Origin of the sequence: Maridesulfovibrio ferrireducens (genome assembly GCF_900101105.1) — a bacterium.
GTDB classification, from domain to species: Bacteria; Desulfobacterota; Desulfovibrionia; order Desulfovibrionales; family Desulfovibrionaceae; genus Maridesulfovibrio; species Maridesulfovibrio ferrireducens.
In genome coordinates this window covers 576,715-634,385 of sequence record NZ_FNGA01000003.1, presented here as the reverse complement: position 1 = coordinate 634,385, position 57,671 = coordinate 576,715, and the positions used below count along the sequence as shown (strand labels likewise).

Here is a 57,671-nt window from a genome sequence, read left to right as displayed (position 1 = left end):
TGATTTGAGCAACATGGTGATTGCTCCTAATGAAATGATCGTCACAACGATAAAAAAAGTTCGTTGCCAACTTATATCACCGCGATTGAGGAAACCGAAAGCGGCTCCTTTATTAACCACGTAAACAAGATTGAAATAGTCAGGAATCAATGTTTTGGAAGACCACAGTTCCAGATTGTTGCGAACAGCTATTTTGGTAACCTGATCAAGGATAATGATCACTGCAGCAATAATTCCAGCCAGTGAGTATTTCTTCATTGCAGACCCTTTTTGCAAACATGCCCCCGTCCTCATTCAATTATGGGGGCGGGGGCATGTAGTCTTTTTAATTATGAATAAGATTAGACTTATTCGCCCGCAAGTACCGCTGTACAGCGCGGACAAAGTTCAGGATGTTCTGCGTTTGATCCAAGGGTGTCATATCTCCAGCAACGGCTGCATTTTTCACCTTCGGATTTAACAACTCCAACAGCAAGTCCTTCAAGTTCTTCAGGTTTAACTGCGTCACTGTCAGCTTCTGCTAAAGGTTTAACTTCTGCTCCGGAAACAATAAAGAACTCTCTCATATCAACACTTTCAAGAGCTTTTGTGATTGTTTCATCTGCGAAAAGAGTAATTTGAGTATCAAGTGAGTGACCGATAACTCTTTCTCTGCGCAAAGGTTCAATTGCTTTAGTTACTTCTCTACGAACATCCAACAGGAGTTCCCATTTAGTTCTCTCATCATTGCTGAGAGCAGGGGTAAGAAGTTTCGGACGGATAGCAAAAACAGTATCAACTCCGCATTTCATTTCTTCAGGAAGATGTGAGAAAACTTCTTCGGAAGTAAAAGAAAGGATTGGAGCCATATCCGTAAGCAACATCATCATTGTTTGCCAAAGCACAGTCTGTGCTGAACGACGTTTCAGACTTTTTTCACCGGAGACATAAAGTCTGTCCTTAATGATATCAAGGTAAAAAGCTGAAAGGTCAGTCGTGCAAAGATTATGCAGGGTATGGTAAACTTTATGGAATTCAAAGTCTGTGTAAGCTTTTTGAATAACTTCATGCTGTCTTTTGATCAAATCAAGTGCAAAATGATCAGTAGGCAGAAGTTCAGAAACAGAGACTGCATCGGTTTCTGGATTGAAACCGTCGAGATTACCGAGCAGGTAACGACAGGTATTTCTGATTCTACGGTAAGCATCAACCAGACGGCTGAGGATTTCGTCAGAAATTCTGACATCTTCCTGATAGTTTACAGCTGAAACCCACATGCGCAGAATTTCAGCGCCATGCTGGTCGATGATTTCTTGTGGCGCAATAACGTTACCGATGGATTTAGACATCTTTTTACCATGTTTATCAACAACATAGCCATGAGTCAGAACCGTACGGTAAGGAGGTGTTTTGCGAGTTGCCATAGAGGCGAGCAGGGAACTGTGGAACCAGCCTCTGTGCTGATCTGATCCTTCAAGATACAAATCCGCAGGGAATCTAAGTTCAGGTCTTTTTTCAACAACAGCGGCAAAACTGGTTCCTGAATCAAACCATACATCAAGGATATCGGTTTCTTTAGCCCAATGATTTCCACCGCATTTAGGACATTTGAGTCCGGCAGGAGCCAGTTCTTCAACTGATTTTTCAAACCAGTAATCACAACCGTTTTCGTGCTTCTCAAATTCGTCTACTATAGAGAAAACCCATTTAGCTTCATTATATACTTCGTCGCAGTCCTGACAAATCAAGGCGATGATGGGCACACCCCAATTACGCTGACGGGAAATACACCAGTCAGGTCTGTTTTCAATCATTTTGAAGATACGATTTTCGCCCCAAGCTGGAATCCAATTTACGTCATTCTGAATAGCTTTAAGGGTGTTTTTGCGCAGGTCGTTTTTTTCCATTGAAATGAACCACTGTGTGGTTGCGCGGAAAATAACCGGCTCTTTACAACGCCAGCAATGCGGATAGGAATGAGTAATGTTTTCCCGTGCAAGCAGGTTGCCCACTTCTTCGAGCTTTTCGATTACTTTAGGATTAGCTTCAAAAACATTAAGTCCCGCGAAAAATTCAACTTCCTGGAGGAAAACGCCGTCATTATTTATAGGAGAATAAACTTCAAGTCCGTAGCGGTTTCCTGTTTCAAAATCTTCGCGACCATGGCCGGGAGCCGTGTGAACACAGCCTGTACCACTGTCTAATGTTACATAATCAGCCAAAACTATAGGAGACTTTCTGTTGTAGAAAGGGTGATCCGCAACAGCGCCCTCAAGTTTAGCACCTTCAAAGGTTCCGAGGACATTATATTTATCCCAACCGAAAGATTCTGCGCAAACAGGAAGGAGTCTTTCAGCAAGTATGTAAAAATCACCATTTACTTCGGCGACGCAATAATCAAATTCAGGGTGCAGAGCCACTGCCATATTGTCGGGCAATGTCCACGGAGTAGTGGTCCAGATACATACAAATGTACGGGACAAATCCATCTTAGATGAAATGTCAGAAGGAAGAACTTCCAGAACTTTCGGATCATTTAGAGGAAAGCGGACATAAATTGAAGGAGAAGTATGATCTTCGTGTTCAACTTCTGCTTCAGCCAAAGCTGTTTTACATGAGCAGCACCAGTGAATCGGTTTTTTCCCTCTTACTACAGAACCATTTTCCATGAAACGTCCGAGTTCACGGGCTGTTGCTGCTTCATACTCTGGTTTCAGTGTAAGATATGGATTATCCCATGCGCCCATTACGCCAAGACGTTTAAATTCCTTACGCTGAATATCTACATATTTAAGTGCGTATTCACGGCAAAGTTTACGTATAATAAGAGTAGGGAGATCTTTTTTCTTTTTCTTAAGATCCTGCGAAACCTTGTGTTCAATAGGCAGACCATGACAATCCCATCCGGGAACGTATTCAGCTTTCTGGCCTTGCATGTTGCGGGATTTAACGATGATGTCTTTAAGCACTTTGTTCATGGCAGTACCCATGTGAATGTGCCCGTTGGCGTACGGAGGCCCGTCATGCAGAACATATTGCTCTGCATCTTTATTAGCCTCGACCATTTTATTATAAACCCCGGTCTCTTCCCAGCGTTTAAGCATTTCAGGTTCGCGCTGTTTGAGGTTTGCCTTCATTGGAAATTTTGTTTTGGGCAGACACAGGGTCTTTTTGTAATCGCTCATCGCTTAGAAAATCCTCCGGGAGTATCTTTAAAACATTGGATAAATTTATTAAGTTGTCGAAAATATCAAAATTAAGAACACCCGACTTCATCGAAAAAGACCATTAATTTAATAATTAATCTTTAGATGATAGTAGGTTGAACTTAAGTAGAGTGCTTAAACAGCAAACTCGAAAATATATATTTATTATATATATGTATAATGAAGCCGCGTCATTTTTAAACAAGGACAGAAGGAAGTCAACCTTCATCCTGCATAACGGTGAATTCTTACAATTTAATTATAAAGAAATAAGCCCTTCAATGGTTGCAGCTTTCTGATAAAAATTCAAAATAAAATCTGAGCAATCCGCGGTAACTGTCGCGGTTACACTGGTATATTTGCCCGTCTTGGAATCTTTTTCAGAATGGGCAATGCCTTCTAGAAGGCTTTTCAATTCATCAAGCGACTTTGAAGGGACAATAAATTTAAATGTGTATTCGCAAGGCCATTCATGATGTTCTTCAAGAACTCTTTTAAATTTGTTAATTGATTCGTCCATATTTACTCCTGATCTCATTCCTCTTTATTAGAAAGAAAAATGTTCATTGTTGAAAGCAATATTTTTTAGCAAAAATTAAACTGATTTCGCTAAAAAATGTATTGTTGATATATGAATCCTGCAACAACCTGTCAATGGCAGCAAAAAATATAGTTCAATATCTAAAGGATATTCTCACTCTGCCGATATAATATTTAAGTTGCCTTGTATATTGTAAGCAAAAGAGGGCGTATATCATGAGAAATAAAACCATTCATGCCACTAATTTCCGCAAAGTTCTTGAACTCTTCCGGGAAGAACGCAATGAAGAAGCAATAAATCTTTTAAAAATTATTCAAGAAGATTACCTCGATCTATATAGCGAAAACAAAGAGTTACGCTCTCAAATTAAAGAAGTTTCTGATATTCTGGATCTTGCCGAGTGCATGGATTTTGATGGTCAAAAATATTGGATCAAAGAGGATTCTGATGTAACCGGTCCTTACTGTCAGGTCTGTTATGATCAGGAAGGTATTTTAATCAGATTACAAGAAAGAGACAAACACTGGGAATGTTATAGTTGTGAAAATTTATTTGCAAAGATTCCTAAAGGAGTCACTGATAAAAATCAAAAACCTAAAAGAAAAACTAAGCCTCCATTAAAACTTTTCAGTGTTAAGTAATCAATATTAATATGTTTTTATAAAGCCTCTTGTGATAAACAAGAGGCTTTTTTTTGTAGCAATAATAATCAAAACATAAAAAGTAATTCGGCGCTGAATTTATTGTTATAATTATTGAGTGTGATAGGGTTTGATTCTATAATTTAAAAGTATACTTTGAATCACTAAGAATGGATTTGAAACGTAATTTAGGATATATAACTAATAAAATAATGAATAGTGAGGTCCAAATGTCTGGAAAATTTTTATGCGTTCATGGGCATTTTTATCAGCCCCCCCGCGAAGACCCTTGGCTGGATATGATATTTCCAGAAGGGAGTGCTGCTCCTTTCAGGCACTGGAATGAAAGAATCTGTAGTGAAAGCTACGGTCCTTTAGCCTGGGCAAGACGCATGGGTGACAAAGGAATATTTGATATAATAAATTGTTATGAATGGATGAGTTTTAATGTCGGCCCGACTCTTTTTCGCTGGATTGAGCGAGCTGAGCCTGAACTTTACGCAAAAATTATTGAAGCCGATGCAAAAAGTCTTGAACGCTGGGGACATGGAAATGCCATAGCCCAGATTTATCACCATGTGATCATGCCGCTTGCATCCGATCTTGATAAAGAAACTGAAGTAGCTTGGGCAATAGCCGACTTTGAATCCAGATTTAATCGTAAACCTGAGGGCATGTGGCTCTCTGAAACGGCCTGTAACACCGCCTCCCTTGAAGCTCTCGCCGCGCAGGGTGTCGTTTACACATTGCTTGCTCCGCGTCAGGCAGAAGCCCTTGCTGAGCTGAATTCAAATGATTGGCATCAAGTAGACGAAGGATCACTTAATATTAAAGAACCTTATCTTGTCGAACTTCCGTCAGGCAAAACTATATCTGTTTTTTTCTACGACGGAGGATTATCGCAAGCGGTTGCTTTTGAAGGACTCCTTAAAAATGGTGAAGATTTCTGGAATAAACTTTCCGGCGCTTCGGGTGAGGGACTACTTTCAATAGGCACTGACGGTGAAACCTACGGTCATCATGTCGAGTTCGGAGAAATGGCTCTGGCCTATATTTTATCGCAAGGAGCTACTGGCCGGGATGACCTTAATCTGACGAACTACGGTGCATATCTTGCGCAAAATCCGCCTACCAGAAAAGTTAAAATACGTGAAGATTCATCATGGAGCTGTTACCATGGCGTTGAGAGATGGCGTTCTGATTGCGGCTGTTGCACTGGAGGTCATGATGGGTGGAATCAGCAATGGAGAAAGCCTCTTAGAGACGGGTTGAATGAAATTAAAACGTTGATGGACAGGCATTTTTTTGCAGTTGGTAAGAATGTATTTAATGATCCCCGCAAAGCTTTAGTTGAATATGGAGCGGTGCTTAGCGGATCTATAAATCAAGCTGATTTCTTCAAGCTTTACTTTAAGTGCAAAGAAGGTTCGCTTCAGGCTGATTTAGGGTGGAAGCTTTTATCCATGCAGAAATGGGCTTTATCTTCATTTGCAAGCTGTGGATGGTTCTTTGATGATCTGGCTCGACTTGAACCGCTAAATGATATGTCCTTTGCGCTTAGAGCTATGGAGATAGCCGAAAGTACTGGGCTGATCGGTCTTGAGGAGAAGTTTTTACAAATTATGGCCGAAGCCAAATCCAACGAAGAAAGATACGGTTCAGGTGTGGATCTCTGGAACAGTAAAATTAAACCACAAAAAGATACTTCGGGAAGTTTAATAGCGCAGGGTCTTATAAGACTTTCCGCAGAAGGCGCATTCCCAGTTCCGGGTGAAGAAGGGCGTGTAGATTGGCCCGGGGCTTCAGTTTCGATAACACTTGAAAGTAATTTGGGTTCAAGGTTGAAAGGAGAGGCCGCAATCAGATGGGCCCTTGAATCCGCTGTTAATACTTATAAATGGGAATGGACTAAAGAACCTAGCGTAATATCCGGTGAAGTTCAGATTAAAGGAATAAAAAACGGATACAGTGAAGTCTTCAAGCTTGATCAGTTATCATGGAAAAAAAGACAGTCTCTTTCAATGGCTTGGGTTAAACGCGTATCTGATAACAGCTGGGATCGAAAACTGTTACCTGTCATCGAATATGGGCCTGATATTTTCTTAGGGTATGAAGATTATCAATCAACGCAAATCTGGGAACAAAAATGGAAAGAACTTTGGTCACCTCTTGTCTGGACCTATCTGTTTACAGACGTTTTGGCCTGTGATGATTTTATAGCTTTTATTAAAGAAACAGGCCGTGATCACCCTGATTCAGCAGCCCTGACAGAGCGCATGTCCACTACTCTTTGTGATATGTTGCATAATCAAGTGTTCATGTGGGATAAAGTTGCTGAAGTGTTGAGCAAAGCTAAAACAATCGAGTTTTCTTTAAATATTTGGAAACTGCAAACTTGTTATTGGGATAAGGCTCAGAATGGAACTGTTTCTGCTGAACTGAGCGAACTACTTGGATTTGATTTGTAGTTTTAGCATATTCAAGTCTATAAAAAATGCCCCTTAGAAATTAATTTTTCCAAGGGGCATTTTGATTATGTAAAAACTACTGATCAGAACATATGATTAAAATTCATATACAGAGCCTGATCCCATCTGATGAACATCACATGAAAGCCTGTTTTTCAGGAATTCATAACCCTTCTCACCTGTGCAATGTCCGGCAGCAACAAGTTTAGGATTGAATTCTTCAATCACCTTGGCAGTGTTTTCAAATTCATCAACATCAGTTTTAAAAAGATGAAGTCCGCCGATAATAGCGTGTACTGATTCAAGCCCTGTCAGATCACGCAAATGATACAAACTATTGGCAAGTCCACTGTGACAACAACCTAAAATAACAACCGGACCGGATTTGGTCATCATTAACAAAAAGGCATCGTCCGGGACATGATCTGTGAGGGTCAATTCAGGGTCGGTGAACAGTCCCCCGGTAGCCTCAAAAAGACCGGCTATGCGAGGAATTTCGGTGATCATGAATAAACCCTCATCCAGCTCAGTATAATCGCGGACGATTATGGTTCCCGGATATTCGCAAGGGAAAGAAGCATCTCTGACTTCACCTTCAGCATGGACTGAATACCGTTTTGCAGCAAACTTGGGATGCGCATAGACCGGACCTAAAAAATCAGTCTCCATAAGAGCATCCATGCCTCCAGAATGATCCCAATGACCATGACTGAGAGCAATCCCTTTAGCCTTATTTGTGTCAATTTTCATTTCTTGTGCATTTTGCAGGAAAAGTGAACTTGCACCACAATCCCACAACCAAAGATCGTCTTGAGGTAGATTTAAGGCCATAGAAAGCCCCCATTCCTTACCTAGAGAATCACTTGTGGTGGTATTGTCACATAAGATCGAAATCTTACTAGGCTTATCAATCGTTACACCGTTTACATTGAGTTTGGCCATTTTTGCGGATCATCCTTGAAGAGCTTGTAATTAATTGAGTCTACGAGAGCCTGCCAGCTTGCTTCGATAATGTTGTTGCTGACTCCCATTGTTGTCCACTGACTCTTGCCATCTGAAGATTCAATGAGCAGGCGGACATTTGAGCTTGTGCCTTCGGTATCTCTGATTGCTCCGGTAAGCACGCGTACTTTAAAGTCGAGTAACCGGACATCTTTCAAACTAGGATAAAACGGCTCAAGAGCCTTACGCAATGCCTTATCCAAAGCATTAACAGGGCCATCACCTGATGCAGCTGTATGATTTTCCTGACCGTGAACTTTAACAATTACAGTTGCTTCGGAGAATGGCTCATTGTCTTCTTTACGTTTGGCATCAACCACAAAGAAGTTGATGAACTCAAAGTATCTCTTGGACCATCCCATGGCTTTAAAAAACAGCAATTCAAAAGAAGCTTCGGCAGCGGAATATTCAAAACCGATACTTTCACGTTCTTTAATATCTGCAAGAATTGTTCTTACAGCTGGATCATTTTTATCAAGATTATACCCGAACTGTTTAGCTTTATAGAGAATATTGCTTTTTCCGGAAAGATCGGAAAGCAGAACTCGTCTATCATTACCAACTAAAAGCGGATCAATATGTTCGTAGCTTTTTGAGTTTTTCATAACCGCACTGACGTGAACTCCGCCTTTGTGAGCAAAAGCAGCGGCGCCGACATACGGTTGTCTGAGAAACGGACGTAAGTTCGCAATTTCGGTAACATAATTTGAAGCACTTTTAAGCTTAATCAAATTATCTTTACCAATAGCATTAAAACCCATTTTAAGTTCAAGGTTCGGGATAATGGAGCAGAGGTTAGCGTTACCGCACCTTTCACCATACCCATTTATGGTTCCCTGAACCTGCACAGCTCCATTTGTTACCGCTGTAAGCGCGTTGGCAACGGCAAGTTCGCAGTCATTATGGGTATGAATCCCGATCTTTGATCCGGGAATCTTAGAAAGCACAATCTTACAAGCTTCAGCAACTTCTTCAGGCAACGCTCCGCCGTTAGTATCACACAAGACAAGAACATCAGATCCTGCATCATGGGCAGCTTTCAAGCACGCCAATGTGAATTCTGGATTATCTTTAAATCCATCAAAAAAGTGCTCAGCATCAAAAAACAGTTCTTCGACATGCTTACGCATGAATCCAATACTATTACTGATCAATTCAATATTTCGTTCAAGACTGACACCTAAAGCATTCGTAGCGTGAAAGTCCCAGCTTTTTCCAAAAAGAGTTACAACTTTAGCTCCGCAATCAACAAGGGCAGCCAGATTAGGATCATTTTCCGGTTTTACCCGGGTATTATGAGTAGAACCAAAAGCCGAAACTCTGGCATTTTCAAGGTGATAATTCGTAATCTCCTCGAAAAACTCCTTATCTGTGGAGTTTGATCCGGGCCATCCGCCTTCAATATAATGTACGCCCAGCTCATCGAGCTTTTTTGTAATGCGTATTTTGTCTTGTACGGTTAAGTTGATTTCTTCGCTTTGAGTTCCGTCACGCAGGGTAGTGTCATATATCTTTATTGTTTTCATAATTACAGCATATTTTCTTCGGACCCGCTTTTATCAAGCCCGAACGTGTTGTGGAGCGTTCTGATGGCAAGTTCAGTATATTTTTCTTCAATAAGACAAGTAATTTTAATTTCAGATGTGCTGATCATCAGGATATTGATGTTTTCATCACGGAGGGCCTGAAAAGCCTTAGAAGCAACACCGGAATGATTACGCATTCCAACACCGATGACAGAAATTTTACATACATTCTGATCATAAAGAATTTCTTCTGCGCCCATTTCGTCTTTAATTCTATCAAGAACTTCAAGAGTAATTTCTAAGTCAGCTCTTGGAACGGTGAAGGTCATATCGGTACGGCCGTCACGGCTCGGATTCTGAACGATCATATCAACAAGAATGCCGTTTTCTGCAAGAGGAGTAAAAAGAGTCGCGGAAACACCCGGTTTATCAAGAACTTTTGCAAGAGTAACGCGAGCCTGATCTTTATCATATGCAATGCCGGAAACCATTACCGATTCCATCTTTTCATCCTCCTGAGTGACAAATGTCCCTATTTCATCGCTGAAAGTTGAGCGAACATGAACTTTTACATTATATTTTTTTGCAAACTCAACAGAGCGTATCTGTAGAACTTTTGCTCCCATACTGGCCATTTCCAGCATCTCATCATAAGAAACCATGTCCAGCTTTCGCGCTTGAGTGCAGATGTTAGGATCGGTAGTGAAAACACCGGAAACGTCAGTGTAAATTTCGCATACATCGGCATTAACAGCTGCAGCCATAGCAACCGCGGATGTATCAGAGCCACCGCGTCCCAAAGTTGTGATACGTTTATCTTCCGTACACCCCTGAAAGCCGGCGACTACTAAAATATCATGCTTTTCTAAAAGACTAGTAATTTCATCACTGTCCATCTCTAAAATTCGAGCACGGGAATGATATGAATTTGTCTTGATGGGAATCTGAAAACCTAAAAGAGAGCGGGCTTTAATCCCTTTATCTTTAAGGAGCATTGTAAACAAAGCGGTTGAAACTTGTTCACCTGTTGAAACAAGAGAATCCATTTCCGCAAGGTCGGGAGCATTTGACCATTCTTTTGCAAGAGCAATCAATCTATTAGTTTCCCCGGACATTGCAGATAAAACAACGATGACCTTGTTGCCTTGTTCGTAAGGTACCATGACTTTTTCAAGTACCTGCTTCATACATTCGAGGTTCCTTACTGAGGTTCCTCCGAACTTTTGTACTACTATGTTCATTTGAACATTATCTCCTTACCACATTTATTCAACGTAAGTTATTAAAAAGAATCGAGAAGTGTGGCAATCTCTTCGAAGAGGGGGGTCGCTGAACCATGAAGGGTCAATTCGATTTTTCTACCGGTGGGGGTAGCTTTCCAAGTGAAGAGCAGTGCGTTATCAGGCCAAAATTCAATATTGAGATACTGAATCCACTCTACAACTGTCAAAGTGTTTTTATTGTTTAATAGATCAAAAAACTCGTCATCAGGACATTGCCCTTCAAGTCTATAGAGGTCAAAATGCTCAACCTGCGGTTTTGTGGGGTATATATTAAGAATATTGAAACTTGGGCTACTTACTTCTGCGTTTTCCGCACCGGGAAGAGATTCTACAAAAGCTCTAACAAAAGTTGTTTTTCCTGCTCCAAGATCTCCATTTAGAAAAATTGGAATGAATTCTTTCTTTTTTTGGAAGAAATCTGCCAGAAAAGAGCCGAATCTCAGCGTCGCCTCCACATCCGGCAGATTTATGATCAACTGGTTCTTTGTCATGAGGATTTAGTCAGCACCTTAAGAACATCTTCTTTACCGACAACACCTATAAGCTTCCCGTTTTCCAAAACAGGTAGAGTATAAAGTTTTTTCTCAACCATCAGGTCGGCAATTTTTTCAATGCTTGTTTCAGGTGTTATGGTTACAGGATTAGGAGTCATGGCTTGTTTAACCTTAGTAGCTGAAATCTTAGTGATTTCTTTTTCAAAATCATCACTTGATGACAGAGAGATGAAACCGTCAAGTATTGTGAAAAAAGACGGTACTGAAATACTTTTTTGCTGAGCTACCAAATCGCTCTGGCAGATTACACCGACAAGATCTCCATTTGAATCAACAACCGGAACACCGTTCAGATGCTTTTCCAGCAACAATTTTGCAGCGAGAGCTACTTCGGAATCGGGTGTGAGGGTAAGAGCTCCGGATGTCATAATGTCTTTAGCAGTTAACATAATTCCTCCTTAAGTATTTCGGGAAGTGAGTTAGCAATTTCAGATGCGAGATTTCCTCTGTGTGGAAATTTTTTTTTGAGATAAAGCCCACATTTTCCGTGTAAGTATACCCCCATACATGCACTTTGCATAGCGGGAATTCCTTTGGCAAGTAATGCTCCGATAATTCCGGCCAACACATCACCTGAACCCGCGACAGCAAGGTTAGGCGCGGAAATAGGTGAAATTACAGTTTTACCGTCAGGACACCCTATCACGGTTCCGGCACCTTTAAGGACCAGTATCACTTTTTTTGAAACTGCGTACTGATGAGCAGTTTCAATGCGTGAATCTTCAACTTCAGCGATACTTTTATTAACCAGTCGGCCCATTTCGCCGGGATGTGGAGTAAAAATAGAATTTTCGTCAATTGAGATCAAAAGGTGTGATCTTCTGGATAAAGCATAAAGAGCGTCCGCGTCAAAAACAGCCGGAGGATGTCCTGCAGAAACTATTGCTTCAACAAGATTCATGGCTCCTTCAGCTCTGCCCAGCCCCGGACCAATAGCTATCGCATCATAATTTTCAAGTAGCGGAAGAAGTTCTTCAACGGCCTGATCATCCCAATGATCACCGGAACCAAGCCCCATAGTCATCAGTTCCGGCATGTATGTTTTCACTTGAGAAGCGAGACCCGCAGGGCAGGCTAGGGTAACTAAACCCGCGCCGGCTCTTAAAGCTCCAAGCCCTGAAAGCTGCAAAGCTCCGGTAAGCCCGATTGACCCTCCGATTATAAGAACATGACCGGAAGTTCCTTTGTGCATGGTCGGAGTAAGAGAAGGAAGCTGATCGAAAATTTTATCATTAATTAAATAATGAGCAACAGGATGATCTTCTTTAACCTTATTTGGAATACCGATCTTTTTGACAATAAGAGTTCCAGTGAAAGGTTTAGCTTCGGGAAGACTCAACCCAACTTTTGCAGCTTCAAATGTCACTGTAGCATGGGCATTGACGGCTACAGGATGAGGTTTTCCGGTAAGTCCGTTAAGACCGGAAGGAATATCAATCGCAAAGATAAAAGATTGCTGTTTTACCATGTTTATTGCATCAACCACGGCCTTGGCAAACGGGCGCAATTCATTATCAAAACCGGTTCCAAGCAGGGCATCAATGATAATATCAGATTCAGGAATATTGATTTTATCACTGATACGAAAATATTTTAACTGAACGCCGGATTTTATTGCGAGCTTAAGATGATATGCAGCTTCGCCTTTATATTTATTTTTAGGCGCGGTGTGCAGAATCAGTATTTCTGCGCCGAGGTCAGCCAAATGCCTGCCTATAACAAAACCGTCACCGCCATTGTTTCCTGAACCGGAAAGAATGAGGACTGATTTGTTTTTAACAGAACCGTATTCGTTGAGAAGGGTGGCTACAGCTTCACGACCGGCATTTTCCATAAGGATATCGCCACGGATACCTATATCGTTAATTGCGGCCTGATCCCAGCCCGACATTTCGACAGGCGTAGGAAGCGGTGAAAACATAATTACCTCCGTATGTTATTTCTCAAGAATTACAACAGCCGCAGCAGTGTCCCGTCCATGTGTAATTGATATGAGTATTCTTTCTACACCTAATTCACGGGATCGCTCAAGCCCCTTTCCATTAAATATCAACTCAGGAGCACCGGATTTAAGATTTAAAATCTCAACACACTTAAAGGTAATTCCTTCAGCAAATCCTGTTCCCAAGGCTTTAACAGCGGCTTCCTTTGCGGCAAATCTAGCTGCAAGATGTTGGATCTTCTTTATTTCGGGAACTAAGCTGATCTCTTTTTCAGTAAGAAAAGTACGCATAAAACGCTCACCGAATTTCTCCAGTGAGCTTTCTATGCGATCAAGTTCTGTTAAATCTATTCCGAGGCCTACTATCATTTTTAGTCCACAAATGTCCTGATAATTTCAACCATATCTTTTACAGCGCGATCTATTCCGACGAAGATTGCACGAGCCATAATTGAATGCCCGATGGAATATTCACAAATTCCAGGAACGTTAGCAAAATCAAGGATATTGGTATAATTAAGACCATGTCCAAGATTAACTTTAAGGCCTAGATCCTGACTTCTTTTTATACCGTCGATGATTCTGTTCAGCTCTAGTTTTTGTTCTGATCTGGTTTTAGCATCTGCATAATGACCAGTATGAATCTCAACATAATCGGCACCGATCTCATGTGAGGCTTTAATCTGTGCCGGATCTGCATCGATGAAAAGACTTGATTTGATTCCTGCAGCATGGATCGGAGCAAGATATTTTTTCAGTTTATCTTCATGTCCGGCGCAACTTAGACCGCCCTCGGTTGTGAGTTCCGCTCTTTTTTCAGGGACAAGGCACACAGTGACGGGATTTATTTTGAGTGCGAAGGCTTGCATTTCGTCAGTTGCAGCCATTTCAAAATTAAATTTTGTTTGAATAGTCTGCGCAATAAGATCAATATCTCTGTCCTGAACGTGTCTTCTGTCTTCACGCAGGTGCATGATGATTCCGGCTGCTCCTGCCAGTTCGCACATGGCGGCGGCAACTATCGGGTCCGGTTCTGTTCCTAGTCTAGCCTGTCTGATTGTTGCAACATGATCAACATTGACGCATAAGAGTGGCATGGTTATATCCTCCGGTGAACAAACTTTATTTTTATTGCCGGAATTAATTTGTTTTTACATAGCATATTAGTATAATCCGACTTTGTTGAAGGACAATATAGTCATTGGTGTTTGATGGCAACTGTCATATTGGCGCAACTCTTTGCTAGTTGACATTAAAAATATATTGGCGTTATCCGCTGTGTCACAGCTTGCAGACGATCTGCTTGATTTGACTTTTTTGACCGGACTGTTAGTGACGTTTTTTTAAACGTAAAGAATTATCGAGAGAACAAATAATGAACATATGTATAGTAGGAACCGGATATGTCGGGCTTGTCAGCGCAGCATGTTTTGCAGAAATGGGAAACCATGTTTGGTGTGTTGATGTAAATCCAGACGTTATTAAGACTCTTAAAGAGGGTAAAATTCATATTTTTGAACCGGGTCTTGAAGACTTGGTTAAACGAAACTATGAAGATCAAAGACTTTTCTTTACCACCAGTCTTAAAGATGGACTGGATAAAGCCCGTTTTGTTTTTATTACTGTCGGAACTCCATGCAGCTCAGATGGAAGTTGTGATCTGAGATTTGTGGAAAATGTTGCCCGCGAAATAGGGCAGACCATGACCGATTCTAAAATTATTGTAGACAAATCTACCGTTCCGGTCGGAACTGCTGATAAAGTCCGCTCAATAGTTAAAGCAGAACTTGAAAAAAGAGGTTTGGATCTTGAGTTCGATGTCGCTTCAAACCCCGAGTTTCTAAAAGAAGGGGATGCTGTAAGCGACTTTATGAAGCCGGACAGAGTTGTTGTCGGCACTGAAAAGAAAGAAACTTGTAAGGAATTCGAGACCTTATACGCTCCTTATGCCCGCAGTAGAGAAAAACTCATTTTTATGGGTACCAGAAGTGCGGAAATGACTAAATATGCAGCGAACTGCATGCTGGCCACAAAAATTTCTTTTATTAATGAAATGGCCAGTATTTGTGAACTCGTCGGAGCTAATGTGCGCGAAGTCAGACTCGGCATAGGCTCTGATCACCGCATTGGATATTATTTCATCTACCCCGGCGTAGGTTACGGTGGATCATGTTTTCCTAAGGACGTGAAGGCCCTGATCAATACAGCTAAAGAGGTTGGCGCCAGACCTGAGCTTATTGAAGCCGTGGATTCTGTTAATAACAGACAGAAAAAAATGCTTTCCCGCAAGATTCTGGATTATTTTGAACCTCAGGGTGGAGTTAGAGGTAAAACCCTTGCAATATGGGGACTTGCATTTAAAGCCAACACTGATGATATGAGAGAGTCTTCTGCCTTATCTATCATTTCCGAGCTGACTGAAGCAGGAATGAAAATTAAAGCTTTTGACCCTGTTGCTCATATAAAAGCAGAAGAAATTTTGCGTGATAATGATCTGGTGGAGATCGTACATAATCAGTATGAAGTTCTTGAAGGGGCAAATGCTGTTGCGGTTGTGACGGACTGGAATCAGTTTAGAAATCCTGATTTTGATAAAATAAAAGAAGCCTTGCTTGCTCCGGTTATATTTGACGGTAGAAATCTTTACGACCCGTCTTACCTAGGCAGTAACGGTTTTGCTTACTTCAGTGTTGGACGCAGACCGGTCGGGGATTCTGTTTAATTAATTCAAAATTTAAAGGCCCGCTTAAAGCGGGCCTTTAAATTTGTCTAAGGTGATAACGATTTCATACACGATCTAAGTTGCAGTTCCTGCAAAATTAATCGTTCATATTCGGGGCTGTATGGAACATCTTCTTGGTTTTCTTGATTTAACATTTTCGCGAGAAACTGGGTTTCTTCCCAGAAATCAAGCAACTCATCATTTGCTAATGATTTAATCTGATCTTCCAAGGTAACATTATCCGTTGGGGAAAACTGAGCCATGCGAGTTCATACCCTCCTGAGTCTTCGCCTTATTGCTATTTTCTGCTAATCAATTTTCTAGGTAGTCATTTCTGGGCCAGTAGTCAATTTTCTCTGAATAAAAAATTTTGATTAAATTGTTTTATAATTTTATGATTAGCTTGCAAATATTTCAGATGAATAATAATATACGGATTAAATATGAATAGAATATTTTTAAAAATATTTTTACATGATCAAAATATTTTGATTGTGCACTGCAATAGCAACTAACAGGGGGCATGAATGGAAGAAGATAAGAAAAGGCAAGACGCCGAACTTATCCAGCTAGTCACCTTCAGCATTGCCGAAGAAGAGTTCGGAGTGGATATCCTTAAGGTTCAGGAAATTATCCGAACCATGGAAATCACCAAAGTTCCCCGAGCTCCTGTATTCGTTGAAGGCGTAATCAACCTTCGCGGGAAGGTAATTCCAATCATTGACTTAAGAAGTAAGTTTGGTCTCGAGATCAGAGAGCATGATCAAAATACTCGTATTATCGTTATTGAAATTAGCGACATGATCGTTGGATTTGTGGTTGATTCCGTTTCCGAGGTTCTCAGAATCCCGGCAAACACTGTTGAACCGCCGCCGCCTGTTGTTTCCGGCCTAGAGTCTGAATATATCAGCGGGGTAGGTAAACTTGAAGACAGACTGCTTATTTTACTTGATCTTAACAGACTTCTTTCAGGTGATGAGCAGGAATTATTAGCACAGGTTTAATCAAATCTTCCGGTTTGTTATGTATAATTAAGGAACGATTACGGTCCTATAGTTAGCTGCATATTGCCATGATTTGATGTGTCTGCCACCAGTAAATATTGCGATTTACGTCTATTTACTGGACAACAGAACAGTTTCTCTGCAAAAAAAGGCCGTCCCCTGAATTATCGGGAGGACGGCCTTTCCTTTTCATAATAATTTTGGAGCCAAATTGTCTTTACCTTCCGAATTTACCGCTTTTGCTGCCGGAGGCGGAAACACTGCACGAATTTTTAAAAGTGGTCCCGGGACACAGGCGTTTACTGCGCATAATTTACACTCCAGAGGTCAATCAGTTGTAATGATTGCTCCGGGAGCACGGGAATATGCGGAACTGAAGGCTCTTATTACTTTATTCAGCCGCAATGATCTTGCTGAAAACAATAAAATTATTCCTGCATGGGAAAGAGACTGGGTTTTCCTTCCTCCTTATCTTTGCAAAAATCCTGTTGCATCTGAATGGTCTGAACGCTGGTCAGCCCTGCATGCTTTAACGCGCGGCGGAAAACAGTCTGTTCTGATGACTGTTGACAACTTACTGCCCAAATGGCCTATGCCTTCAGTTTTGGAAAATAATTATATTAATCTTTCCAAAGGCGAAGAGATGGAGCCGGAACTCCTCATCGAACAATTAGTTTCATGGGGATATACCAGAACAAAATTGGTTTCTGGCTATGGCGAAATGTCCATGCGCGGGGATATCCTTGATATCTATGCGCCGGGATATGACCTTCCGCTAAGATTAGAATTTTTTGGTGATATATTAGAAGAAATTCGTGTTTTCGACCCTTCATCCCAACGTTCCAAGGCCGATTTAGATGAAATGACCTTGCTTCCCGTCGCTCCGGCAATGCTGACCGGAAACAACATTGATGATGCCGCCGCACTATGGAAGCATTTGAAAAAGACGGGAGAAATTTCTGCTGAAGGGCATGCAAAACTTCTTGAAAAAGTTGGCAACGCGGACGGAATGATCTGGCCCGGACTTTTTTATCCTGAGTGTACTGACCTCAAGTCATTTTTATCTAAAAAAGCTGTTTATGTTCTTTCGTCAGCTTCAAATTTAAGATTACGTCTTCAGGACCATGAATACAGCTGGAAAACCTTTCTTCATGACAAATCTGCTCATTCCGGTTGTAAATGGCCTGTTAATACAATTTGCTGGAATGAAGAAAAAGCAAGATCCATCTGGCGCGATGAAAGACAGATTGTATATGAAGATCTAGTCATAGGTCGTGAAAAAGACGGAATTGATCTTTCTGAAAGATCGCTGACTGCATTCACCGATATTTTTTGGAAACCTGAACAGATGAAGCGGCCATGGGCTGCCCTTGTTGCAGGATTAAAAGAATGGAGTTCTGAAAGATTCCAAACAGTGCTCAGCTTTAAAACCGACAGATCTCGGAAAAAATTTCTATCGCTCATTGAATCGGAACAGCTATCTATTTCAACTGAGTATTCACCTCTGAACAGAGGGATATACGCACTTATTTCGCCCCTTAAAAACGGGATGGAACTTGAGTGGAATCAAACCATCATATTAGGAGAAGACGTTCTTCAGCCGCAAGCCGCAAAAGGTACCCGCATCAGGGATAAAGCCTTTGAAGGAATGACGAGTTATGAAGATTTGCTTCCCGAAGATTTACTTGTCCATAGAGATTACGGATTATCCCGTTTCGGCGGACTGCATCATTTTAAAGTAGGGGATGTTTCTAATGATTATCTTCTGCTGTTTTTTGATGCAGATGATAAATTATATGTTCCGGTCGACAGGCTTAATCTTGTTCAAAAATATAAAGGCCCGGAAGGTTCCTGTTCTGTTCTGGATAAGCTGGGCGGCACACGCTGGTCTAAAACCCGGGATAAAGCTCGCAAGGCTATTGAAAAAATAGCCGGTGAACTTGTCGAAATGTACGCTTACAGAAAAGTTGCTAAAGGATATGCCTATGGTCCTTTGGATGACATGTACTGGGAGTTTGAAAGTACTTTCGGATTTGAAGAAACTCCGGATCAGGAAAAAGCTATCCAAGATGTGTTCAGAGATATGGAAAGTCCTGAACCGATGGACAGACTCGTCTGCGGTGATGTCGGATTCGGAAAAACTGAAGTTGCATTAAGAGCCGCTTTCAGAGCCGTCTTAGATGGTAAACAGGTTATTCTGCTTTGCCCTACGACCGTTCTGGCTGAACAGCATTATCAAACATTTATGCAACGCATGGAAGGGTTCCCGGTTGTAGTTGGAATGCTCAGCAGGTTTGTTACCAAGACCAGCCAGAAAAGAGTTCTCGAACAATTATCTTCTGGAACCCTCGATATTCTTATCGGCACGCATAGAGTTCTATCCAAAGATGTAGAAGCTCCGAATCTAGGCTTGCTCATTCTTGATGAAGAGCAGCGCTTTGGAGTAAGGCATAAAGAACGTATTAAAGAAATGCGTAAAAATATTGATGCGCTGACTCTGACCGCTACCCCGATTCCCCGTACCTTGCAGCTGTCATTATCCGGAGTGCGAAGCCTGAGTACAATTGAAACGCCTCCAGTCGATCGCAAACCTGTTGAAACAGCTTTAGTTGAACGAGACGAAGCAATGCTTGCGTCTGTTGTTAAACGTGAACTTGAAAGAGGCGGACAGGTTTTCTGGGTGCACAACAGAGTTCAAGGGCTTGAACGGGTTGCTGAGTTTGTTAAAAAATTGGCCCCTGATGCCAAAATCGGCATGGCTCACGGTCAAATGTCAGAGAAGAACTTAGAAAATACTATTCATAAATTCTGGCACAAAGAACTAGATATTCTTATCGCTACCGCAATTATTGAATCCGGCCTTGATTTCCCCAATGCCAACACATTAATTGTAGATCAGGCTCAAATGTTCGGGCTTGGACAGCTTTATCAGCTGAGAGGCAGAGTTGGACGCAGCACACGACAGGCGTACGCATATTTTGTAGTTTCATCCCTTGATTCTTTGTCGGAAAAAGCTAAGCGGCGCATGCAAATCATTCTTCAACTTGATTACTTGGGAGCAGGTTTTAAAGTTGCAATGGAAGATTTAAGACTGCGCGGTGCAGGTAATATTCTCGGAGAAGTTCAATCAGGACAGATGGCAAAGGTTGGGCTTGACCTGTTTCTTGAAATGCTTGACGAAGAAGTACGTAGAATCAAAGGTGATGACAGCACCGTTATGACAGATCCTGAAATGAATTTTGTTTTCAAAGCCCATTTACCTGAAGATTATGTTCCTGATGCCAGAGAAAGGTTGAGATACTATCGGGCTCTTTCCTCGGCAAACACAGAAGCTCGGATAGAAGAACTTGCCTCTGAAATCAAAGATAGATTCGGACATTTCCCCGAAGAAGTTGAAAATTTTATAACAGTACTTTATCTGAAACGAACTTTAGCACGTCTCGGAGTTACAAGAGCGGATTTATTTCCTGCCAGAGTTGTTTTGACATGGGAAGAAAGTCGAAATCCTGTAGAACCTGTTAAATTGATGAAATGGATTGCTGATGATAAAAATTCAGCACGCCTTAAACCTCCTGTAAGTATTGAAATACGTTATGAAAAAGATATTAAAATAGCAGCAGGACTTAACCAAATTTGTAAAAACCTTGAACCGTTAGTTGAACAAATTTAAATCATAGTGATAACGTACGGAAAATATAAATGAAAAAGATAATTATTCTTTTAATGCTGACCTCTCTTTTTGTCTTTGGATGCAAAAACAAGAAAGAAGAACCGGGTATAGTTGCACGAGTAAACGGTAAACCTGTTTACCTTTCGCAGTTGGATTATAAATATGATTTGATGCATGACGGAAGTGCAGGGTTTATTCCTTCTGTCAGTCAGGTCAGAAGTGAATACGGTCAAATTTTAGGTGATATTATTGTACAGGAACTTGTTTCACAGGAACTTGAAGAACAGAATATTCCTGTATCAGATAAAGAGTTGAAAGAGGCGGAAGACGAAGTCCGTTCTGATTACCCTGAAAATGCATTTGAGCAAATTTTAATCGAAGAATATATTGACCTCAATTCATGGCGCAGTCAGCTCAAATATCAATTAGCAATGGATAAATTTTTTAGCCAAATATTACGTCCTGAAATTAAAATTGATTACAAAGAAGCAGAAGAATACTACCGCACTCATTTATCTGACTTCTATATGCAGGCAGGGTTTAAGTTTATAATGATAAAAGGGTTCAGCCGCGATTTAGTGACTAAGGGGGTTGAACAATTTAGAAAAGGAGTTTCTCCTGAAGAAATTTCAAACAACTTGAAGCAGGTTACTGTTAGAGAAATATGGGTTAGAAACGGACAATTACCGACGACTTGGGAACCATTTGTTCAAGAGCTTGACCCCGGAAAAGCAAGTCCTGTAATAACACAGGAAAAAGAATTTATTTGTTTAATTTTAAAAGAAAAGAAAGATGCCACCTTGTTAACACCTCTTCAAGCTTATCCCGCTGTAGAAAAAGTTCTTCTTGAACGCAAACTGGATGATAAATTTGAATTATGGCTTAAGAATAAACTGGCTAATTCTAATATTAAAATTAGCAAAGAATTATTACCACAGCAAAAAACTGAAAAGCCTGTCCCTGTTGAGAATAAGAACACAAAGACTGAATAAATATTAAGGGTTTTGCTAATCTTGCATACTTCCATGAAAGGGTTTAGTTAGTTAAAACAATTGTCGAATAAGAAACATACCGATATTATATATTTTATGGGAGATGCCGTATTGAAGCGTGTAATTATTGTTTTTTTTATCATATTGATCAGTTCTTTTGTATCCATTGCCGGAGCAGAAGAAAAAGTCGTTGATGGCGTTGTAGCTGTCGTTAACGGCGATATCGTTACAATGTATGAAATGAACGCAAAGATGGCTCCCATCATGAAGCGGTTTAATGGGCAATCTATTTCTGCTGTAGATGCTGAGCAAATTAAAAATATCAGAAAACAGATACTTGACCGCATGATTAACGAAATGATTCTTGATCAGGAAGCAAAAAGACTCAAAGTCGAAGTTTCAGAACAAGATATCGAAGGTGAAATCAAACGTATTAAAGAAACAAGCAAATTTTCCGATGAAGAATTTGCGCGTCAACTTGCATTGCAAAAAACAAACTTAGAAGATTTTAAAGAAACTTTACGAAAAGATATTCGTAAGAACAGACTCTTATCATACAAAGTTAAAAATAAAGTAGTAGTCACGGAAGAAGAAGTTCAAGGAGTATGGAACAGCACTCAGTCTCAACAAGAAGAGGTTAAACAGAGTGTTCACTTGAAATTGATACTTTTTCCTGAAAATATTTCGGCAGATAAAATCAGAGAAGAAATTATTTCTGGAGAAACAACTTTTGAAGAAGCCGCAGATAAATACACTGTCGGCCCTGGAGCCGGAACAGGTGGAGATCTAGGTGTGCTGGAATGGGATGATCTTGCTAAAACGTGGCATGACGCATTAAATGGGCTTAACCCCGGAGATGTAAGTCAATCGTTTAAAGTTCAGAAATCAACTGCTTTGCTTAAGCTTGATTCTTTTGAAAAAAATAAAACTGATTCGTTCACTGACAACAGAGACAATATTTATGAACGTCTTTATAGAGAAAAACAGGACGCAGTCTTTGTTGATTTTATAAATAAACTGAGAGAGAAAGCCGTTATCGAGATAAAGTAGATTTTTTTAAGAAAAACTATAAGCGGATATTTTTTGCATTTTTAAATGAAAAACTGTTGTCGAAAGACAAATTTAAAGAAATGAATTTGTCTTTGAATAAAACAGCCAGACTATCATTATGAGGGCCGTATGGATTTGAAAGAGCTTGGATCCCGATTAAAAGCGGAAAGAGAACGACAAGGGCTTACCGTTGAACATATGATGGAGCTTACCAAATTAAGCCGTGTGAATGTTCACGCGATTGAAGACGGCAATAAAAAAGATTTTCCACACCCTGTCTATGCTAAAGGATTTATAAAGAATTACGCCAAAGCGCTTGGGCTTGATTCAGAAGAAATTGGAAATGAATTTTCAAAATTTTATTCTGTTGATGGTAGTGCTGATAAGAATATTCAGGATCCTTGCATTGACGAAAACTTGGCTCGAAGTGATTACTCCGATGTTTCCACCAAAACATCGATGTCATCAATCTTTTTAATTCTAATTCTAATCGCAGTTCTCGCAGGGCTTGTGTATTATCTTCATGATAACGCATTGTTAGATTTCTGGAACACCAAAAAAACAGAGATTGTGATAACTGAAGAAGTGGTTGAAAATGTAGCTGTTGATGAGCAACAAAAAGAAACTACTCCTGAACAAAATGACGAAATTTCCACCGAGACTCCAATTGAAGCGGCACTTGAAACAGTACAGAAAGAAGCTCCAATTGTAGGCTCAAGTGAAGACGTTGTCGTTATTTCTGAACCGGAAGAATCAGCTTCTGCAAGCGAACGAAAAGAACTTCCTATTGCTGCAATTCAACCAATAGTAACAAATACAGTTGTTATTACAGCTAAATCTGGAGAAGCTTGTTGGTTAGAGGCCGTTACTGACGGTAATAACCAAGAATTCGTTCTGCAAGAAACTGAAAGCATTTCATTGCCATACAAAGAATCTTTAAAGATTAAATTCGGGAATGCCGGCGGAGTCGAGGTTATTTCTGACGGTAAGCCTTTGGTTCTTAATGTTGCAAAAGGAAAAGTTAAAACCATCGAGTTTCCGATTTCCGAATAGGAAATTCAGTGTTTAAAAAATGGAAACAACGGATAAAGTTTTAATTCTTAAAACAGGAAAATTTAAAGAAAATGATCTTTGGGTTCGTTTTCTTTCAGCTTCTCGTGGTGTTCAAACAGCTTTTGCCTTTGGCGGAAGCAGAAGTCGTAAAAGATTCGGCGGCTGTTTAGAGCCTTTTTCACAGGTTTTGTTTAAGATCGAAACCAATAAAACGGGTGCTTATCAGGTTCTTAAAGAAGGAAGCCTTATGAAAAGCTATCCTGAAATAAGAACAAACCTCCGGAAAACCGGGCTTGCTGCTAATTGTTTAAAGTTTATAGAATCAGCCGGAACAGAAAAAGAAAGCAGTCGAAGAGTTTTTGATCTTTTATCTGAAACTCTGGATGTTATCGAAAGTTCAGAACCGGATGATTTTTTCCCATTGTTTTTCAGAGCAAAGGTTGCATTTGAACAAGGATACAATCCTGACTTTACAATTTGCGCGCGATGCGGCAAACCTCTGTTCAGCGCACGACCTGTAGTTTTTGATATTGAGAAAGGTGTTATCACCTGCTCAGAATGTGACAACGGCAGGAGAGGGGATTCTGTTGGCTCTGGAACCATACGAACTTTAGCATGGATTCAGGATACAGGACCGTCTAATTGGATGCCTCTGAACCTTCCATATGAAATAAGACAAGAATGTTTTTCAGTAATGGATAAATTCATGGCATATCATATGGGATTGGTCTGGGAAGAAAGTGGTTATCGAAAAATTTAGTGAAGTTAAATGTCTATCTGGTTCAAAGTGCAGCTATAAACATTGCGCTTAATCTTGAGGCTTATTCTAATTTAAAATTTCTTGAAAAAGTCTAAAATATTTCTGTTATTAATTGTTAAGAAGTCGGACATTTTTTATATCGTACAAATAGTATTTATGTAAAAAATGACTCTATAGAAAGTTTGGTTTTTTTCTAGATGTGAGGAATTTAATGAATTTTCAGAATGTTATACTTACGTTGCAAAACTTTTGGTCTGATTATGGTTGTTGTCTAGTTCAGCCTCTTGATATTGAGGTAGGGGCCGGAACATTCAATCCTTCAACTTTTTTCAGAGTTATCGGACCTGAGCCTTGGAATGCTGCTTATGTGGAACCGTCCCGCCGTCCTACTGATGGACGTTACGGAGAAAATCCAAACAGGCTTCAGCACTACTTTCAGTTTCAGGTTATTTTAAAACCTTCCCCTGACAATGTTCAGGACCTCTATCTCAAGAGTCTCGAAGCTCTCGGTTTAGATGCTGCTGCACATGACATCAGATTTGTAGAAGATGACTGGGAATCTCCTACACTGGGTGCATGGGGACTTGGCTGGGAAGTTTGGCTTAACGGTATGGAAGTAACTCAATTTACCTACTTCCAGCAGGTCGGAGGACTTGACCTCAGCCCTGTTTCCGTTGAACTGACCTACGGTCTCGAAAGACTCTGCATGTACTTGCAGGGCAAAGAATCCGTTTATGATCTGATGTGGAACGACAAGATCACTTATGGTCAAATATTCCATCAGAACGAAGTTGAGAATTCTAAATATAATTTTGAACTCAGCGATTCAGCCATGCTTCTTGATCTATTCAATAAATATGAAGCTGAAAGTTTGAGACTATGCGAAGAGAAGCTTCCCCGTCCCGCATACGACTATTGCCTGAAATGTTCTCACACTTTCAATATGCTTGATGCTCGCGGTGCAATATCCATTACCGAACGAGCAACATATATAGGCAGAGTGCGTACTTTAGCTTCCGCTGCAGCAAGACTTTATTCAGCACAGCGCGAAGAGTTAAATTACCCCATGCTTGAAAACGATTAAAAAAAACGGAATTAGATATGGCCGATTTTATTCTCGAAATAGGTATTGAAGAAATGCCCGCCCGCTTTGTTCCACGTCTGGGCGAGGATATTAAAAATATATTCAGTGACCTTCTTAAAGAACACATGATTGATTTTGCAGAAGTAGCCGCTTTTGCCACTCCTCGCAGACTTAGTGTTTTCGTCACAGACATCGCACTTGATCAAAGAAAAGTTGAAGAGGAAGTCTCAGGGCCTCCTGCTAGAATAGCTTACGATGCTGACGGAAAACCAACTAAAGCCTGTGACGGATTTGTTAAATCTCAAGGGATCAAACCCGAAGATATTTATCTCATCAAGACTGATAAAGGTGATTATCTCGGAGCTAAAAAAACAGTCGGCGGAGCTGCAACTGTTTCTATTCTTCCTGAGATGTGTATCACCGCAATTAAAAAGCTTTCATTTCCTAAAAAGATGAAGTGGGGCAGTCTCGAGTTCACATTTGGCAGACCGCTGCGTTGGCTGTTGTGCCTTTGCGGTGACCAAGTTGTAGACTTTGAATTGGCCGGACTTACTTCAGGACGTAAAACCTACGGACATCGTGTCATGGGTGCCGGTCCATGGGATATTGCTTCTGCTTCTGACTACTTCAATACTATTGAACAGAAATGTTCTGTAGTTATTTCGCCGGAAAAACGAGGAGAACTCGTTCGCGCTGAAGGAGATAAACTTGCTTCCGCGCTTAACGGTTCTGTTGTCTGGAAGGACAGTCTGCTTCAAGAAGTCAGTAACCTTGTTGAATTCCCCATGCCTATCATTGGAAACTTTGAAGAATCTTTCCTTGAGCTTCCTAAAGAAGTTTTGCTGACAAGCATGGAAAGCCATCAGAAATGTTTCGGTATTGAGAACTCTGACGGAAACCTGCTTCCTCATTTTCTATGCACTTTAAATCTGAAGCCTAAAGAAATGGATCTGGTTCGTAAGGGATGGGAAAAAGTTCTTAAAGCAAGACTTGAAGATGCTCGTTTCTTCTGGGCTAAAGATTTAGATACAGATTTTGGTGTCTGGCTTGAAAAGCTTGAACACGTAGTATTCCTTGGTCCTTTGGGAACCATGGGAGACAAATCGCGTAGACTTGAAAATCTGGCTGCTTTGATCGCAGGTAAAGTTGATCCTGATTTGCAGACTGAAATGGCTCGCGCCGGTAAAATTGCCAAAGCAGACCTTGTATCTGAGATGGTTAATGAATTTGATAAACTGCAAGGCTTGATGGGCGGAATCTACGGCTTTAAAAAGGGCGAAGATGATGTTGTATGCAAAGCTATCAGTGAGCAATATCTCCCCGCAGGACCAGAAAGTCCTGTACCTTCTACAATTGGTGGAGCAATAATATCCATGACCGATAAAGCCGATACTCTCGTCGGTTGCTTCGGATTAAATAAAATACCTACCGGTGCCAACGATGCCTACGCTCTCAGGCGCGCTGCCCTTGGTATTATACGGATGATCCTTGAATTCAGATTAAGTGTCGACATCCTCGAAATTTTCGACATGGCTTATGACGGATACTCTAAGGATATTAAATGGAAACTTGATAAAGCAGAGATTCTTGAAAAGCTTGGAGATTTTATTTCCAGCAGACTCCGCGCCTATTTTACAGGCCAAGGGTATGAAACAAGAGTCGTTGATGCTGCTTTAGGTGCCGGATTCAGAGATGTTAATGCTCTAAAAGCTAGAGTTGAAGCTTTATCTGAATTCGCAAAAGAAGAAGGATTCGAGCAGTCGGTGCTTACTTTTAAGCGAGCATCAAACATTATCAGAAAGCAGGGTAGTGAAGCAGGACTCATTTTGACTGGAGGATATGAAGTTGAAAAACTGATTGAACCTCAGGAAAAAGACCTTGCTAAAAAGCTGGATGATACCGCTGATCGTTTCGAAGAACTTTGGGGAAATGACGATTTCACGAATCTCTTTGGAATTCTTGGAGAATTAAGACCATTTGTGGATGACTTTTTTGATAACGTAATGGTCATCAGCGATGATGAATCATTAAAAATTAATCGCCTGAACTTGCTTCAAGCCCTGGTAGACAGACTTAGCAGGTTGGCTGATTTTGGTGCTCTTCAGGTTTAAATCAGATTTATCTGAATAATTTTGTTATGTTAAACAGTGATTAAAATGGTTTTTAATTCAAAAAAACATTTAAATTGCTTGACAATTATAACTGATTTTAGTTAATGACCCATTTTGTTAGAACGTAACTCCGGCTGTCCGGAGAAAGAAATACAAATTTAAGATACAGGAGAAATACCTTGGCTAATCATAAGTCCGCACTCAAAAGACATCGTCAGAGCCTCGTTCGTAATTCACGCAACAACATGGTACGTACTCGTATCAAAAACGTTGTTAAAGAAGTACATTCAGCAGTTGATTTGAAAGACACTGAACTTGCAGCAACAGCTCTTCGTAAAGCTACTTCCATTCTTGATGCAGCAGCAACAAAGAAAGTTATCCACGCACGCGCAGCGTCCCGCAGGATTTCTCGTCTTCACGCTGCCGTAAATAAGATGGCGTAACTCTTACAATATATTATTTTTGTAAAGAAATATTCAGCCCGTCGCATAATGCGGCGGGCTTTTTGTGTTTAACTATTTTCTATTAACTTTTTATATAAAAAGTCGATGGCAATATCACTGTCTTTGCGCTATCAAAGCAAAGAGTAATTGCTGATTTCAACTGTGTTTTCAATTTCGCGTTTAGTTGTGATTTGATTTTACATGAGGAGTTGCTTTTGAGGGTTATAATCGTTGGTGCCGGAGAAGTTGGGTTTAACGTCGCGAGACGCCTTTCCGGTGAAAGTAAGGAAGTTGTTGTTATAGACACAAACTCCAAAGCATTAAGTAGGGTTTCTGATACATTAGATGTTCAAACCATACTTGGCTCCGGTTCAAGCCCGGAAATTTTGAAACGGGCCGGGATTGTAGATGCTGATATTTTTTTAGCGGTTACAGATAAAGATGAAATAAATTTAATTTCAACTTTTCTAGCGAACCGTATTGCTCCCAAAATCATCAAACTTGCACGCATCCGGAATGAAGATTATACTAAATATCCGGAAATGTTCACTGAAGGTGACCTTCGAATTGACACTTTGATCAATCCTGATGAAGAAGTTGTTGAATCCATACTAAGAGTCATGAGTGTACCCGGGGCTGTGGAAATTAATGACTTCGTTGGTGGAAAAGTTCGCCTTATCGGGGTTAAGCTTCCAAAAGAGAGCCCTCTTGTAGGGGTAACTCTTATGAATATCAAAGAGCATCTTGTCGGCATTAATGTCGTCATTGCTGCTTTGGTTCGCGAAGACAGACTCATCATTCCCGGCGGTTTAGATACCATTCAAGAAGGGGATATTGTCTATTTTACATCCATGCGTAACCAGCAGGAATCTCTACTTAGACAAGCTGGAATTCTTTCAGATCCCATTAGAAAAGTTCTTATTGTCGGCGGCGGAAATGTCGGCTTCCTTTTAGCTCAAGCTCTTGATAACAAAAAATTTCATACACGCCTTCTGGATAAAGATTCTGATCGTTGTGATGAACTTTCTGAAAAACTTGACCGTGTTATTGTTTTACATGGAGATGGAACTGATCAGGAATTACTAAAAGAAGAAAATGTCGGTGAACTGGATATGGTTATCTCAGTTACCGGCGACGAAGAAATGAATATCTTATCCTGCCTGCTTGCTAAAAACTTAGGCGCCCGTAAGACAATTACCCGCATTAACAATTTCGCGTATATTCCTTTGATTCAACCTATTGGGATTGACCATCTTGTTTGTCCCAGACTCTCCGCAATTAATTCAATTCTACATTTTGTCAGACAAGGAAAAGTTATTTCTGCCGTTTCGATAAAAGGTGAAGAAGCTGAAGCTCTTGAGGCAATTGCTCAAGAAAAATCAGGAATTGTCGGTAAACCGATTAAAGATTTAAATCTTCCTAAAGGAACACTCATTCTCTGCTTCCAACGCGGAGAGGAAGTAATAATTCCTTCAGGTTTCACTGTAATTGAACCCAATGACAGACTTTTAATTATTTCAACTCGTAAAAATATACCTGAAATAGAGAAAGCACTTACCACCAAACTGGAGTATTATTAATGCGCTGGAAGGTCGTTCTGCATATTATCGGAGCACTAATTTTGTGCGTCGGCCTTACAATGATAATGCCACTTGCTTTTTCATTGTATTATCAAGATTCAGGAATAATGCCTTTGATTCAGTCCATGTTAATTTCCTGTCTCTGCGGTTTAGGGTTGTTTCTTGTTTTTCGCAGTAAGGATGAAAATCAAGGCTTAAGTCATAGAGAAGGAATGGCTATTGTTGCGTTAGGATGGGTTGCAGCCGGCTTTTTCGGGAGTCTTCCTTTTTATTTCGGAGATGTTTTTTCAAGTAATGTTGACTGTTTTTTTGAATCCTTGTCCGGTTTTACCACGACAGGTTCTTCAGTAATGACTGACATTGAAAGTGTTGCGAAAGGGATTCTGTTTTGGCGCAGTCTTACTCATTGGCTTGGCGGCATGGGGATCATTGTTCTTTCTCTTGCAATTCTACCTTTTCTCGGGGTCGGAGGAATGCAGCTTTATAAAGCAGAAGTTCCCGGTCCTGTTCCAGATAAATTAAAACCCCGAATTAAAGACACCGCGATAGTACTTTGGAAAGTTTATCTTTTATTCTCAGCCATAGAAGCCATACTCTTAATGCTTGGTGGAATGGATTTTTTCGATTCTCTTTGCCATACATTCGGAACGCTCGCCACTGGTGGATTCTCAACCAAGAACACTTCAGTTGCATATTTTAACAGTGCTTATATCGATTATGTCATCACCTTTTTTATGATTGTCGCAGGTATCAATTTTAGTCTTCATTACCAAATGTTGAAAGGGCGGCCTTTAATTTTATGGCGTGATCCTGAATTTAGATTTTTTGCATCCATTACAGCCTTAATAACGGTTATAGTTACTGTCGTTGTTTATTCTGCCCACAATTATGAAACCGTTGCTGATACTATCAGGTACACATCATTTCAGGTTGCCTCAATTATGAGCACAACAGGTTTTGCAACTGCGGATTATGAGTTATGGCCGGCACTGGCTCAAGGGTTACTACTTTTGTGCATGTTTTTAGGCGGATGCGCCGGATCAACCAGCGGCGGTATGAAGCATCTTCGTATTATGCTCCTTTTGAAACAGTCTTATCAGCAAATTTTCAGAATTATTCACCCGCGCTCAGTAAATAGAGTAAAACTCGGAAAAAAAGTCATTAAGCCTGAAACGATGAATGATATTCTCGGGTTCGCAGTACTCTGGATCGGCCTTTTCGTGCTTTGCGGCCTTATTGTTGCGGCGACAGGAGTAGACGTTGTTTCCTCATTTGCAGCATCTCTCGCTTGTATCGGAAACATAGGTCCTGGAATTGGAACTGTCGGTCCGGCTGACAACTTCTCTCATATTCCCGAAGTTGGTAAGTGGGCGTTAATTTTTTGTATGCTACTTGGACGACTTGAAATTTATACAGTGATTGTACTTTGTGTTCCTGAATTCTGGAGAAAGTAAATTTCACCCAAAAGCCAAATCACGCTAAAATTTAAATACCAATTTCTACGCTCTATAATAAAAAACCCGGTTGTGAGATATATCTCACAACCGGGTTTTTTATCGTAAACTGAAAGGACACTTTAAATCGATACAAACTATTTAATAAAAAGCTAAAACGGAAAGGAAGCTTCTTTTCCGTTTCCTGTTTTGGCAAGTTTGGTGTCAATTGCATTAAGCCTTGCTTTTGCAGCCTCTTTTTGAGCCTTTCTGTCAGCATTTTTAATAACAGTATTTAAAAACTTTTTAGCTGTTTCAAATTGACCTCTATGTTCATATATCATTGAAATTCTGTACATAGCGGTTACAGCCCAAATGTTTTGTTTCGGGAATTTAAACGCTAATTCCAGATAACTTTTCAGAGCCTTATCTTTATTTCCCATTGCCTGTTCACCTTCGGCAATCCAGAATAATATTTCCGCTTTAAGTTCATCATCTAACTTATCCTGCCCGCTCCATATTCTTTCAAGTATAGCTTGAGCTTTTTTAAGATCACCTTTTTGCTGTATTAAAAGCGCTAATCTCAATTCTTTCTCAGGGGGAAGGGCGCCTCCAGATCCTAAAATTTCATTGTACGCTTTAAGGGCTTTGGCTTCATTACCAACCGCGAGATCATACTCAACGGCGGCAATAAGCCAGTTTAGATGCATGTCGGCTCCAAACTTATTTGGATCAACTCTTTTTAAATAAAAAGCTGATAGCTTGAAGTCTCTATTTTGAGCAGCATTATCTGCAAGGTAAATAAAGCTTCTGGCACCTAAGTCAGAGTTCGGAAATAACATAGCACATCTACGTGCTATACTTTTATCCATCTTCTTCGAGCTGTCCTTTGCTAATTCTGAAAATAAAAGCAATCGATCTAATGGTCTGCTGTTAACCTGTGCATTAAATTGATTACCTGAAAGAGATTGCCAAAAAGGAGAATTGATATCGTTAAAATATTCAACACCTGCGGCATCACAAAGCCCGGATATTATGAATAGATTTGAATTTTTACCTGCATCTGCAGTACTTAAAATTTTAGAAAAGTCAGGTTTAAAAACTATTCCCGCGGCAACACGAAGACTCATAGGTAATGAATTAGGGTCAAGTTGCCCCCAAACTTTCTTTGCTAATTCCATATCGCTGGTCAAGAGAGCAAATGCCAATTTATAATTTTGCAAAGCACTGACCAGTTCTTCTGAAAGAAGCAGCGAGCCTGTTTCGCGATCAATGGTATCAAGTGCTTCCCGAGGAGACATAGACATCAGTTTGTTACGGAAAGCATTCCAAGCAGGGGAGGCAGGGGCGGCCATTTTCCACAAAGTGGGGGATGCATAAGCAGGTTCAAGTACACCTGATTTGAAAAAAGACCATGCGTTAACAAGATTTTCATCTTGAAACGAATCAACACCAGCCGGATTTTTACCAGTTTCCAAATAGCTGTTTACCGAATTCCAAAAAGTTTTGACTGTTGAATTACTGATATCCTCAAGAATAGAGTTGGACTTGTTCCATTCGCTCAAACTTGATGCAGCAATAGACATTGCAATCAACTCACGATCCTTATCATTAATAATGGTTGAATTGCGCAACGCCGGTTTGAAATCGAGACCTTTTTGAAGCGAGCTTTTAAAAACAGGTTTAGTATTAACTATAAAATAAGTAGTGGGCCAAACCTTCTCAGCCTGTTCAAAAGATTGAGTTAGAATCATATTCTGAGCTTCACGAGCGGACCCTGAAGTTACTAGCACCGACCAATAGAGAGATCGCCAAACATCAAACCATACAGTTTTGAGATTTGGTTCAGATTTAAACTTATCAGTCATAAAATCCTGCTTCATAAAGCGGGCAGCCTGACTGAACCAAATGACACTTTTAACAGGATCACCTAAAGCTCGTTGCGTTTGTCCACCAAGCCAGAGCCGTGATGTTTCGAGATATTTATCATCAAAAGCAGGTGTTCCCTGTAAAATATTCATGCAGGCAGAATACCTACCTAACTTATAGGCAGTTTGAGCTCTTTTTATAATTAACTCTGGAGAATCTCCGCTGCCAGAATAGTTTTCTTCAAGAACGTCCCATGCTCCGTATTTTTCAAGCCATGAATCATAAGATTCACCATTTTTAGCCTCAACAGCATTAGATGATGTTGAGGTTATAAAAATTAAAAAAAGGGCAATTAGCAGCGGTCGAAATTTATGTCTGCAAAAGTTTGAAATCATGAAATCCTCATTTATTCAAAATTGATTAATCAAAAAATCCTGTCACAGAAACAATTAATGAAAAGCTTTAAAAGAGGCAAACGCTTGAATCTATTTAAATGAAATTTTGAACCTTATATATACATTTCTAAGGAAACGAACTGTAAAACAGCCTTTCAAAGAATCGTTAATGAGCAGTTTAGAGTTTTAAAAGATATCGATAAGGCATAAACCGTTGTTCATTAAGACTATTTAATACCTAGGCTTATCGATGAAGGATTGACGATCCCAATATAACGGAGCTAAATCAAACAGTACTACTTCCAAAGTTTACATAATTTACATTATGAGACATTAATACAAACACAATTATTACAATGTGTTGCGTCAAACAAACACTAATTATGACCATTTTTAGCCTAAATACGGGATTTAATGCGGACCGGGATGATATTATTTCTAGCTACATTTTACTTTTCATTCAAAATTACGTTCTAAGCGCATATAGCAGCTCACATGAAACAACTGGTCGTAAAAACTTTTAAAATCTGTAAGCAATAAGCATTCTTCGCTCTTGCTATGAGTGAATCTAAACTTGAATGCTAAATCTTAATGCGTTGCTTGCAATATCCATTTTTTAGACAAGCTTTATCAGCAATTCATATGAGACTGAAATGATATCGACTCCAATCCTGAGAGCTTCCGAAACCTGCTTAACCTCAGTTAAACCGGATGCAATAATTTTTGATTTGAAATCATAATTTTTAAATATTGAAACGATGCTGTCTAGAGACTCACTTGCACCCTCTTCCTGTTCAGTCTCGTGCAATTTCAAATTTACAAAATCTCCTCCTAATCTTGCCGCCATTACAGCTTGAACAGAAATCAGTCTCGAAACCATACTTACTGGAATATCACGCTCAGAAAGAATGCCTGCAGCTTTCAGTCCTTCCAGTGTCGTCGGTATTTCCACAACAGCGTTTGGACCAAATCCAATTATGCATTTGGCGTCATCCAGAATACACTGCGAGTTAAGTTCTGAAGTTTTTATCACTACTGGACCATGAACAATTTTTAAAATCTCCATCACATCTTCATTTAAATTCATATCTTTTATGGTCGAAAAATCAGAACCAAAGTGAACTCCATCAATCAGCTTATAATCAATTGCCTTCTTAACTTCGTCTATTGAAGTAGAATCGAGAAAAATTTTCATTAAGAACTCCCCTTTTGTCAGTTTAAAAAACACAAACACCCTTTCAACTGGTTAGCTGAAAGGGTGTAAAAGATAAAATTATGATTATTGCTAAATAAAGCTAATCATCATTTTTTGCTTCAATGCGTTTAATATACTTATCGCGGCATTCATAAGAGCAAAAACATTCAACTTTTTCACCGTTTTTGACTCGTATATCGCTGTCTTTTTGAACATAAGTTCCGCAAATAGGGTCTTTAACCATTTCTCCGGCTTTGACCTTTTTATCATGCTGCTTGCTATCTTGCTTTTCTTTATTCTTTTTTTCTCCAGTGAATAATTTCCACATAATAAAAGCAGCCACAGCAATCACAACAAACTTAAGCATATTGGATTCCGCCTTGATTTTAACCGCATACTTACGGGCTGAAAATTTAAAGGTTATGCCCGAAAGAAACGGGCATAACCTGATTATTAATCCTGATAAATTTTCTTACCTTCAATCCGGTAATCAATTTTTGATAAAATATCAGCAATCTTGCTGCCATCAGGAAAAACCAGTTCAGAGTCAAGTTCAGCAAGCGGGTAAAGAACGAATGCACGTTCCTTCGCACGAGAATGTGGAACTGTTAAATAGTCTCCACCTTCTACCGTCTCATCGCCGAACAGGATAAGATCCAGATCAATGATTCGAGGCCCGTTGACCTGATCTTTAACTCTCTGCATCTGCCCTTCCACAGCTTGAAGCGTTGAAAGGAACCCATGCGGCGCCCAAAGTTCTGGATCAACAGCAAATCGAACAATTTGATTAGCAAACCACGCTTGCTCTTTAAGCCCCTGCGGTTCGGTCATATAAATTTCCGACCAAACTTCAGGATCAATGCCTTCGTATTTTTCCAGCCTTGCAACAGCCTCGTTTAAGTTCTCATCGGTATCGCCGATGTTGGAACCAAGACTGACATAGACCTTTATAGTTGGGAAATCCGTGATACTGCCTCCTTGAGTCTCTCGGTGTCTACTGTCAGGGATATACGGAAATATCCTTCACCAGAATCACCAAAACCATTTCCGGGTGTAACAACGACGCCTGTTTCCTTAAGCAATTTAGAGACAAACTCGGATGAAGTGTAACCTTCAGGAGTTCTAGCCCATACAAAGATGGATGCATCAGGAACTCTACAAGAAATATTAATTTTTCTAAGAGCTTCAACAACTACATCGCGGCGTTCTTTGTAAATTGCACGAAATTCTTTTACATAAGGTTCACCATGCTGAAGAGCTACAATACCAGCTTCCTGAACAGCCTGGAAAATACCTGAATCTACATTTTCTTTAACTTTGCCAAGTCCGGCAACCAAGGTCGCATTACCTACGGCCATTCCGCAGCGCCATCCAGTCATATTGTATGTCTTTGACAGAGAATGGAACTCAATAGCAACTTCTTTAGCGCCGGGAGTTTCCAAAATGGATATCGGTTTTTTATTTTCATCGTAATAAACTTCAGTATACGCTGCGTCCTGAACAATGATTACATTATGTTTATGTGCGATTTCAACAACTTTTGCAAAAAATTCAGGTGTTGCGGTCGCAGCAGTCGGATTATTAGGATAATTTATAAAGAAAACTTTTGTTTTGTCCCAAGTTGCCGCATCAACAGCATCAAGATCGGGCAGGAAATCATTTTCATCAAGAAGCGGAATCATTTTGACTTCGCCGCCTGCAAAACTGCTTGCAACAGGATAAACAGGATAATTAGGAGATGCTACAAGAACGAGGTCGCCGGGATTCACAAATGCCAGAGGAAAATGTGCTATTCCCTCTTTTGAACCAATAAGGCTGACAACTTCTTTTTTAGGATCAAGATCTACATTGAATCTTTGTTTGTACCATTTTGCAACAGCTTCACGGAAAGTCAGCATACCTACATATGAAGGATACTGATGGTTTTCGGGACGTTTTGCTGCTTCATAGAGAGCATCTATAATAAACTGGGGAGTCGGAAGGTCAGGATCTCCAATGCCGAGGCTGATTATGTCCACCCCTTGTGCGGCTACTTCAGATTTCAATCTGTCAATTTCTGCAAAAAGATAAGGTGGAAGAGATGCAATCCTGTCGGCAAGTTTAAATTCTGGCATTATTAATATACTCCTTCAAGTTTTAGTAAGATTATTACTGAAACTGTTTAATTGGGCTTGTTTGCTCTGTCAATCAACTTGAGCAGACGGTTGCATACGTGTAGTGATTATTTTGTATGACTGAAAACAAAAACAACATTTCCTGTAAACACCAATGGGTTGACCGTTATCTGGAGCATCTTTTAATAGAAAGAGGTCTTGCAGAAAACAGTCTGGATGGATATCTAAGAGATCTGGAATCATTTCAATTGTTTCTGGAAAATAGATCCTCAACAATCGAAGAGACAACAAGTCAAACTTTGTTACTATACCTTACATATTTGCGGTCAAAATCTCTTAAAAGCAGATCACTCGCAAGACATCTTTCATCGCTGCGAGGTTTTTTTGCCTTTTGTACCTCTCGTAATTTTTTAAAAGAAAATCCGGCGGTTTTACTTGAAAATCCGAAACTTCCCAAAAAACTTCCAGAATTTCTTTCAACTGATGAAATCAGCCTTGTTCTTGCCCGCCCTGCCCTGAACACAAAACTTGGTTTCAGAGATAAAGTGATGCTTGAACTTTTATATGCTGCAGGGATGCGGGTTTCTGAATTAATTAACTTAAAGATCGAAGATTTTGATCCTCAAACAGGTTTATTAATCATCTTCGGCAAAGGTTCAAAAGAAAGGCTTGTGCCTATTCATTATACAGCTCAAAATTTCTTAAACCTATACATTAAAGACTGGCGCCCTGCTTTTAATCCTAATGTTAAAAATATTTTTTTAAATAGATCAGGAAACGGCCTGACACGACAAGGCGTCTGGAAACTAATAAAGAAATATACGCTTGAAGCCGGTATAAAAAGATCAATATCACCGCACACCTTCAGGCATTCTTTCGCTACCCATCTTTTAGATGGAGGCGCGGATTTGCGCACTGTTCAATTACTTTTAGGACATGCTGACATAAGTGCTACTGAAATTTATACCCATATTCAAGCCGGAAGACTGGTCCAGCTCCATAAACGTTTTCACCCACGTTCAATAATGTGAGATTCAAAATATGTCAAAAACTGAAGAACTGATAAAAGCTGAAACAATTATAACAGGACATGTAAATGCCGATTTTGATTGTCTTGCCGCGATTGTTGCTGCCGGGAAACTATATCCCGGTGCAACGCTTATTTTCCCAGGAAGTCAGGAAAAAAATCTTCGCAACTTCTACATGGAAAGCGCAACTTATTTTTTTAATTTCAAACAATTAAAAGAAATAGATAAAGATTCAGTCAAACTTTTAGTTGTTGTTGATACTTCAAGAAAAATTCGAATTTCCCACGTTAAATCTATTCTTGATAATCCGGGCCTTAAAATTCATATCTATGATCATCATATGCAGTCGGAATGCGATCTGAATCCCGAATTTATTATAAAAAAACCTTGGGGATCAAGCGTCGCCATTCTCACTCATGAAATCCGCAAAAAAAATATTACCCTGCATCAGGAAGAAGCGACAATTCTCGGGCTTGGGCTTTATGAAGATACCGGTTCTTTTATGTTCAATTCTACTACAGAACATGATTTTGAGGCCGGTAAATGGCTACTCACATGCGGCATGGAGCTTGATGTAATAACCGATCTGCTCAACCGCGATCTGACATCGCAACAAATTTCACTTCTCAGCAAACTTCTCGAAGGGGCTGCAACTCATACTATAAATGATTTGGATATTGTCATTTCCGAAATAAGCACACCTGATTATGTAGGTGATTTTTCAGTTCTTGTTCACAAATTTATGGATATGGAAAACGTCAAAGTTCTTTTCGCTTTAGGAAGAATGAATGACAGAATCCACCTTGTGGCCAGATCACGAACAAAAGATGTTGATGTAGGTGTTATCTGTTCAGCTTTCGGCGGCGGCGGACATGCTTACGCTGCTTCTGCCACAATTAAAGACCAGACTTTGGCCGAGGTTAGAGATGAGCTTTTCTCAATGCTCTACTCCAAAGTCACTCCTAAATTAAATATTGAAAATTTGATGTCAAAACCGGCTGTGGCAATCCCTCGCAACATGACTATTTCCCAGTCTGTTGAGCGTATGACTCAGTTCAGTTTAAAAGGAGTGCCTGTTGTCGACAGCATGGAAAACATGAGATGCGTAGGAATACTTGAACAAAAAATTGCCGACAAAGCTCTTGCACATCAACTTGGCGATGTTGATGTTGAAATATACATGCAGCATCCTTTCTCCTCTGTCAAAAAAGACTGTGATCTACATAGAGTAATGGAGATTATCCTTGGTCAGAAGCAACGGCTTGTGCCGGTTGTTGAAAATGATAAAGTCATTGCCGTTATTACAAGAACTGATCTTATTAATCTGCTGGTTCAAGATCCTGCCCGAATCCCTGAATCTTTATTTCCTGAAAATAAACAGGTGCGAAACATTCGCAATATCATGCGTAACCGTCTTCCTAATAAAATCCTCGAAATCCTTGAAACAGCAGGTCAAATGGCGGAGGAATTCGGAACAGAAGCCTATGTTGTCGGTGGTTTTGTTAGAGATATTTTATTAACAAAACCTAACTTCGACCTTGATCTAGTCGTTGAAACTGACGGAATCAAGTTTGCGAAAAAACTGGCGAAAAAAATGTCTGGTCGCGCTAAATATCATCGTAAATTTAAAACCGCAGTTGTTATTCTGCCGGATGGACAAAGGGTAGATGTTGCGACGGCTCGTCTTGAATATTATGAATACCCTGCCGCTTTGCCTACAGTTGAATTATCATCAATTAAGATGGACCTTTATCGGCGTGACTTTACCGTTAATGCGCTGGCTGTTCACATCAATCCCTCAAGCTTTGGAAAGCTGGTAGACTTTTTCGGGGCCCAAAGAGACCTTAAAGATAGAACAATTCGAATTCTCCATGCCCTCAGTTTTGTTGAAGATCCTACTCGTATAATGCGTGCAATAAGATTTGAACAAAGATTTGATTTCAGAATTGGAGGCCAAACTCTTAATCTGATTAAAAACGCACTCAAACTTAATCTTTTTAATAAGTTATCCGGCTACCGAATTGTTCATGAGCTTAAATTAATCCTTAATGAAGATGCTGTGCCGGGAAGCATTAAAAGAATGGATGAACTAGGAGTGTTAGAAGCAATTCATCCGCTTTTAGTTCTTAATTCTTCGCGTGAACAAGTAATTACAGAACTTGAAAGAGTTATCAGCTGGCACAGCCTGCTCTATCTTGAACCAACAATTTCAGTTTGGAAAACATATTTTCTCGGTCTTTGTATGGGCATTTCTAAACCTAAAATGGAACAAATTTACAATCGTTTCAGTTTTTCTCAAACAGAAGAACGTGAATTTGTGCATTTGCGTGAAACTATTTTCTGGGCTGCCGGAAACATCATGAACATAAGGGAAGAACTGAAACCAAGCGAAATATACACAATTTTGCACCCTGTTCCACTTGAAGGAGTCCTCTTCATAATGGCTAGAACTAAACGGGATATGATCAAAAAATATATTTCGCAATATCTGACAACGTTAAGGTTGCAAACTATCGATATTACAGGTGATGATTTGAAGGAGTTGGGACTTATTCCCGGACCTCAATATGCCCAGTTACTTTTTGAAACTAAATTAGCCTGCCTTGATTCACTTGTTAAAGGAAAGGATGAACAATTGGAGTTTGTAAAAAAAGTTATTAAATCTGGTAAATAATAAAGCTGATGAAAAACTTTGAGGAGTTAAAATCAAGATAGTTTTTTGTGACTGCATCATCCTGATAAAAAACGGAGTTTTCCTTGCTCTTGGGCTATAACACGTGTAGAACATCCACACTTTTGATTAATTATATCTATAAATATTATTTGCTGATGGTAAAGATCGCATTTTAAGGCGTAATTTTTTTACGAAGTCAACAGAACCTGTTGATATTTAAAGCGCGATTATATAGTTATTGAAATGTAATATTTTTAGCTTGCTAAACGTGACAAATTAAAGGTTAAAGCTAATCAAATAGTAACTTTCTCGGTTTTTAATGCCTGAAAATCAAGGACTGCTTTTATGGAAGTATTATGGGCACCTTGGCGAATGGATTATATATTAGGCCCTAAGCCTGATGAATGCGTTTTTTGCATACCATCTGACACAGATGAAGACGAAGAAAGATGTATACTTTTTAGAGCTAAACATTGTTTTGTTTTGCTTAATAAGTTTCCTTACAATAACGGTCATATTATGGTTACGCCCTATAGGCATGTAAGCAAACTCACTGATCTTAAGGAAGAAGAAGCTTCCGAGATCATGAAGTATATAACAATAAGTTGTGGTGTTTTAGAGAAGGCATTTAACCCGCAAGGAATAAATGTCGGACTAAATATCGGGGAAGCAGCTGGAGCTGGGATTGCAGCCCATCTTCATTTTCAATTAGTTCCACGTTGGAACGGCGATGCGTCGTTTATGGCGGTGTTCGGAGAAACTACTGTAATTCCGCAACACTTGTCTTCAACTTATAGTAGACTCAAGCCGTTATTTGACAGTTTTGTCGAGTAGTAACACTAAGGAGGGTTTCATGCGTTACTTGAAGGTTTTGGCTCTGGTTATCCTATTTTTCGTTTCAATGGTGTTCTTTATTCAGAACACTCCTGAACTTTCCAAGGAAGTTACGCTTTCTATGGCTTTGCTTGATTTCAAGTTTACAAGCCAGCCTCTTCCATATTATCTTTTGATTCTAGTTGCATTTTGTGCAGGATCATTTATTTGTCTGTTTTATTTTATGGCCGACAAGATTCGTCTTTCCGGACAGTTGCGCACCTGCCGCACCAAAATGTCCAATCTTGAACAGGAAGTTAATTCACTTCGTAATTTGCCACTTGATGAAAAGAATTATCCCTCCGCAGATGAAAGTGATGACAAATCCTAATTACTCGTTGTTACGAGGTTTAAGTGTCTTTACTTAGTTTATTCAGGAAGAAAAAATCGACGGCGCCCGATAATCGGGCGCCGTCGTATTTGTCTGGTACTGCTAAAACAGAAACCGGCCTTGCGGATACTCGTGCGGCTATTGATGAACTAAGTAAAGCGGTAAAAGATACTCCTGAAGCTGTCGAAATTTATCTTGCTCTTGGCAATCTTTATAGATCGCAAGGTGAGATTGAACGGGCCGCGCAAATCAGAAATAGTTTGATTGTTCGCCCGGGACTCGCCCCTGCTACAAAAGCACGCGCTCTTTATGAACTTGGCAGAGATTTTAGCCGGGGTGGATTTTTAGACCGCGCAGTAAACGCTTTTGAAAAAGCTCGTGAAATTGAAGGAGATTCTCCTGAAATTCTAACAGAGCTTGCGGTTCTTGCTGCCGGCAGCAGAGAATTTGAAAAAGCTGCATCTTATTATTCAAAGCTTGAACATCCAGTTCAGGAAGCTCATTATTTAGCCAGATGCGCAGAAGATGAATTCAGCTACGGTGATGGAAGTACAGCTCAACACATTCTTGAAAAAGCATTACACATTTATCCAAGCTCCACAGAATCATGGCTTTTAATTTTAGCTCAGCTCAAAAAAGCTGGATCACTTGATAAATTCAGAAAAAAATTTCGCGAAGCCCTTCAAAAGGTTCCCAAACATTTACGATTTGTACTTGTTGAAGGACTTCTTGCAGAATCTTCAATTTTTGGTGATACTCCAAACAGTGTTTCAGCCTCCAATTCTGAAAAAAGTCATTCTTTTTATAAAGTAATGGTTGAAGAAATAGAAGCATCAGATCCTGATGTCAGCATGCACTACTATGGAGCAAGGCTTCTCCAACTTTGCAAAAAGCATGAAGAAGCCAGTATCTGGCTTGAAAAGACGTTGATGCTTAACCAAAATTTTTGGTTGGCCAGACTTGAACTTTTTAATCTTGCTCAAGATCAACAGCAATTAACTTCATCATTTAAAAATCAGCTGGATTTTTTTGTAAACATTGCTCACAAAATTAAACGATTCACCTGTTCAAGTTGCGGTTTTAAACGCGACAAAATTTTCTTTGTCTGCCCCCGATGCCGCAGTTGGCATTCAATAACGTTCCGCAAAGAACTGAACCAATAAGCCCCTACGCGATAATATTGTGAGCAAACAGAAACTCACCCCGATGTTCGAACAGTACCTCCAGATTAAGGAGGACCATCCTGATGCACTCCTTTTTTACAGGATGGGAGATTTTTACGAGCTTTTTTTTGAAGATGCAGAAATTGCCGCTCGTGAACTCCAAATATCTCTTACCTGTAGAAATCCTAATGCAGAAATAAAAACGCCTATGTGTGGTGTTCCGCATCACGCTGTAAAAACATATCTTTCCCGCCTTCTTGAAAAAGGTTTCAAGATTGCGTTATGTGATCAAATTGAAGATCCAAAACAGGCAAAAGGTTTAGTGAAAAGAGCTGTAACAAGGGTTTATACTCCTGGAACAGTTATTGAAGATTCTACGCTCAATGCAAAATCAAATAATTTTCTTGCCGCACTTATCTGGGACGAAGCCAAGTCTGCAGGCGGTCTCGCATGGATGGATTTTTCTACAGGTCAATGGAGCGGCATTCAGAGCAAAACTGAAACAGATCTGTGGCAGTGGGCTATAAAAGTAGGTCCCCGAGAACTTATTCTTCAACAGGGAAAAGCTGTTCCTCATCAATATGGTGAGATAGATGCCCGTATAACTCCTGCTCCGTCTGCCGGATATTTTAATTTAAAAACAGCTCGTGATAATGTTTTAGAAGTCCAAAAAGTAGCAGATCTTGAATCACTTGACCTAGAAGATAAACCGCAATTGACTCAAGCTTGCGGAGCACTGATTGCTTACCTTCGTCAGACACAAATGCAGGAGCTTAATCACTTAGGTGAATTTAAGCCTCTCAATTTATCTAAATATATGGTTCTGGACGAAGTTACAGAAAGAAATCTTGAATTGTTCAAGCGTCTTGACGGTAAAAAAGGAAAAGGGACTCTTTTAGCTGTTATCGATAAAACAATAACTCCAATGGGCGGAAGGCTTCTTTCAACTCGTTTAAAACAGCCTTGGCGTGATTTATCACCTATTGAACATAATCAAAAAGCGGTAACTTTTTTCCACGATAATGATTCACTGCGAGCATCAATTCGTAAGCTTCTGGATACTGTTTATGATCTGGAACGCCTCTCCACGCGTGTTGTTCTCGGTAGAGCTAATCCAAAAGATTTTATAAGTCTCAGACAGAGTCTTAAAACTTTGCCTCCGATACAGGAAGAGCTTCGTCACGCTGTTCAAGCATCGGAAGAAAGTGATTCTATAGCGATTGCTCCGGCACTGAAAACCATTGTATCAAAATGGGATTCAATGTCGGATGTTGCTGACCTTTTAGAAAAAGCAATGGTAGACTCCCCTCCTCCGGTCATTACAGAAGGCGGGCTTTTCAAGCTTGGCTACAATGCTGAACTTGATGAATTTATTGAGCTTACCGAGCATGGAGAAGCTAAGCTTGCTGAACTTCTCCAGCACGAAAAAGAAAGCTGTGATCTGCCAAAACTCAAGATCGGATACAATAAAGTTTTCGGATATTATTTTGAAATATCAAAAGCTTTCAAAGGTCAGGTACCTGATTATTTTGAACGCCGTCAGACTCTGGTAAATTGTGAAAGATATATTTCTCCTCAATTAAAAGAACTTGAGGAAAAACTCATTTCAGCTTTTGAACAGCGTAAGAAGCTTGAATATAATCTTTTTCAAGCGATACGAGATGAAGTTGCCGAAAACCGCAGCCGATTTATGTTTATGGCAGATGCTATTGCCGCAATAGATTTCTGGCAGGGATTAGCCGAAGCTGCCCGTTCAAATCGCTGGGTATGTCCTGAAGTTCATACAGGCATGGAAGTAATTATTGAAGAAGGCCGCCATCCTGTGGTTGAAGCTGTTCAGGGATCTGCCAATTATATTCCTAACAACCTGACAATCGATGAGAAACGCCGTATTCTGCTGATTACCGGCCCCAACATGGCTGGTAAATCTACGGTGTTAAGGCAAATTGCGCTGATGGGCATAATGGCTCAAATGGGCTCTTACATCCCTGCTTCAAGTGGCCGAATCGGGCTTATAGACCGGGTTTTTTCAAGGGTCGGAGCTTCGGACAATCTGGCGCAGGGACAATCCACTTTCATGGTTGAAATGATGGAGACTGCCCGTATTTTGCGTCAGGCAACCATGCGCAGTCTTGTTATTCTTGATGAAATCGGACGCGGAACAAGCACTTTTGACGGACTTGCTCTAGCTTGGGCTGTTGTAGAAGAACTTTCACGAAGAGCCCGGGGTGGAATTCGCACACTCTTTGCGACGCATTATCACGAGTTGACTTCTCTTGAAGGTGTTATTGACGGGCTTAGAAATTTCAATATTGCTGTCAGAGAATGGAAAGGAGATATCCTTTTTTTACGGCGCCTTGTGCCCGGACCTGCTGATAAAAGTTACGGTATTGAAGTCGCTAAACTTGCAGGAGTTCCTAGACCTGTTGTACTGCGTGCAAGAGAAATTCTTGCGAATCTTGAAGAAAAATCACAAGATAGCAACTTGCACCCGACGGAACGGAAGACTATTGTGCAAAGCATCCTGCCGGGAATGATTTGTTCCGGCACCAATAATGATAAAAATGATATTCCACCTGAAGATCACGAAATAATTAAAGAACTTCGTCATCTTGATATAAATGGACTGTCACCGATAGAAGCCATTACTCTACTGAATCAGTGGAAAAAATCACTGGGAGATAATTGATGAAAAATTTTTCTTTTAAAAAAGGTTTAGTGCTCACTCTTTTAGTGGTTACCCTGCTCGCTGTAACTGGCTGCGGTGTAAAAATGTGGCCTGCGCCGCAAAAAAGTGATGACATTTTCACCTTCGCATCCGTTACCGGCCGCAGAACCGGAGAATGCCTTAAGATTGTTGTTAAGGTTGACGGAGCATTTAAAAATGTAGACAATCTGAGTCTTCAATTTCAAGCCGACGGCAGTGGACCGGGAGAAGGTTGTCCAACCTGTCCTTTCTTCCCTGCTATTCGTAAACAATTCACCCCCGGATCAGAAGGCATCCAGTCAGACGGTTCTACTTTCGTATTCAGTGAATGCGGACTTGATCCAGAAAAAAGCTATCGCTACAGAGTTGTCGGGCGAAATGTTTATGAAGCTCTTGGAATTGTCATTTCTGACGTATATATAGTCACACCCTAATTTAGAGAATGGAGTTCTTCCCAAATGCATCATTTTGAATTTAAGAATAATAAACTTTTCGCAGAAAACGTAAATATTTCAGAACTGGCTAAAGAATACGGAACCCCTCTTTATGTCTATTCGGCTGCAACATTCCGCAGACATTTTGAAGCGTTTGATTCAGCGTTTAACGGCTTGAATCATCTCACCTGCTACTCTGTCAAAGCTAATTCTAATTTGAGCGTGCTCAAACTATTAGCTGAAATGGGTGCGGGAATGGATATTGTTTCCGGCGGAGAACTGTACAGAGCGCTTAAAGCCGGTGTTCCTGCAAACCGTATTGTTTATTCCGGTGTCGGTAAAAAAGCATACGAAATTGCTGAAGCTCTTAAAGCAGATATATTAATGTTCAACGTCGAGTCTGTAGCTGAACTTCACAGAATCAATGAAGTTGCAACATCCATGAATAAGACTGCCCGAGTCAGTTTCCGCATCAACCCAGACGTTGATCCGCAAACACATCCTTACATTTCTACCGGAATGAAAAAGAATAAATTCGGTCTTGATATGGACACAGCTCTTACCGCCTACAAGACCGCTAAAGAACTGTCCAACATCGAGCCTATCGGCATGGATTGCCATATCGGATCACAGCTCACAAGTATTGATCCTTTCCTTGAGGCTCTCAGTAAGCTTTTGGCATTTAAAGAAAAACTTTCCAGTATGAATATTGAAATTGAACATCTTGACCTTGGTGGCGGACTTGGAATCACTTATGATGACGAACAACCTCCCCATCCTAAAGAATTCGGTGAAGCTTTAACAAAAGCTCTCGAAGGTCAAAAACTAAAAGTTATTCTCGAACCGGGAAGAGTTATCGCCGGAAACGCCGGAATACTGGTGACAGAAGTTATTTATACCAAAAGTACGCCTACAAAGAATTTCCTTATCGTAGACGCAGGAATGAATGACCTCATCCGCCCTTCACTTTATCAGTCTTTTCACAACATCTCTGAAGTTGTGAAAAACGAACGTCCTAAAGTTGAAGTTGATGTCGTCGGTCCTATTTGTGAATCAGGTGATTTTATTGCCCGTGACCGTGAGCTTCCTGAAGTTAAACAGGGAGAACTTCTCGCCGTATACTCTGCCGGTGCATACGGATTTACGATGTCATCAAATTACAACTCTCGCCTCAGAGCTGCTGAAGTTATTGTTGATGGAGATGATATTATTGTTGCGCGCAGAAGAGAGACATACGAAGATCTTCTTAATCTTGAATCTTAATTTTATAGCGGACCGGATTAATCCGGTCCGCTATTTTTTACAGGTCGTCTAAAATATAATGTCCCGCCTAAATTCATTTTATATCTCCCCCGAAAATTGGATTACCCCTTTTGTCCTTGAGGGTAGCGAAGCCCGGCATATGTGCAAAGTTCTTCGTACCCGCGAAGGTGATACTGTGCGTCTTTTTGATGGACTGGGCAGAGATGGAATTTTTACAGTCGATGAAATTTCTAAAAGTCGCGCGACCTTGCAACTTGTAAGCGAAACTGTTCAGAACGATTCACGTGGACTGACTCTTGCGATCGGCTGGAATAAATCAAACAGACGAAATTGGTTGCTTGAAAAAAGTGTTGAACTTCAAGCTCGCGGTCTTATTTTTTTTCAAGGCGAATTCAGTCAGGGCAAAGTTCCTGAAAATCCTAAAGATACATGGCATGATAAAAATGTTGCAGCAGCGAAACAATGCGGAAATGTCTGGCTGCCAAAGCTTGAAACGGTGCCCGGATCTGTTGAAAATCTGATTGAAAAATCCAAAGAGTTCTCTAATAAAATTATTTTATGGGAAAAAGCTGAAAAAGAAGCTGTGCCCGACTATGGTGTTTTTGCAGAAGAATCAACTCTGGCTGTCATAGGTCCAGAAGGCGGATTCAGTCCACATGAAGCCGAACTGTTGTTGAACAGCGGATTTAAAAAATGCAGTCTCGGAGACAGTATTTTACGGTGGGAAACTGCGGCTCTCCTTTGTCTTGGAGCCGGATATCTTGAAAAGCAAAAACAATCCTTATAAATTTCCTTGCCAACGGAGAGTACCAAGTGAAGCTTGAGTTAACTGATAACCAGCCCCTTGCGGATCGTATACGCCCTACCAGTCTATCTCAATTCGTCGGGCAGATTCATCTCCGTGAACGTATTGAAGCCTTTGAAAGGTCAAAAAGATTACCGAGTCTGTTGCTTTTTGGTCCTCCGGGATGCGGAAAGTCTACTTTGGCAATGCTTCTTGCGCAGTCTACCGGACGACATTACATGCGCGTCAGTGCGCCGGAAGCTGGAATTGCCGCGCTTAGAAAACAATTATCCGGAATGGATATTCTTATCCTTGATGAACTTCACCGTTTCTCTAAAGCACAGCAGGATTTTTTCCTTCCCCTTCTTGAATCCGGAGAAATAACTTTACTCGCAACCACGACTGAGAACCCTTCTTTCAGTATTACAAAACAGCTTTTATCCCGGCTTCATGTTCTAAGGCTTCGTGCGCTGACCAAAATTGATTTAGCGGATATTGCCAAACGAGCAACTGAAGAGCTGGACTTTGAACTGAAAGATGAAAGTTTGAATCTTATTTCTTCAATGGCAGGTGGAGACGGTCGCGCTCTTCTTAATTTACTCGAATACACCTCCCAGTTACCTGAAGAAAAAAGAGAACTTGAAAAACTTAGAACTATTCTGCCCGAAACAGTTATTCGCGGAGATCGTGACGGTGATTCTCATTATGAGTTAGCTTCTGCGATGATTAAATCAATACGTGGAAGTGATCCTGATGCGGCTCTCTACTATTTGGGATGCTTACTTGAAAGTGGTGAAGATCCAAAATTTGTTACTCGCAGACTAATTATTTCAGCAGGTGAAGACGTAGGACTTGCCGATCCTTATGCTCTTACTTTGGCGGTTTCATGTCAGCAAGCTGTTGAATTTATTGGTATGCCTGAAGGTTTTATTCCCCTCTCAGAAACAGTGGTATATCTTGCTCTCGCTCCCAAAAGTAATACCACCTATGCGGCCTATCATACAATCAAACAGGAAATCAGGCAAAATGGAATGCTTCCCGTTCCTCTTCATCTAAGAAACGCAACTTCGGCGCTTCAAAAAGAATGGGGATATGGACGCAACTACAAATACCCTCACTCTTATCCTAAAGCATGGGTCGAACAGGATTACCTGCCTCCCGAACTTTCAGATCGCTCTTTTTATCAATCTAAAGATCAAGGCGAAGAACCGCGCCTTAATGCTTGGCTGAAAGGACAGAAAAGATCTGCTCATCCACGAATTAATCCACCATCTGGTCGAATCAAAAAATAAGTTACCTCCTTAGTTCGCTTATTTATTGCTAGTCTTTGATGTGGCGTGTATTATTAAAAATAAACCCCATATCAGGATAAGACTATGTCCTCGTTACAAAAAATGGTTATTGAAAATATTCTTGCTAGTCTTAGTGTTGGATTAATGGTTATTTCCCAAAAAGGAAAAATTATTTTTCTAAATAATTCGGCGTGTGAAATACTTGGGTTGAATATTGAAGAACATCTTGGATGTGGTTGGGGAGAACTTTTTATCACCGATGACACTCATAATATTGAATTTAATCAAGTTATTATTGATGCTATCACAGAGCAGGGGGTAGGCCGAAAACATAGTGTAGCATTTAGTATAAAAAAGGAAAAATGTACTAAAAAATTATCAATAACATCTTCTTTTCTAACCGATGAAGGAAAAACGTTGGGAATGGTTTTCCTTTTTGAGGATGTTACTGATTTTTATCAGGCGGAAGAAAGAGAACGACAAATGTTGTCTAGAAATGTTGAATTGCAAAAAGAGCGAATTGCCGGACTTGATAGTCTTGCACAAGCTGTTGCTCATCAAATTTTAAACCCCACCATCGTCATCGGCGGACTCGCAAATTTGATTTCTAGAAAACTTCCCAAAGACGATCCTCTAAATAGAGAAATTAAGGCTATTTCAGAAGAAGCAGAAAAATTGGAAGGGTTGGTTACGGCTGTAAAAAATTATTCGACTATTCCTAAAGCTAATCCATCTGAAGTTAAAATTGAGCTTTTAGTTAAACAAGCAATTGAAAACACAAATGAAATTTTATCTGAAATTGGCGAAAATATAACCGTAAAGCTGGAAAACAATATTCCTTTCCTAAACGTGGACAGAGACTTATTTCTTTCAGCAGTTGTTGAACTTTTGTTGAATGCCAGCAACTTTACGCCAGAGCTTTCAACGGATGTTGCAATTAAAATCTTCAAAAAAAATGATGTTATATCAATTAAAATAATAGATCACGGATTAGGAATTGAATCCCGATATCTGCCTTATGTTCTTGATCCGTTTTATTCAACAAAAGCGAAAGGCGTAGGTATGGGGCTTTCACTTGTTAAAAAAATAGTTTTTGAACATCAAGGAAAACTCTTCATAGAAAGCGAAGGAAAACACAAAGGAACAATAGTCACAATTGAGTTACCTTGTGCCAACAATGACTGCTGTAATGAAAAAGATTAATTTTTTAAGTAAAAAAAGCTTGAAAAAGTTCTTCGATTTGACGGTCATAATCTTCTACAATCAAAGTTAAGCTGTCCGCATCAATTCCAAGCAATTCCCAAGCTCCTTCCTCAATTCCCGGAATAACATACATCCCGCCATCTGAAATCCCTATGGCATTCGCCAAATTGTCGGCAACCTGAAGAATTGTTGCCTGTACTTTAGAGTCCGCATTATGCGGGGAATGATGATTGCTGATAGCATCAGTTAATTCATTTGGGAATTTCCATTTGCCAAGCATATCCTTAGCAACGTCTGTGTGGTTGAATCCCAGAGTCATATCCTCGGCCTCAACTAGTGGAATAAAATTTTCACGAGCATAAAGCATTGCCTGAATGGAACTGCACGGCATCTTTTTAAAAACAATGAGTCGTCCGACATCATGAAGAAGTCCCGCAGTAAACATTACTTCAGGAACAACACCTTTAACCTTTTCAGCAAGTATTTTAGAAAATATACCGCACGATAAAGAGTGCATCCAGAAGGAACGCATATCTATAAGTTCCGGCGGGATATCTTTAAAATAGCTTATGGTTGAAAGCCCGAGGGCAAGGGTACAAAGTTCTCTGCTACCTACAAGGGCAACAGCTCGGACAAGTGAACTAATTTCGGAAGGGAATCCATAAAGAGGACTGTTGACGAGCTTTAACAACTGGGTGGAAATAGCTACATCAAGTCCAACAACCGCAGCAATTTCCTGAGCGGAGGCGGTTGGATCATCAACGACCTTTTTTACCTTGAAAAAGATATCTGGAAAAGAAGCAATTTTAATTTCAGCATCAACAACATCTTCGACCTTACCTTCGTCGCGAAAGAAAAGATCTCTCATATCATCAAGTTCAGTAACTGTTTGCTCATCAGAGGAAGGAAGAGTCCAGCCTTCCATCAATTTAGTGGCTGTTCTATATACTGAGATATCAAACATCTTTATTATGGCTGGATGATTGTGATTTACAAACATAAAGTAATCACGAACATACCGAAAAGATCTATCAAGGGTTTCTTCATCCGGTTCAACGGGGGGTGAACTTAAAACTGTAATATTTTCTATGCCCTGCCGTTGAAAAAAAGTAATATTACTGCTTGTTACAACTGAACCGGCTGGAAGCAGCATTCTTCCGGAATGAAGCAAATCATTAGCCAAAATCATACCCGGTTCAAGATCATCAATGCCTACACTACGCATCTCAACACCTCATAAATTAAGTTAAAGCCAGATTTATACCTTTCTGTAAGAAATCGCACCCGTGTGATGTTTGGCTTTGAAGGTATTTGTTATCGTATGTAAAGATTCAGAATGTCCGACATATAAATGTCCATCATCTACTAAATTGTCATAAAAGGCTCTAAGCACTCTTTTTTTCATTTCTTTATCAAAATAAATTATCACATTTCTACAAAAAATAACATCAGATTTAGGTACTTTTTTTAAAGCGACAAGATCATTTAGATTTATTTTATCGAACCTTACTAGACGTTTAATCTCAGGTTTGACTTTAAAAATGCCTGCTTCCTTTTCTGTGAAATATTTTTTGGCAATAGCAGCATTCGTCGTTTTTAAGGCATACTTTGTATATTCACCCTTTTTAGCCTGGGCGATAACACTTGATGAAATATCACTGGCTGTAATTTGTATACGCCACTTAGGAAGTTCTGCTTTTAGTATTTCATGAATAATTATAGATAATGTGTATGGCTCTTCGCCTGATGAGCACCCTGCGGACCAAATTCTAAGTTCTCTACGTCCCGTTTTGCGTTTAGCCTCAATAATTTCCATCAAAGATTCATTAGTAAAGGCTGTAAGCTGAGGATTATCTCTAAAAAAACTTGTTTCATTTGTTGTAATAAGATCAGCAAGTTTATTTAATTCTAAATTTCTATTTTTATCATATTTTAAAAAATCAATGTATTCTTTAAAACTTTTTAGCTTTAATTCTGTGATACGCGCAGAAAATCTGTTCTCCATAAGATATTTTCTATTATCATTTAGAAAAATACCAAATAATTCATAGATAATATCTCTGAGTTGAGTAAACTCTAGGGTGGAAATTTTTATACCACCACTGAAGCCGCTATTTGAAAAAAGTCCCGCCATAAATTCTTCTCTCTAAGATTTTAATGTAGTCGTGTTTGCATTCTTTTAAGCCAATAATTACGGTAAAAAACGTGCTAGTGTACGAAAAGTAATATATTAATTATCTTTTGTATATTTTTTTCCATTCATCTAAAAACAAAATAGCCGTATCAAGAGCGCTTAACTCACCTTGTTGCATTCGCACGGAACTGACAAGATCTTCAAAACTTACATCTATAGGTAACCCTAACTTTTCGATTAATTTTAAGACATTATTTTTTAGATCTTCGGGAAAATCCTGTCCGAAAATATTATCTGTACATCTATCTTTCGGCCATCCTGAAACCCTTTTACTTGTAAAATCAATTAAAGTCTGCATTCTGATCGCATACGTATGATCTGCAAGAACTCTTTTGCGCCCTCTTTCAGCATATGAATCTCTTTCTTCAGGATGATGTAGAAAATAGCCAATTTTATTATCAAGATCTTCAAGGCTGTCAAAATAAGCCAATTCACCATCGGAAAAAGCTTCGGACATGAGCTTTCTATGATCCACCAATTGAAAAGCACCGCAAGCTGCAAGCTCAAACGTACGTGGATTAATAAAATCCCCTCCACTGACAAGCTCATCAGCATTAATCGATGAATGAAGGTTTAAATTAATCTTTGTTGCATTAAAAATTTTTACACATTCTTCAGAAGAAACTCTGCGTCCGCCTAACTGGATATACTTATCAAGAACATGATCTCCATCCCACTCAGAACCCCAAATTTTGAGCCCGTGATGAATAAGTTTCCGGAAAGCCATACGTCTATTAGGATACCCTGCTCCCATAAATGAAACATCTGCGCCATATTTACGAGTATCTATTGAATTAATATCAAGCGGCTTATGAAATTCAGGATGTGCAGCCAATGGAAGATAAAGGGTGTTTTCAACGCCTATCTCCTTAAGCTTGTCAAAAAAAGGATCTTTTTGAATAACAGCAAAAACATCATAAAAAGGAGCAAAGCTCTGCCAGTAGGTAAACAGCCTAAAATCTTCCACAAACCACATGGCAGTTACAACTTTATCGCGGCGAAGTCGTTTTAATGCCTGATGAGTAAGCGGAGCCTGAGCCATTGAAAGGACCATGTCCGGTTCAAATGTTTCAGTTTTAGCTAATACAGCCTGAGACAACACCTGTAGAAAACTGTTCTGCAAATATTGATGTCTGTCAGACGTAACTTTGAGATTGTCGAGCGCATTGTATGCGTCGTAAAATTCCGGTGCTTCAAAAGTTTCGACCAAATGACCCATCTCTTTGAGAGCTGCAACGCAAAACCTCCCAACAGGCAAAGATCCACCGTAAAGCGGCAACACAACAAGTATTCGAAGAATTTTGTTTGAATTCATATTATTTTCTTTCAACTTAATAACCTCGATCTTGTTATCCAGTCTTTTTCTTTATAAAACTTTTCCGCAAGTTCAGGAAAAGGCCCATACTCACCGAGGTCAAGTATGCCGAGATAACAACCTATAAAACGTCTTATTCTCTCTCGCCGATCTTTAGTTGCGTCGTGCCCTGCTTTTAAAACGTATTCAGTTCCTAAAAAATCGCATTCAGATTCGAAAACAGATAATCCCTGTGGCAAATGCTCTGCCTTACGTGTCGCGATAAATCTGGCCATATTTGACTCTTTAAATGGTTCAAGACACTTCAAATTATTATAGCATGGCTGAGATTCAACACACGGAGAACAATCAAAATCGGCTTGAATTATTGTATGCCCTTTTCCGTAAGGCCCTGTCTCGCTGCACCATGCAGAGGAAAGAAAGAATCCAAGTACAGGAGTTCCCAGATGAGCTGCCAAATGCATGGTTCCGGTATCGGGTGTCATCAGCAGATCAAGCTTTGAAACCGTTTCAATCAATTCTTTCCAGTCTGTTTTTCCAGCAAGGTTAACGGTGTCCTTAGCAATGGATGAAGGGAATTTGCTAAGCAGCTTCTCCCCGGCCTTTTTTTCAGAGCTGCTACCTAATAAAAATATATTTTTATTTTTATTTACCGACCTTGCCGACAGAATTAACGGAGCAAAGACATCAAACGGAAGTGAACGCCGCGACTCTCTACCAGCCATGACAACCCCGATTCCCCCTCCACCCGGAGCAGCAACCGGGTTAACCTGTGAAGGTGGAATCATATCGGGACTTAATGCTGTCCAGTAATCTACCAGATTAATATTATTACGTCTTTCTGTTGAAAACCGGAAAGCCAGATCAAGCCACGGATCTTTAACCGTCTGCCCGTTAACCCGTTTATGCCCCACTACTTTTCGGGGATCAAAAAGTGAGGACAACACATAGTTCATCGGTGAAAAATTTAAATTGTAGATCTTATCAAAATTAATATCTTTAAGTGTCTGGAACACCTTAAAATTAAAAGGTAAAACTGAAGTCATCCCATTATCAGAAATTCCTGTTCCATGTGCAATCAACTCATGGACAACACACTCAGGGTATATAATATTCGCTAAATCTTTGAGCGAGCGGTCAACGCATAGGTGAACTTCAAATCCTCGCTTTGCAAGAGTGAGAATAAGTCTTTTGGTCTGGACAAGGTCTCCAAACCTTGTAAGTTGCACAATAAGAACTCGTTTCATAATAAATTCCATTTGTTGCAGAATTCTTCTGGCAAAAATATATCTGTTTATCTGTGCTTTGTCATTTTACAATGAGGGTACCCTTTTGCTATACCCAAACTCTATGACGTACTATCCTATTTCTCTCAAAGTGGAAAATCAGAAATGTCTGCTTGTCGGTGCCGGAGAAGTCGGCCTTCGCAAGCTGAAATCCCTTTTGCATTGCCATCCAACTGAAATCAAGGTGATTGACACTTGTGATCCATCTCCGGAAATGCGCCGCATCGGAGAAAATCCCCGTGTTATTTTTGAAAAACGTGCATTTATCCCTTCTGATTTAGATGAAAAATTTGTAGTCTTTGCCTGCACCAGCAATCAAGTTGTAAACAGACAGATTGCTGATCTTTGTCAGCAAAAAAATATTCTCTGCAATATTGCTGATTATCCTGAGGGCAGTAATTTCATTGTTCCCTCGGTAATAAGACAGGGAGATCTTACACTTACTGTATCTACGGGCGGTAACAGTCCGGCTTTTACGAAAAAAATTCGTCGTGATCTACAAAACATTTTTGGAGATCATTACGCAAAATTTCTTACTTTAATGGGCAGATTGCGACCTCTGGTCCTTGACCTTGGCAAGGAAACAAGCGAAAACACCGCTTTGTTCAGGCATCTTGTTGCGTCTCCGATTTTAGATGAACTGGAAGCAGGAAACATAAGCCGGGTTCATGAATTGTTGGCTGAAATCCTGCCGGAAGAACTTGTTCCCCACATCCCGGAGTTAACTGATGACTTTGTTTGAGTTTTTTCAATACGTGATCATAGCCCTTTATTTGATGGGCATGACCTTTTTTATCGCAGGAACCCTGAAAAACAATCAGGTCATGGGTAAGCTCGGTAATCTCTGCGCTATCGGCGGATTTGCTCTGCATTCTCTAGATCTATTGCTTGCTGTAACTCTGTATAAATCAACAGTGCTCACAGGCGGTTTCTTTTATTTCAGTCTGCTGGGATGGAGCTTCATTCTTGTTTATTTCGCTCTTTGGTGGAAAGTAAGAAATACTTTCTTTGCATTGACGGCTTCACCTCTGGCTCTTTTGCTGTTCATTGCATCTCTTGCCGCGCAAAGTTTGAAAGTAACACTCCCCGCCCATTTGGCAGGTCTTTTTATAGGTCTTCATATCGGAACGATCTTTGTGAGCATCGCTCTGATGGCAATGGCTGCAGGAGCCGGAGTTGCTTTCATTTACTTGAACAACAAAATCAAAACGAAAGCAAATCTTACCTCTCTGGGTAAAGAGATGCCCTCTCTAAACACCTTCGACAGAGTGAATCATTGGGCCATAATGATCGGCTTTCCTCTTTATACGCTGGGACTTGCAGCCGGTTTTCTATGGGCACGAGGAACCTTTACCAAAATGTTCTCGTGGGATCCGAAGGAAATTGTAACGTTATTGGTCTGGTTTTTATTTGCATTTCTTTTTCATCAACGCACAGTTGTTGGCTGGAGAGGCAGAAAACCGGCAATTCTGGTGATCATTGTATTTGTCATCACCATGATATCATTATGGGGAATTAATTTTTTTATCCCTACTCACCACAGCTTTAAAGTCTGATTTATGGACCAAAATATTTACCTTATAGGCCTCAACCACAAATCTGCAGGTGTAGATGTCCGTGAACGTTACGCCCTGACCAATATTGAAGAGTTCGAAAAAGGACTCCTTGATATGGGAATTCGCGAAGTCATGGCGCTTTCCACCTGCAATAGAGTTGAAATTATTGTCGTATGTTCAGAAGAATTCACTGAAAATGAAATCCTCTCATACTGGGCTGACAAATGTGGCGGTTCAAAAGTAGATCTCGAACCCAATACTTATTGTCATAAAAATCTTAAAGCAGTTAACCACTTGTTCAGAGTAGCCAGCAGCCTTGATTCAATGATCGTCGGCGAACCCCAAATTCTAGGTCAGCTTAAAGATTCATATCGAAAAGCTGTAGAAGCCGGGGCCGCCAGAGTAATCATTAACAGAATGCTGCATAAGTCTTTTTTTGTTGCTAAAAGAGTGCGCTCAGAAACTTCGATTGCTTCAAACGCAGTATCAATAAGTTACGCTGCTGTTGAACTTGCCAAGAAAATTTTCGGTGAACTTAAAGGGCAAAAAGCCCTGCTCATCGGGGCTGGTGAAATGGCTGAACTAGCTGCAACACATTTACTAAACAGCGGTGTTGAAACGATTCGTATCGCCAACAGAACTTTTTCCAGAGCTGAAGAACTGGCAAAAACTATGAACGGTGAAGCCATACCATTTGATAACCTTTACGACTGCCTAAGCGACACAGACATCATCATAAGCTCCACAGGAGCGCCACATGCTGTCATTAAAGCCAAGGACATGAAAAAGGTTATTAAACAGCGCAAATTCCGTCCTATGTTCTTTATTGATATTGCCGTTCCGCGTGATATCGACCCCGACGTCAATGGTCTTGATAACGTATACCTTTACGATATCGACGATCTTAAAGACGTGGTTGAAGAAAACATGGCTCAACGTGAAGATGAAGCT

General features: G+C 40.1%; 49 protein-coding genes (2 of these 49 only partly in view). 28 read left to right on the top strand and 21 right to left on the bottom strand.

Annotated elements, in window-relative coordinates; translation table 11 throughout:
* The 3 genes from lspA to BLT41_RS12165 form a co-directional block, all read right to left on the bottom strand.
* Nucleotides 1-258, bottom strand: partial view of a signal peptidase II gene (gene lspA / locus BLT41_RS12175; RefSeq protein WP_092161673.1) — the 5' portion only. 234 nt of this gene lie to the left of the window's left edge; 258 of the gene's 492 nt are visible here — the first part of the coding sequence; the start codon lies at nucleotides 256-258; the stop codon falls past the left edge of the window.
* 89 nt (nucleotides 259-347) lie between these two features.
* Complete coding sequence (gene ileS / locus BLT41_RS12170) at nucleotides 348-3,164, bottom strand: isoleucine--tRNA ligase (RefSeq protein WP_092161509.1); 2,817 nt, start codon at nucleotides 3,162-3,164, stop codon at nucleotides 348-350.
* 280 nt (nucleotides 3,165-3,444) lie between these two features.
* Entirely contained in the window at nucleotides 3,445-3,705 is a 261-nt protein-coding gene (locus tag BLT41_RS12165; RefSeq protein ID WP_092161507.1) for a DUF493 family protein, read from the bottom strand.
* 236 nt (nucleotides 3,706-3,941) lie between these two features.
* On the opposite strand from BLT41_RS12165, the gene BLT41_RS12160 reads away from it, so the two are divergent.
* Together BLT41_RS12160 and BLT41_RS12155 are read left to right on the top strand one after the other, a co-directional pair.
* Nucleotides 3,942-4,367 carry a hypothetical protein gene (locus tag BLT41_RS12160; RefSeq protein WP_092161505.1) on the top strand — a complete coding sequence of 142 codons (426 nt, stop codon included), beginning with the start codon at nucleotides 3,942-3,944 and terminating at the stop codon, nucleotides 4,365-4,367.
* 230 nt (nucleotides 4,368-4,597) lie between these two features.
* Complete coding sequence (locus BLT41_RS12155; RefSeq protein ID WP_092161503.1) at nucleotides 4,598-6,835, top strand: DUF3536 domain-containing protein; 2,238 nt, start codon at nucleotides 4,598-4,600, stop codon at nucleotides 6,833-6,835.
* Between the two features lie 96 nt (nucleotides 6,836-6,931).
* Here the strand turns inward: BLT41_RS12155 and BLT41_RS12150 are convergent, their stop codons facing one another.
* The 8 genes from BLT41_RS12150 to BLT41_RS12115 are packed head-to-tail and all read right to left on the bottom strand — an operon-like array spanning nucleotide 6,932 to nucleotide 14,239.
* On the bottom strand, nucleotides 6,932-7,777 hold the full coding sequence (locus BLT41_RS12150; RefSeq protein ID WP_092161501.1) for an MBL fold metallo-hydrolase: 846 nt from the start codon (nucleotides 7,775-7,777) through the stop codon (nucleotides 6,932-6,934).
* On the bottom strand, nucleotides 7,759-9,363 hold the full coding sequence (gene cimA, locus BLT41_RS12145) for a citramalate synthase (protein ID WP_092161500.1): 1,605 nt from the start codon (nucleotides 9,361-9,363) through the stop codon (nucleotides 7,759-7,761). Before cimA ends, BLT41_RS12150 begins: the two co-directional genes overlap by 19 nt.
* 2 nt (nucleotides 9,364-9,365) lie before the next feature.
* Nucleotides 9,366-10,604, bottom strand: a complete 1,239-nt coding sequence (locus tag BLT41_RS12140) for an aspartate kinase (RefSeq protein WP_092161496.1) — start codon at nucleotides 10,602-10,604, stop codon at nucleotides 9,366-9,368.
* A gap of 41 nt (nucleotides 10,605-10,645) precedes the next feature.
* The gene (tsaE, locus tag BLT41_RS12135) at nucleotides 10,646-11,137 is read right to left on the bottom strand and encodes a tRNA (adenosine(37)-N6)-threonylcarbamoyltransferase complex ATPase subunit type 1 TsaE (RefSeq protein ID WP_092161494.1); all 492 of its coding nucleotides are present in this window, start codon (nucleotides 11,135-11,137) and stop codon (nucleotides 10,646-10,648) included.
* Nucleotides 11,134-11,589, bottom strand: coding sequence for a CBS domain-containing protein (locus tag BLT41_RS12130; protein ID WP_092161492.1), 456 nt, complete (start codon nucleotides 11,587-11,589; stop codon nucleotides 11,134-11,136). Before BLT41_RS12130 ends, tsaE begins: the two co-directional genes overlap by 4 nt.
* Nucleotides 11,583-13,121 (bottom strand): NAD(P)H-hydrate dehydratase, encoded by a 1,539-nt coding sequence (locus tag BLT41_RS12125; protein ID WP_092161490.1) that lies wholly within the window; start codon nucleotides 13,119-13,121, stop codon nucleotides 11,583-11,585. The genes BLT41_RS12130 and BLT41_RS12125 overlap by 7 nt, the downstream gene beginning before the upstream one ends.
* A 15-nt stretch (nucleotides 13,122-13,136) precedes the next feature.
* Nucleotides 13,137-13,511, bottom strand: coding sequence for a holo-[acyl-carrier-protein] synthase (locus tag BLT41_RS12120; protein ID WP_092161488.1), 375 nt, complete (start codon nucleotides 13,509-13,511; stop codon nucleotides 13,137-13,139).
* 2 nt (nucleotides 13,512-13,513) lie between these two features.
* On the bottom strand, nucleotides 13,514-14,239 hold the full coding sequence (locus BLT41_RS12115; RefSeq protein ID WP_092161486.1) for a pyridoxine 5'-phosphate synthase: 726 nt from the start codon (nucleotides 14,237-14,239) through the stop codon (nucleotides 13,514-13,516).
* 278 nt (nucleotides 14,240-14,517) lie between these two features.
* Here BLT41_RS12115 and BLT41_RS12110 point away from each other — a divergent pair, with 278 nt between their 5' ends.
* Complete coding sequence (locus BLT41_RS12110; protein WP_092161484.1) at nucleotides 14,518-15,864, top strand: UDP-glucose dehydrogenase family protein; 1,347 nt, start codon at nucleotides 14,518-14,520, stop codon at nucleotides 15,862-15,864.
* Between the two features lie 47 nt (nucleotides 15,865-15,911).
* On the opposite strand, the gene BLT41_RS12105 is transcribed toward BLT41_RS12110, so the two are convergent.
* Nucleotides 15,912-16,127, bottom strand: a complete 216-nt coding sequence (locus BLT41_RS12105; protein ID WP_092161482.1) for a hypothetical protein — start codon at nucleotides 16,125-16,127, stop codon at nucleotides 15,912-15,914.
* 264 nt (nucleotides 16,128-16,391) lie between these two features.
* Here BLT41_RS12105 and BLT41_RS12100 point away from each other — a divergent pair, with 264 nt between their 5' ends.
* The 11 genes from BLT41_RS12100 to BLT41_RS12050 all read left to right on the top strand — a co-directional run bounded on the left by BLT41_RS12100 (nucleotide 16,392) and on the right by BLT41_RS12050 (nucleotide 31,065).
* Entirely contained in the window at nucleotides 16,392-16,868 is a 477-nt protein-coding gene (locus BLT41_RS12100) for a chemotaxis protein CheW (protein ID WP_092161480.1), read from the top strand.
* Nucleotides 16,869-17,079: 211 nt separating this feature from the next.
* The gene (gene mfd / locus BLT41_RS12095) at nucleotides 17,080-20,538 is read left to right on the top strand and encodes a transcription-repair coupling factor (RefSeq protein WP_092161478.1); all 3,459 of its coding nucleotides are present in this window, start codon (nucleotides 17,080-17,082) and stop codon (nucleotides 20,536-20,538) included.
* A 29-nt stretch (nucleotides 20,539-20,567) separates the two neighbouring features.
* The gene (locus BLT41_RS12090) at nucleotides 20,568-21,530 is read left to right on the top strand and encodes a SurA N-terminal domain-containing protein (RefSeq protein ID WP_092161477.1); all 963 of its coding nucleotides are present in this window, start codon (nucleotides 20,568-20,570) and stop codon (nucleotides 21,528-21,530) included.
* Nucleotides 21,531-21,641: 111 nt separating this feature from the next.
* Complete coding sequence (locus BLT41_RS12085) at nucleotides 21,642-22,580, top strand: SurA N-terminal domain-containing protein (RefSeq protein ID WP_244512264.1); 939 nt, start codon at nucleotides 21,642-21,644, stop codon at nucleotides 22,578-22,580.
* A gap of 129 nt (nucleotides 22,581-22,709) precedes the next feature.
* A complete protein-coding gene (locus BLT41_RS12080) occupies nucleotides 22,710-23,633 on the top strand; it encodes a helix-turn-helix domain-containing protein (protein ID WP_092161473.1) in 924 nt (307 codons plus the stop codon).
* A gap of 19 nt (nucleotides 23,634-23,652) precedes the next feature.
* Nucleotides 23,653-24,393 carry a DNA repair protein RecO gene (recO, locus tag BLT41_RS12075; protein ID WP_092161471.1) on the top strand — a complete coding sequence of 247 codons (741 nt, stop codon included), beginning with the start codon at nucleotides 23,653-23,655 and terminating at the stop codon, nucleotides 24,391-24,393.
* 211 nt (nucleotides 24,394-24,604) lie between these two features.
* Nucleotides 24,605-25,477: a glycine--tRNA ligase subunit alpha gene (gene glyQ, locus BLT41_RS12070; protein WP_092161469.1), complete on the top strand. Its 873-nt coding sequence runs from the start codon at nucleotides 24,605-24,607 to the stop codon at nucleotides 25,475-25,477.
* Between the two features lie 17 nt (nucleotides 25,478-25,494).
* Nucleotides 25,495-27,588, top strand: a complete 2,094-nt coding sequence (glyS, locus tag BLT41_RS12065) for a glycine--tRNA ligase subunit beta (protein ID WP_092161467.1) — start codon at nucleotides 25,495-25,497, stop codon at nucleotides 27,586-27,588.
* Nucleotides 27,589-27,767: 179 nt separating this feature from the next.
* Complete coding sequence (gene rpsT / locus BLT41_RS12060; RefSeq protein ID WP_092161466.1) at nucleotides 27,768-28,031, top strand: 30S ribosomal protein S20; 264 nt, start codon at nucleotides 27,768-27,770, stop codon at nucleotides 28,029-28,031.
* 215 nt (nucleotides 28,032-28,246) lie between these two features.
* Nucleotides 28,247-29,611 carry a Trk system potassium transporter TrkA gene (trkA, locus tag BLT41_RS12055; RefSeq protein ID WP_092161464.1) on the top strand — a complete coding sequence of 455 codons (1,365 nt, stop codon included), beginning with the start codon at nucleotides 28,247-28,249 and terminating at the stop codon, nucleotides 29,609-29,611.
* Nucleotides 29,611-31,065: a TrkH family potassium uptake protein gene (locus BLT41_RS12050; RefSeq protein WP_092161463.1), complete on the top strand. Its 1,455-nt coding sequence runs from the start codon at nucleotides 29,611-29,613 to the stop codon at nucleotides 31,063-31,065. Before trkA ends, BLT41_RS12050 begins: the two co-directional genes overlap by 1 nt.
* 152 nt (nucleotides 31,066-31,217) lie before the next feature.
* Here BLT41_RS12050 and BLT41_RS12045 read toward each other — a convergent pair whose 3' ends face one another.
* From BLT41_RS12045 to BLT41_RS12025, 5 genes are all read right to left on the bottom strand, one after another.
* Entirely contained in the window at nucleotides 31,218-33,308 is a 2,091-nt protein-coding gene (locus tag BLT41_RS12045; RefSeq protein ID WP_092161461.1) for a tetratricopeptide repeat protein, read from the bottom strand.
* A gap of 616 nt (nucleotides 33,309-33,924) precedes the next feature.
* Nucleotides 33,925-34,503 carry a transaldolase family protein gene (locus tag BLT41_RS12040; protein ID WP_092161459.1) on the bottom strand — a complete coding sequence of 193 codons (579 nt, stop codon included), beginning with the start codon at nucleotides 34,501-34,503 and terminating at the stop codon, nucleotides 33,925-33,927.
* A gap of 100 nt (nucleotides 34,504-34,603) precedes the next feature.
* Complete coding sequence (locus BLT41_RS12035; RefSeq protein ID WP_092161458.1) at nucleotides 34,604-34,870, bottom strand: transcriptional regulator; 267 nt, start codon at nucleotides 34,868-34,870, stop codon at nucleotides 34,604-34,606.
* Nucleotides 34,871-34,956: 86 nt separating this feature from the next.
* Nucleotides 34,957-35,454 carry a 2-amino-4-hydroxy-6-hydroxymethyldihydropteridine diphosphokinase gene (folK, locus tag BLT41_RS12030; RefSeq protein WP_092161456.1) on the bottom strand — a complete coding sequence of 166 codons (498 nt, stop codon included), beginning with the start codon at nucleotides 35,452-35,454 and terminating at the stop codon, nucleotides 34,957-34,959.
* Nucleotides 35,451-36,617 (bottom strand): LL-diaminopimelate aminotransferase, encoded by a 1,167-nt coding sequence (locus tag BLT41_RS12025; RefSeq protein ID WP_092161454.1) that lies wholly within the window; start codon nucleotides 36,615-36,617, stop codon nucleotides 35,451-35,453. The genes folK and BLT41_RS12025 overlap by 4 nt, the downstream gene beginning before the upstream one ends.
* A 116-nt stretch (nucleotides 36,618-36,733) precedes the next feature.
* Between BLT41_RS12025 and xerD the strand changes: the two genes are divergently transcribed.
* From xerD to BLT41_RS11970, 11 genes are all read left to right on the top strand, one after another.
* Nucleotides 36,734-37,648, top strand: coding sequence for a site-specific tyrosine recombinase XerD (gene xerD / locus BLT41_RS12020; protein WP_092161441.1), 915 nt, complete (start codon nucleotides 36,734-36,736; stop codon nucleotides 37,646-37,648).
* Between the two features lie 10 nt (nucleotides 37,649-37,658).
* The gene (locus BLT41_RS12015) at nucleotides 37,659-40,319 is read left to right on the top strand and encodes a CBS domain-containing protein (protein ID WP_092161439.1); all 2,661 of its coding nucleotides are present in this window, start codon (nucleotides 37,659-37,661) and stop codon (nucleotides 40,317-40,319) included.
* A 345-nt stretch (nucleotides 40,320-40,664) separates the two neighbouring features.
* The gene (locus BLT41_RS12010) at nucleotides 40,665-41,153 is read left to right on the top strand and encodes an HIT family protein (protein WP_092161437.1); all 489 of its coding nucleotides are present in this window, start codon (nucleotides 40,665-40,667) and stop codon (nucleotides 41,151-41,153) included.
* Nucleotides 41,154-41,172: 19 nt separating this feature from the next.
* A complete protein-coding gene (locus BLT41_RS12005) occupies nucleotides 41,173-41,523 on the top strand; it encodes a LapA family protein (RefSeq protein ID WP_092161435.1) in 351 nt (116 codons plus the stop codon).
* A gap of 89 nt (nucleotides 41,524-41,612) precedes the next feature.
* Nucleotides 41,613-42,686, top strand: a complete 1,074-nt coding sequence (locus BLT41_RS12000; protein WP_244512263.1) for a tetratricopeptide repeat protein — start codon at nucleotides 41,613-41,615, stop codon at nucleotides 42,684-42,686.
* 43 nt (nucleotides 42,687-42,729) lie between these two features.
* A complete protein-coding gene (gene mutS / locus BLT41_RS11995) occupies nucleotides 42,730-45,375 on the top strand; it encodes a DNA mismatch repair protein MutS (protein WP_170830368.1) in 2,646 nt (881 codons plus the stop codon).
* Entirely contained in the window at nucleotides 45,375-45,827 is a 453-nt protein-coding gene (locus tag BLT41_RS11990) for a hypothetical protein (protein WP_092161429.1), read from the top strand. Before mutS ends, BLT41_RS11990 begins: the two co-directional genes overlap by 1 nt.
* A 24-nt stretch (nucleotides 45,828-45,851) precedes the next feature.
* Nucleotides 45,852-47,090, top strand: a complete 1,239-nt coding sequence (gene lysA, locus BLT41_RS11985; RefSeq protein ID WP_092161427.1) for a diaminopimelate decarboxylase — start codon at nucleotides 45,852-45,854, stop codon at nucleotides 47,088-47,090.
* 58 nt (nucleotides 47,091-47,148) lie between these two features.
* Nucleotides 47,149-47,877 (top strand): 16S rRNA (uracil(1498)-N(3))-methyltransferase, encoded by a 729-nt coding sequence (locus tag BLT41_RS11980; protein WP_092161425.1) that lies wholly within the window; start codon nucleotides 47,149-47,151, stop codon nucleotides 47,875-47,877.
* A gap of 26 nt (nucleotides 47,878-47,903) precedes the next feature.
* The gene (locus BLT41_RS11975) at nucleotides 47,904-49,166 is read left to right on the top strand and encodes a replication-associated recombination protein A (protein ID WP_092161423.1); all 1,263 of its coding nucleotides are present in this window, start codon (nucleotides 47,904-47,906) and stop codon (nucleotides 49,164-49,166) included.
* An 84-nt stretch (nucleotides 49,167-49,250) separates the two neighbouring features.
* A complete protein-coding gene (locus tag BLT41_RS11970; protein ID WP_092161421.1) occupies nucleotides 49,251-50,369 on the top strand; it encodes a sensor histidine kinase in 1,119 nt (372 codons plus the stop codon).
* A 4-nt stretch (nucleotides 50,370-50,373) separates the two neighbouring features.
* Here BLT41_RS11970 and BLT41_RS11965 read toward each other — a convergent pair whose 3' ends face one another.
* From BLT41_RS11965 to BLT41_RS11950, 4 genes are all read right to left on the bottom strand, one after another.
* On the bottom strand, nucleotides 50,374-51,594 hold the full coding sequence (locus tag BLT41_RS11965) for an HDOD domain-containing protein (protein ID WP_092161419.1): 1,221 nt from the start codon (nucleotides 51,592-51,594) through the stop codon (nucleotides 50,374-50,376).
* A 33-nt stretch (nucleotides 51,595-51,627) separates the two neighbouring features.
* A complete protein-coding gene (locus BLT41_RS11960; protein WP_092161417.1) occupies nucleotides 51,628-52,503 on the bottom strand; it encodes a CheR family methyltransferase in 876 nt (291 codons plus the stop codon).
* A gap of 100 nt (nucleotides 52,504-52,603) precedes the next feature.
* Nucleotides 52,604-53,878, bottom strand: a complete 1,275-nt coding sequence (locus BLT41_RS11955; protein ID WP_092161415.1) for a CgeB family protein — start codon at nucleotides 53,876-53,878, stop codon at nucleotides 52,604-52,606.
* 11 nt (nucleotides 53,879-53,889) lie between these two features.
* Nucleotides 53,890-55,125 (bottom strand): glycosyltransferase family 9 protein, encoded by a 1,236-nt coding sequence (locus BLT41_RS11950; protein ID WP_092161413.1) that lies wholly within the window; start codon nucleotides 55,123-55,125, stop codon nucleotides 53,890-53,892.
* 85 nt (nucleotides 55,126-55,210) lie between these two features.
* Here BLT41_RS11950 and BLT41_RS11945 point away from each other — a divergent pair, with 85 nt between their 5' ends.
* The 3 genes in view from BLT41_RS11945 to hemA are tightly spaced (at most 3 nt apart) and all read left to right on the top strand, a layout consistent with a single transcriptional unit that may run on beyond the window.
* Nucleotides 55,211-55,906: a precorrin-2 dehydrogenase/sirohydrochlorin ferrochelatase family protein gene (locus BLT41_RS11945; protein ID WP_342025819.1), complete on the top strand. Its 696-nt coding sequence runs from the start codon at nucleotides 55,211-55,213 to the stop codon at nucleotides 55,904-55,906.
* Nucleotides 55,893-56,720: a cytochrome C assembly family protein gene (locus BLT41_RS11940; RefSeq protein ID WP_092161409.1), complete on the top strand. Its 828-nt coding sequence runs from the start codon at nucleotides 55,893-55,895 to the stop codon at nucleotides 56,718-56,720. Before BLT41_RS11945 ends, BLT41_RS11940 begins: the two co-directional genes overlap by 14 nt.
* 3 nt (nucleotides 56,721-56,723) lie before the next feature.
* Nucleotides 56,724-57,671, top strand: the 5' portion of a protein-coding gene (gene hemA / locus BLT41_RS11935) for a glutamyl-tRNA reductase (RefSeq protein WP_092161399.1). 363 nt of this gene lie beyond the right edge of the window; only the first 948 of its 1,311 coding nucleotides appear in the window; it begins with the start codon at nucleotides 56,724-56,726; the stop codon falls past the right edge of the window.

What these genes read in the sequence shown, in the direction of transcription:
- ileS (WP_092161509.1), bottom strand. Translation starts at nt 3,164, where the DNA reads ATGAGCGATTACAAAAAGACCCTGTGTCTGCCCAAAACAAAATTTCCA.
- BLT41_RS12165 (WP_092161507.1), bottom strand. Translation starts at nt 3,705, where the DNA reads ATGGACGAATCAATTAACAAATTTAAAAGAGTTCTTGAAGAACATCAT.
- BLT41_RS12160 (WP_092161505.1), top strand. Translation starts at nt 3,942, where the DNA reads ATGAGAAATAAAACCATTCATGCCACTAATTTCCGCAAAGTTCTTGAA.
- BLT41_RS12155 (WP_092161503.1), top strand. Translation starts at nt 4,598, where the DNA reads ATGTCTGGAAAATTTTTATGCGTTCATGGGCATTTTTATCAGCCCCCC.
- BLT41_RS12150 (WP_092161501.1), bottom strand. Translation starts at nt 7,777, where the DNA reads ATGGCCAAACTCAATGTAAACGGTGTAACGATTGATAAGCCTAGTAAG.
- cimA (WP_092161500.1), bottom strand. Translation starts at nt 9,363, where the DNA reads ATGAAAACAATAAAGATATATGACACTACCCTGCGTGACGGAACTCAA.
- BLT41_RS12140 (WP_092161496.1), bottom strand. Translation starts at nt 10,604, where the DNA reads ATGAACATAGTAGTACAAAAGTTCGGAGGAACCTCAGTAAGGAACCTC.
- tsaE (WP_092161494.1), bottom strand. Translation starts at nt 11,137, where the DNA reads ATGACAAAGAACCAGTTGATCATAAATCTGCCGGATGTGGAGGCGACG.
- BLT41_RS12130 (WP_092161492.1), bottom strand. Translation starts at nt 11,589, where the DNA reads ATGTTAACTGCTAAAGACATTATGACATCCGGAGCTCTTACCCTCACA.
- BLT41_RS12125 (WP_092161490.1), bottom strand. Translation starts at nt 13,121, where the DNA reads ATGTTTTCACCGCTTCCTACGCCTGTCGAAATGTCGGGCTGGGATCAG.
- BLT41_RS12120 (WP_092161488.1), bottom strand. Translation starts at nt 13,511, where the DNA reads ATGATAGTAGGCCTCGGAATAGATTTAACAGAACTTGATCGCATAGAA.
- BLT41_RS12115 (WP_092161486.1), bottom strand. Translation starts at nt 14,239, where the DNA reads ATGCCACTCTTATGCGTCAATGTTGATCATGTTGCAACAATCAGACAG.
- BLT41_RS12110 (WP_092161484.1), top strand. Translation starts at nt 14,518, where the DNA reads ATGAACATATGTATAGTAGGAACCGGATATGTCGGGCTTGTCAGCGCA.
- BLT41_RS12105 (WP_092161482.1), bottom strand. Translation starts at nt 16,127, where the DNA reads ATGGCTCAGTTTTCCCCAACGGATAATGTTACCTTGGAAGATCAGATT.
- BLT41_RS12100 (WP_092161480.1), top strand. Translation starts at nt 16,392, where the DNA reads ATGGAAGAAGATAAGAAAAGGCAAGACGCCGAACTTATCCAGCTAGTC.
- BLT41_RS12090 (WP_092161477.1), top strand. Translation starts at nt 20,568, where the DNA reads ATGAAAAAGATAATTATTCTTTTAATGCTGACCTCTCTTTTTGTCTTT.
- BLT41_RS12080 (WP_092161473.1), top strand. Translation starts at nt 22,710, where the DNA reads ATGGATTTGAAAGAGCTTGGATCCCGATTAAAAGCGGAAAGAGAACGA.
- recO (WP_092161471.1), top strand. Translation starts at nt 23,653, where the DNA reads ATGGAAACAACGGATAAAGTTTTAATTCTTAAAACAGGAAAATTTAAA.
- glyQ (WP_092161469.1), top strand. Translation starts at nt 24,605, where the DNA reads ATGAATTTTCAGAATGTTATACTTACGTTGCAAAACTTTTGGTCTGAT.
- glyS (WP_092161467.1), top strand. Translation starts at nt 25,495, where the DNA reads ATGGCCGATTTTATTCTCGAAATAGGTATTGAAGAAATGCCCGCCCGC.
- BLT41_RS12050 (WP_092161463.1), top strand. Translation starts at nt 29,611, where the DNA reads ATGCGCTGGAAGGTCGTTCTGCATATTATCGGAGCACTAATTTTGTGC.
- BLT41_RS12045 (WP_092161461.1), bottom strand. Translation starts at nt 33,308, where the DNA reads ATGATTTCAAACTTTTGCAGACATAAATTTCGACCGCTGCTAATTGCC.
- BLT41_RS12040 (WP_092161459.1), bottom strand. Translation starts at nt 34,503, where the DNA reads ATGAAAATTTTTCTCGATTCTACTTCAATAGACGAAGTTAAGAAGGCA.
- BLT41_RS12035 (WP_092161458.1), bottom strand. Translation starts at nt 34,870, where the DNA reads ATGCTTAAGTTTGTTGTGATTGCTGTGGCTGCTTTTATTATGTGGAAA.
- BLT41_RS12025 (WP_092161454.1), bottom strand. Translation starts at nt 36,617, where the DNA reads ATGCCAGAATTTAAACTTGCCGACAGGATTGCATCTCTTCCACCTTAT.
- xerD (WP_092161441.1), top strand. Translation starts at nt 36,734, where the DNA reads ATGACTGAAAACAAAAACAACATTTCCTGTAAACACCAATGGGTTGAC.
- BLT41_RS12015 (WP_092161439.1), top strand. Translation starts at nt 37,659, where the DNA reads ATGTCAAAAACTGAAGAACTGATAAAAGCTGAAACAATTATAACAGGA.
- BLT41_RS12010 (WP_092161437.1), top strand. Translation starts at nt 40,665, where the DNA reads ATGGAAGTATTATGGGCACCTTGGCGAATGGATTATATATTAGGCCCT.
- BLT41_RS12005 (WP_092161435.1), top strand. Translation starts at nt 41,173, where the DNA reads ATGCGTTACTTGAAGGTTTTGGCTCTGGTTATCCTATTTTTCGTTTCA.
- mutS (WP_170830368.1), top strand. Translation starts at nt 42,730, where the DNA reads ATGTTCGAACAGTACCTCCAGATTAAGGAGGACCATCCTGATGCACTC.
- BLT41_RS11990 (WP_092161429.1), top strand. Translation starts at nt 45,375, where the DNA reads ATGAAAAATTTTTCTTTTAAAAAAGGTTTAGTGCTCACTCTTTTAGTG.
- lysA (WP_092161427.1), top strand. Translation starts at nt 45,852, where the DNA reads ATGCATCATTTTGAATTTAAGAATAATAAACTTTTCGCAGAAAACGTA.
- BLT41_RS11980 (WP_092161425.1), top strand. Translation starts at nt 47,149, where the DNA reads ATGTCCCGCCTAAATTCATTTTATATCTCCCCCGAAAATTGGATTACC.
- BLT41_RS11970 (WP_092161421.1), top strand. Translation starts at nt 49,251, where the DNA reads ATGTCCTCGTTACAAAAAATGGTTATTGAAAATATTCTTGCTAGTCTT.
- BLT41_RS11965 (WP_092161419.1), bottom strand. Translation starts at nt 51,594, where the DNA reads ATGCGTAGTGTAGGCATTGATGATCTTGAACCGGGTATGATTTTGGCT.
- BLT41_RS11960 (WP_092161417.1), bottom strand. Translation starts at nt 52,503, where the DNA reads ATGGCGGGACTTTTTTCAAATAGCGGCTTCAGTGGTGGTATAAAAATT.
- BLT41_RS11955 (WP_092161415.1), bottom strand. Translation starts at nt 53,878, where the DNA reads ATGAATTCAAACAAAATTCTTCGAATACTTGTTGTGTTGCCGCTTTAC.
- BLT41_RS11950 (WP_092161413.1), bottom strand. Translation starts at nt 55,125, where the DNA reads ATGAAACGAGTTCTTATTGTGCAACTTACAAGGTTTGGAGACCTTGTC.
- BLT41_RS11940 (WP_092161409.1), top strand. Translation starts at nt 55,893, where the DNA reads ATGACTTTGTTTGAGTTTTTTCAATACGTGATCATAGCCCTTTATTTG.